Origin of the sequence: Streptomyces indicus, from assembly GCF_900100315.1 — a bacterium.
GTDB classification, from domain to species: Bacteria; Actinomycetota; Actinomycetes; order Streptomycetales; family Streptomycetaceae; genus Streptomyces; species Streptomyces indicus.
In genome coordinates, this window is sequence record NZ_FNFF01000024.1 from 1 (window position 1) to 55946 (window position 55946).

Annotated in this window: 52 protein-coding genes (1 of these 52 running past the window's edge); 22 read left to right on the forward strand and 30 right to left on the reverse strand. The window is 71.2% G+C overall.

Going from position 1 to position 55946, the window contains the following annotated elements:
* Positions 1 to 24 precede the first annotated feature (24 nt).
* From BLT97_RS34070 to BLT97_RS34100, 7 genes are all read right to left on the reverse strand, one after another.
* Positions 25 to 357, reverse strand: a complete 333-nt coding sequence (locus BLT97_RS34070) for a hypothetical protein (protein WP_093612150.1) — start codon at positions 355 to 357, stop codon at positions 25 to 27.
* A 199-nt stretch (positions 358 to 556) separates the two neighbouring features.
* A complete protein-coding gene (locus tag BLT97_RS34075; protein ID WP_245769701.1) occupies positions 557 to 3109 on the reverse strand; it encodes a M14 family zinc carboxypeptidase in 2553 nt (850 codons plus the stop codon).
* A gap of 108 nt (positions 3110 to 3217) precedes the next feature.
* Positions 3218 to 3958 (reverse strand): SDR family NAD(P)-dependent oxidoreductase, encoded by a 741-nt coding sequence (locus tag BLT97_RS34080; RefSeq protein WP_093617346.1) that lies wholly within the window; start codon positions 3956 to 3958, stop codon positions 3218 to 3220.
* Complete coding sequence (locus BLT97_RS34085; RefSeq protein ID WP_143041430.1) at positions 3955 to 4995, reverse strand: enolase C-terminal domain-like protein; 1041 nt, start codon at positions 4993 to 4995, stop codon at positions 3955 to 3957. The genes BLT97_RS34080 and BLT97_RS34085 overlap by 4 nt, the downstream gene beginning before the upstream one ends.
* Positions 4996 to 5094: 99 nt before the next feature.
* Entirely contained in the window at positions 5095 to 6276 is a 1182-nt protein-coding gene (locus BLT97_RS34090; protein WP_093617350.1) for an ROK family transcriptional regulator, read from the reverse strand.
* A gap of 93 nt (positions 6277 to 6369) precedes the next feature.
* The gene (locus BLT97_RS34095) at positions 6370 to 7716 is read right to left on the reverse strand and encodes an MFS transporter (protein ID WP_218137343.1); all 1347 of its coding nucleotides are present in this window, start codon (positions 7714 to 7716) and stop codon (positions 6370 to 6372) included.
* A 6-nt stretch (positions 7717 to 7722) separates the two neighbouring features.
* A complete protein-coding gene (locus tag BLT97_RS34100) occupies positions 7723 to 9276 on the reverse strand; it encodes a right-handed parallel beta-helix repeat-containing protein (protein ID WP_093617352.1) in 1554 nt (517 codons plus the stop codon).
* A 160-nt stretch (positions 9277 to 9436) separates the two neighbouring features.
* Here BLT97_RS34100 and BLT97_RS34105 point away from each other — a divergent pair, with 160 nt between their 5' ends.
* Both BLT97_RS34105 and BLT97_RS34110 read left to right on the forward strand, forming a co-directional pair.
* On the forward strand, positions 9437 to 10267 hold the full coding sequence (locus tag BLT97_RS34105; protein ID WP_093617354.1) for an EI24 domain-containing protein: 831 nt from the start codon (positions 9437 to 9439) through the stop codon (positions 10265 to 10267).
* A gap of 31 nt (positions 10268 to 10298) precedes the next feature.
* Positions 10299 to 10910, forward strand: a complete 612-nt coding sequence (locus BLT97_RS34110) for a LysE family translocator (RefSeq protein WP_093617356.1) — start codon at positions 10299 to 10301, stop codon at positions 10908 to 10910.
* A gap of 6 nt (positions 10911 to 10916) precedes the next feature.
* Here the strand turns inward: BLT97_RS34110 and BLT97_RS34115 are convergent, their stop codons facing one another.
* On the reverse strand, positions 10917 to 11849 hold the full coding sequence (locus tag BLT97_RS34115) for a LysR family transcriptional regulator (RefSeq protein WP_218137344.1): 933 nt from the start codon (positions 11847 to 11849) through the stop codon (positions 10917 to 10919).
* A gap of 99 nt (positions 11850 to 11948) precedes the next feature.
* On the opposite strand from BLT97_RS34115, the gene BLT97_RS34120 reads away from it, so the two are divergent.
* Both BLT97_RS34120 and BLT97_RS34125 read left to right on the forward strand, forming a co-directional pair.
* Entirely contained in the window at positions 11949 to 12779 is an 831-nt protein-coding gene (locus BLT97_RS34120; protein ID WP_093617360.1) for an NAD(P)-dependent oxidoreductase, read from the forward strand.
* A gap of 21 nt (positions 12780 to 12800) precedes the next feature.
* On the forward strand, positions 12801 to 13193 hold the full coding sequence (locus tag BLT97_RS34125; protein ID WP_093617362.1) for a RidA family protein: 393 nt from the start codon (positions 12801 to 12803) through the stop codon (positions 13191 to 13193).
* A 34-nt stretch (positions 13194 to 13227) separates the two neighbouring features.
* On the opposite strand, the gene BLT97_RS34130 is transcribed toward BLT97_RS34125, so the two are convergent.
* Positions 13228 to 13797 carry a TetR/AcrR family transcriptional regulator gene (locus BLT97_RS34130; protein ID WP_093617364.1) on the reverse strand — a complete coding sequence of 190 codons (570 nt, stop codon included), beginning with the start codon at positions 13795 to 13797 and terminating at the stop codon, positions 13228 to 13230.
* Positions 13798 to 13809: 12 nt separating this feature from the next.
* Positions 13810 to 14163 (reverse strand): VOC family protein, encoded by a 354-nt coding sequence (locus BLT97_RS34135; protein WP_093617366.1) that lies wholly within the window; start codon positions 14161 to 14163, stop codon positions 13810 to 13812.
* 85 nt (positions 14164 to 14248) lie between these two features.
* Here BLT97_RS34135 and BLT97_RS34140 point away from each other — a divergent pair, with 85 nt between their 5' ends.
* On the forward strand, positions 14249 to 16732 hold the full coding sequence (locus tag BLT97_RS34140) for a beta-glucosidase H (RefSeq protein WP_093617368.1): 2484 nt from the start codon (positions 14249 to 14251) through the stop codon (positions 16730 to 16732).
* A 70-nt stretch (positions 16733 to 16802) separates the two neighbouring features.
* Here BLT97_RS34140 and BLT97_RS34145 read toward each other — a convergent pair whose 3' ends face one another.
* Positions 16803 to 17720, reverse strand: coding sequence for an SGNH/GDSL hydrolase family protein (locus tag BLT97_RS34145; RefSeq protein WP_176953990.1), 918 nt, complete (start codon positions 17718 to 17720; stop codon positions 16803 to 16805).
* Between the two features lie 320 nt (positions 17721 to 18040).
* Between BLT97_RS34145 and BLT97_RS34150 the strand changes: the two genes are divergently transcribed.
* Positions 18041 to 18535 carry a DUF3145 domain-containing protein gene (locus BLT97_RS34150; RefSeq protein ID WP_093617370.1) on the forward strand — a complete coding sequence of 165 codons (495 nt, stop codon included), beginning with the start codon at positions 18041 to 18043 and terminating at the stop codon, positions 18533 to 18535.
* A 102-nt stretch (positions 18536 to 18637) separates the two neighbouring features.
* On the opposite strand, the gene BLT97_RS34155 is transcribed toward BLT97_RS34150, so the two are convergent.
* The 5 genes from BLT97_RS34155 to BLT97_RS34175 form a co-directional block, all read right to left on the reverse strand.
* Entirely contained in the window at positions 18638 to 19912 is a 1275-nt protein-coding gene (locus tag BLT97_RS34155) for a beta-ketoacyl-[acyl-carrier-protein] synthase family protein (RefSeq protein ID WP_093617372.1), read from the reverse strand.
* Positions 19913 to 20061: 149 nt separating this feature from the next.
* Complete coding sequence (locus BLT97_RS34160; protein ID WP_093617374.1) at positions 20062 to 20310, reverse strand: acyl carrier protein; 249 nt, start codon at positions 20308 to 20310, stop codon at positions 20062 to 20064.
* 67 nt (positions 20311 to 20377) lie between these two features.
* The gene (locus BLT97_RS34165) at positions 20378 to 21379 is read right to left on the reverse strand and encodes a ketoacyl-ACP synthase III (RefSeq protein WP_093617376.1); all 1002 of its coding nucleotides are present in this window, start codon (positions 21377 to 21379) and stop codon (positions 20378 to 20380) included.
* An 18-nt stretch (positions 21380 to 21397) separates the two neighbouring features.
* Complete coding sequence (locus tag BLT97_RS34170) at positions 21398 to 22312, reverse strand: ACP S-malonyltransferase (protein ID WP_093617378.1); 915 nt, start codon at positions 22310 to 22312, stop codon at positions 21398 to 21400.
* A gap of 89 nt (positions 22313 to 22401) precedes the next feature.
* The gene (locus BLT97_RS34175) at positions 22402 to 23631 is read right to left on the reverse strand and encodes a PucR family transcriptional regulator (RefSeq protein ID WP_093617380.1); all 1230 of its coding nucleotides are present in this window, start codon (positions 23629 to 23631) and stop codon (positions 22402 to 22404) included.
* A 128-nt stretch (positions 23632 to 23759) separates the two neighbouring features.
* On the opposite strand from BLT97_RS34175, the gene BLT97_RS34180 reads away from it, so the two are divergent.
* Positions 23760 to 24419 (forward strand): pirin family protein, encoded by a 660-nt coding sequence (locus BLT97_RS34180; protein ID WP_093617382.1) that lies wholly within the window; start codon positions 23760 to 23762, stop codon positions 24417 to 24419.
* Here the strand turns inward: BLT97_RS34180 and BLT97_RS34185 are convergent.
* The 3 genes from BLT97_RS34185 to BLT97_RS34195 form a co-directional block, all read right to left on the reverse strand.
* Positions 24416 to 25018, reverse strand: a complete 603-nt coding sequence (locus tag BLT97_RS34185; RefSeq protein ID WP_093617456.1) for a GNAT family N-acetyltransferase — start codon at positions 25016 to 25018, stop codon at positions 24416 to 24418. The two genes, BLT97_RS34180 and BLT97_RS34185, sit on opposite strands and share 4 nt — an antisense overlap.
* A gap of 66 nt (positions 25019 to 25084) precedes the next feature.
* Positions 25085 to 25909, reverse strand: a complete 825-nt coding sequence (locus BLT97_RS34190; RefSeq protein ID WP_093617384.1) for a serine hydrolase domain-containing protein — start codon at positions 25907 to 25909, stop codon at positions 25085 to 25087.
* Between the two features lie 122 nt (positions 25910 to 26031).
* Positions 26032 to 26502, reverse strand: coding sequence for a GNAT family N-acetyltransferase (locus BLT97_RS34195; protein ID WP_093617386.1), 471 nt, complete (start codon positions 26500 to 26502; stop codon positions 26032 to 26034).
* Positions 26503 to 26588: 86 nt separating this feature from the next.
* Between BLT97_RS34195 and BLT97_RS34200 the strand changes: the two genes are divergently transcribed.
* Together BLT97_RS34200 and BLT97_RS34205 are read left to right on the forward strand one after the other, a co-directional pair.
* Positions 26589 to 27077 (forward strand): MerR family transcriptional regulator, encoded by a 489-nt coding sequence (locus tag BLT97_RS34200; protein WP_093617388.1) that lies wholly within the window; start codon positions 26589 to 26591, stop codon positions 27075 to 27077.
* A 4-nt stretch (positions 27078 to 27081) separates the two neighbouring features.
* Positions 27082 to 28092, forward strand: a complete 1011-nt coding sequence (locus BLT97_RS34205; RefSeq protein ID WP_093617390.1) for an aldo/keto reductase — start codon at positions 27082 to 27084, stop codon at positions 28090 to 28092.
* 111 nt (positions 28093 to 28203) lie between these two features.
* Here BLT97_RS34205 and BLT97_RS34210 read toward each other — a convergent pair whose 3' ends face one another.
* The 7 genes from BLT97_RS34210 to BLT97_RS34240 all read right to left on the reverse strand — a co-directional run bounded on the left by BLT97_RS34210 (position 28204) and on the right by BLT97_RS34240 (position 36683).
* Entirely contained in the window at positions 28204 to 29427 is a 1224-nt protein-coding gene (locus BLT97_RS34210) for an acyltransferase family protein (protein WP_093617392.1), read from the reverse strand.
* 124 nt (positions 29428 to 29551) lie between these two features.
* On the reverse strand, positions 29552 to 30688 hold the full coding sequence (locus BLT97_RS34215; RefSeq protein ID WP_093617394.1) for an alpha/beta hydrolase: 1137 nt from the start codon (positions 30686 to 30688) through the stop codon (positions 29552 to 29554).
* A 314-nt stretch (positions 30689 to 31002) separates the two neighbouring features.
* Positions 31003 to 31680, reverse strand: a complete 678-nt coding sequence (locus BLT97_RS34220) for a response regulator (RefSeq protein ID WP_093617396.1) — start codon at positions 31678 to 31680, stop codon at positions 31003 to 31005.
* Positions 31681 to 31729: 49 nt separating this feature from the next.
* Positions 31730 to 33184: a sensor histidine kinase gene (locus tag BLT97_RS34225; RefSeq protein ID WP_093617398.1), complete on the reverse strand. Its 1455-nt coding sequence runs from the start codon at positions 33182 to 33184 to the stop codon at positions 31730 to 31732.
* Positions 33185 to 33325: 141 nt separating this feature from the next.
* On the reverse strand, positions 33326 to 34192 hold the full coding sequence (locus BLT97_RS34230) for a DUF4429 domain-containing protein (RefSeq protein ID WP_093617400.1): 867 nt from the start codon (positions 34190 to 34192) through the stop codon (positions 33326 to 33328).
* A gap of 226 nt (positions 34193 to 34418) precedes the next feature.
* On the reverse strand, positions 34419 to 35609 hold the full coding sequence (locus BLT97_RS34235) for an alpha/beta hydrolase (RefSeq protein WP_093617402.1): 1191 nt from the start codon (positions 35607 to 35609) through the stop codon (positions 34419 to 34421).
* A gap of 372 nt (positions 35610 to 35981) precedes the next feature.
* A complete protein-coding gene (locus BLT97_RS34240) occupies positions 35982 to 36683 on the reverse strand; it encodes a TetR family transcriptional regulator (protein WP_093617404.1) in 702 nt (233 codons plus the stop codon).
* Positions 36684 to 36798: 115 nt separating this feature from the next.
* On the opposite strand from BLT97_RS34240, the gene BLT97_RS34245 reads away from it, so the two are divergent.
* From BLT97_RS34245 to BLT97_RS34255, 3 genes are all read left to right on the forward strand, one after another.
* Entirely contained in the window at positions 36799 to 38418 is a 1620-nt protein-coding gene (locus tag BLT97_RS34245; protein ID WP_093617406.1) for an MFS transporter, read from the forward strand.
* 183 nt (positions 38419 to 38601) lie between these two features.
* The gene (locus BLT97_RS34250; protein ID WP_093617458.1) at positions 38602 to 39033 is read left to right on the forward strand and encodes a peptidase inhibitor family I36 protein; all 432 of its coding nucleotides are present in this window, start codon (positions 38602 to 38604) and stop codon (positions 39031 to 39033) included.
* Positions 39034 to 39147: 114 nt separating this feature from the next.
* On the forward strand, positions 39148 to 39459 hold the full coding sequence (locus tag BLT97_RS34255; protein ID WP_093617408.1) for a small hydrophobic protein: 312 nt from the start codon (positions 39148 to 39150) through the stop codon (positions 39457 to 39459).
* 9 nt (positions 39460 to 39468) lie between these two features.
* Here BLT97_RS34255 and BLT97_RS34260 read toward each other — a convergent pair whose 3' ends face one another.
* Both BLT97_RS34260 and aceE read right to left on the reverse strand, forming a co-directional pair.
* Positions 39469 to 40278 (reverse strand): potassium channel family protein, encoded by an 810-nt coding sequence (locus BLT97_RS34260; protein ID WP_176953991.1) that lies wholly within the window; start codon positions 40276 to 40278, stop codon positions 39469 to 39471.
* Between the two features lie 77 nt (positions 40279 to 40355).
* Complete coding sequence (gene aceE, locus BLT97_RS34265) at positions 40356 to 43103, reverse strand: pyruvate dehydrogenase (acetyl-transferring), homodimeric type (RefSeq protein WP_093617412.1); 2748 nt, start codon at positions 43101 to 43103, stop codon at positions 40356 to 40358.
* A 624-nt stretch (positions 43104 to 43727) separates the two neighbouring features.
* Here aceE and BLT97_RS34275 point away from each other — a divergent pair.
* The 6 genes from BLT97_RS34275 to BLT97_RS34300 all read left to right on the forward strand — a co-directional run bounded on the left by BLT97_RS34275 (position 43728) and on the right by BLT97_RS34300 (position 48456).
* Positions 43728 to 44156 (forward strand): DUF3052 domain-containing protein, encoded by a 429-nt coding sequence (locus tag BLT97_RS34275; RefSeq protein ID WP_218137345.1) that lies wholly within the window; start codon positions 43728 to 43730, stop codon positions 44154 to 44156.
* Positions 44157 to 44357: 201 nt separating this feature from the next.
* The gene (locus BLT97_RS34280; protein WP_093617418.1) at positions 44358 to 44825 is read left to right on the forward strand and encodes a peroxiredoxin; all 468 of its coding nucleotides are present in this window, start codon (positions 44358 to 44360) and stop codon (positions 44823 to 44825) included.
* A gap of 162 nt (positions 44826 to 44987) precedes the next feature.
* On the forward strand, positions 44988 to 45563 hold the full coding sequence (locus tag BLT97_RS34285; protein ID WP_093617420.1) for a TerD family protein: 576 nt from the start codon (positions 44988 to 44990) through the stop codon (positions 45561 to 45563).
* A gap of 178 nt (positions 45564 to 45741) precedes the next feature.
* Positions 45742 to 46317, forward strand: a complete 576-nt coding sequence (locus BLT97_RS34290; RefSeq protein WP_093617422.1) for a TerD family protein — start codon at positions 45742 to 45744, stop codon at positions 46315 to 46317.
* Positions 46318 to 46387: 70 nt separating this feature from the next.
* Complete coding sequence (locus tag BLT97_RS34295; protein ID WP_093617424.1) at positions 46388 to 47536, forward strand: DUF475 domain-containing protein; 1149 nt, start codon at positions 46388 to 46390, stop codon at positions 47534 to 47536.
* Between the two features lie 176 nt (positions 47537 to 47712).
* Positions 47713 to 48456, forward strand: coding sequence for a TerD family protein (locus tag BLT97_RS34300; RefSeq protein WP_093617426.1), 744 nt, complete (start codon positions 47713 to 47715; stop codon positions 48454 to 48456).
* Between the two features lie 140 nt (positions 48457 to 48596).
* Here BLT97_RS34300 and BLT97_RS34305 read toward each other — a convergent pair whose 3' ends face one another.
* Positions 48597 to 49484: a TerD family protein gene (locus tag BLT97_RS34305; RefSeq protein WP_093617460.1), complete on the reverse strand. Its 888-nt coding sequence runs from the start codon at positions 49482 to 49484 to the stop codon at positions 48597 to 48599.
* A 227-nt stretch (positions 49485 to 49711) separates the two neighbouring features.
* On the opposite strand from BLT97_RS34305, the gene BLT97_RS34310 reads away from it, so the two are divergent.
* The 3 genes from BLT97_RS34310 to BLT97_RS34320 all read left to right on the forward strand — a co-directional run bounded on the left by BLT97_RS34310 (position 49712) and on the right by BLT97_RS34320 (position 54449).
* A complete protein-coding gene (locus BLT97_RS34310; RefSeq protein ID WP_093617428.1) occupies positions 49712 to 50896 on the forward strand; it encodes an HpcH/HpaI aldolase/citrate lyase family protein in 1185 nt (394 codons plus the stop codon).
* A 191-nt stretch (positions 50897 to 51087) separates the two neighbouring features.
* Positions 51088 to 53634, forward strand: coding sequence for a phosphoribosyltransferase (locus BLT97_RS34315; RefSeq protein ID WP_093617462.1), 2547 nt, complete (start codon positions 51088 to 51090; stop codon positions 53632 to 53634).
* Positions 53631 to 54449, forward strand: a complete 819-nt coding sequence (locus BLT97_RS34320; RefSeq protein ID WP_093617430.1) for an HAD family hydrolase — start codon at positions 53631 to 53633, stop codon at positions 54447 to 54449. Before BLT97_RS34315 ends, BLT97_RS34320 begins: the two co-directional genes overlap by 4 nt.
* Here the strand turns inward: BLT97_RS34320 and BLT97_RS34325 are convergent.
* On the reverse strand, positions 54367 to 55044 hold the full coding sequence (locus BLT97_RS34325) for a DedA family protein (RefSeq protein ID WP_093617432.1): 678 nt from the start codon (positions 55042 to 55044) through the stop codon (positions 54367 to 54369). The genes BLT97_RS34320 and BLT97_RS34325 overlap by 83 nt on opposite strands.
* A 133-nt stretch (positions 55045 to 55177) precedes the next feature.
* On the opposite strand from BLT97_RS34325, the gene BLT97_RS34330 reads away from it, so the two are divergent.
* Positions 55178 to 55946 carry the 5' portion of a sensor histidine kinase gene (locus BLT97_RS34330; protein ID WP_093617434.1) on the forward strand. Its footprint extends 371 nt past the window's final position, so the window shows 769 of its 1140 coding nt (coding positions 1-769); its start codon is at positions 55178 to 55180; its stop codon lies beyond the right edge, outside the window.

Below are 55946 nucleotides of genomic sequence, written 5' to 3' on the forward strand. Positions count from 1 at the left end.
CCATAACGGTCAGATCCCCCAGTCTCAGCGTCCGCCGAAGCGGGCGGCGTCGAAGTTCGCGGCGGCCATGTTCTGGCGGGCGTTGTCGGCCGACTCCTGGTCACCGGTGCCGAAGGCCGAGTCCATGCCGGACTGGCCGCCCAGGATCGCCGACAGCGCGCCGTTCAACGCCGCGGTGATTTCGTCCGAGTTGTTCTTGAACGCGTCGAATGCCGCCTTGCCGGAGCCGTTGAACTTGCCCTCCAGCGGCTGCGCCGCAGCGATCAACTGACGGATCAGCGACCCCAGATCGTCACTCGACGTCTGCGACTGCGACCGCAGATTCGACAGCACGGACGCACCCATGTCGAACTTCATCGGGCCTCCCCCGGACGGATGTCCATTGATCGATGTATGCGGAATCCATGCTTATCAACAGCCGTCCGGGGGAGGCAACGCGGGGTGATCGACGATCACGAACCTGTGACACACGAGTCACTGATCCGCGACGTGTCCGATGCGGGCGAATCGTCCCGTCGCCGGGCCCGTCGCCGGGCCCGCTGCCGGGCCCGCGGGCTCAGCCCGCGGCGCCCAGCAGCGCCCGTCCGATCTGCGGATACACCCCCTTCGGGTGGGCGCGGAACAGCGGCTCGGTGCCGAAGAGGTAGACGCGCGCGCCATCCGCCGCGGAGGCGCTCACCACCGAGGCGCGGCCCGCCGCGTCCCCGGGCCCGCCCGTGCCGTCCTCCAGGGCGCGCCAGTGCCCGGAGACCAGCGGGTTGCCCGTGCCGTATGCCTGCTCGACGCGCACCCCGGGGCCCAGGTCGGTGAACCAGACGGGGGAGTAGACGAAGGTGTGCCCGGGTGCCCCGGCCGTCACCGAGCCGCCGCCCGCGTTCGTCACCCGCACCACACCGTTGGCGTCCCCGTTGCCGGCCACCGCCTTCGCCGCGAGGAGATCCGTGGCCGAGGTCAGCGCGGCCCCCGTCTCGCCGAGGCCGACCACGCCGCCGCCGTCCGCGAGGAAGGCGTCGAGCGCCGTGCGTGCCGCGGTGTTCAGGGCGCCGTGGTCCAGGCCGGACGACACCATCAGGACGTCCGTGCCGGACCAGTCGAAGCCCGCGTTCAGGGCCGCGGTCGACACCGGGGTGACCTCGAAGCCCATCTCGCGCAGGGCGAAGAGCTCGCCCGGCGTGACGGCCGCCGCCACCCGCGTGCGCGCGAAGACGCCGGAGCCGCGCTCGCGCGTCGCGGCGAAGGAGACGCCGTACTCATGGGCGAGCGCACGCGCCGCACCCCGCGCCGAACCCGGCACGAGCGCGGACCCGTCCGCCGCCCTGCGGACCTGAATGCCGTCCGCGAGCAGGGAGTTGAGCGCCGCGACCTCCTGCGGGTCGTCCAGGCGCAGCCGCAGATCACCATACGGGGCCACATACGCGGCCGAGGAGGCCGAGCGCACCGGCGTGCGCGGGACGTCCAGGCGGCCGTCGCGCACCACGTCGACCGAGGCGCCCCACAGCCGGCCCAGGCTCCAGCCCGAGATGTCGTACATCACCGAGACCTTGTCGCTGATGTCGCGGCCGTCCGCGAGCAGCACGTTCGCCATGCCGCGCTTGGGCTGCTCCAGGTCGACCAGGTACGAACCGCGCGGGTAGGTCCGGGATCCGATGCGGAAGTCCCGTACCGCGCGCTCCACCCGCACGTCGTTCGCGAGCAGATGGTCCACGAGGCGGGCCGCCGCCGTGGCCGAGCGCTGACCGCGTCCCGCCGCCGGGATCACGTACGCGCGCGGGAAGTCGGTGGTGTAGACGTCCTCGGGGCCGATGCCCGGCACGCCCGGGACGGTCTCCTCCGAGACGGGCACCTGCGCCTCACCCGCGTCGGCGCGGCGGAAGGTCTCGATCTGGTCCGCGACCAGCGAACGGCCGCGCTCCCGCACGAAGTCGAGCGTCGCGTCCATCGCGGCGCCCGCGATGTCCGTGTTGATCGCCGAGCGCCGGCGCAGCTCCTCGACCGGAAGCGTGTCGTATGCCCGGTTGTTGACCTGCATCGGGAACTCGATGGTGTGCGCGGCCGTGGCGCCGTGGAACGGCATGTACTGCGGCGTGAAGATGGGCGGCCAGTCGTCCCAGCCCTCCTCCGAGTCGCGGAAGGGGATCTGCGCGGGCTTCACCCCGTCCTTCGCCTCCGTGTAGCCGAGGCCGTTGACCGCCGCCTCCATGCCGAGGGCGTTGGCGTAGGTGTTCTTGAGGAAGAGGTCGTACTCGTAGTTCTCGCCGTGCGGGGGCGTGGTCGGCTCGATCAGCGTGCCGTTCACATAGCCGTGCAGGTCGATCATCACGGCCGGCTGCTTGTCGATGGCGATCTGGCGCATCGCGCGCGTCTCGGGCTGCGAGGCCGTCACGAAGTCGCGGTTGAGGTCGAAGCCGTTGGAGTTGGCGCGGGTGCCGACGATCCGCCCGTCGGGGTTCGCCGTCACGTTGATGTAGACGCGGGAGCGGTCGAGCAGGTCCTCGGTCTGCGCGTCCTTCGCCGTCGCGAGCCGCTCGATGAGCTTCAGGGCCGCGTCCGTGCCCTCCCACTCGTTGCCGTGGATGTTGTTGTTGATGAAGACCGGCGTCTTGTACTCGGCCTTGATCTCCTTGTCCCGCGCGGCACTTGCGGGCGCGTTCTCGATGCGCTCGCGCATCCGCTCCTGCTCGCGGGCCTCGCGCGCGGACTCCGGCGAGGTCACGGTCACCAGATACAGCTGGTGCCCGCCCGCGCTGCGCCCGGCGATCTCCACGCTCACGCGGTCGCCCAGCTTCTGCAGGGCGTTCAGCTTCGGGGCGATCGCGTGGTACGGCGTCAGGCCCAGCTTGAGGGACTTGTCGGCCGGGTTCTCCGGCATCACGGGCAGCCGGCGCTCGCGCGGATAGCCGCCCGTGTGCGAGAAGTCGGGTCTGAGCCCCTGAAGGGCGCGCTCGGCCGAACTCTCCGGGGACTTCGCGGCCTTGCCGCCCCGCTCCTCCGCCCCGCGCACCGGCGAAGGCTCGGGCCGCGGCTCGGCCTGCGCGCCGGCCGGCACGAGCAGCGTGGTGGTCAGAGCGGCGCCGATGAGCAGGACGGGAACGGGTCTGGATATGCCCACGCGTACCTCCGCGATCCTCATCTTTGACAGGTACGCGGTGTCTACCCTCTCAACTCGCCTGCAACAAGAGGGTCTTGACGTCGGCGGAGGCCGCTTCCGTACGCGCTGTCACGGCCGGCGCGGCACATGCACCTCCGGCAGATACGCCAGCGCCCCACCCTCGACCGGCAGAGCGACCCCGTTGACGTACGAGGACGAGGGGCCCGCCAGGAACGCCACGGCCTCGGCGATCTCCGCCGGCCGGCACAGCCGCCCCAGCGGGTACGCCGCCTCGATGCGCCGGCGTTCGGCGGGGTCGCCCCACCGGTGGGCGTTGCGCTCGACCGCGACGAAGCCCGGTTCGACGACGTTCGTACGGACGCCGAGCGGCCCCCACTCGACAGCCGCGGCGCGGGCCAGAGCGCCGAGCCCCGCCTTGGCGACCGCGTACGGGGCCATCCCCGGCGCCGCGCCGTGCGCGTGCACCGATCCCACGAGGACGATGGACGCGGTCCCTTCGCCTTTGCGTCGCACGAGCTCGGCGGCGGCCTGCCACGCGGAGACCAGGGAGACGTTCAGGACCCGGTGCCACTGCTCGGCCGTGAGATCCGCGAGCGGGGCGCGGGCCTCGCCGAGGAGCGCGTGCACCAGGACGGACGGCGGGCGGGCGCACGCGTCGAAGGCACGGGCGAGCACGGCAGGGTCGGTGGCGTCGCCCACCAGGGCGGTGCAGTCGGGGAGGCGGTCCACGGACCCGTCGAGGTCGAGGGCGACCACGTCGTATCCGTCGGCGGCCAGCCGGGCCGCGCAGGCGCGCCCGACGCCGCCCGCCGCGCCGAGAACGAGGGCCGAGCGGTGCGCGTCGGTCATGCCGTGGTCTCCTCGGGGCGATGGGACAGGTCCGGTACGAGGCCGAGGCCCGGCCCGGGCGGCAGGGTGTACGTCCCCGCGGCGACCGGCTCGTGCGGTGTGACCGTCTCCGCCCGCCACGCGACCTCGCCGAACATGAACTCAAGCGGCGGAGAGGACGGCGCAAGGAGCGCGGAGAGATGGGCGGATGCCGCCGTCGCCACCGGGCCGCTCGGGTTGTGCAGTGAGACCGCGACACCGTGCCGCTCCGCGAGACCGGCGAGGCGCAGCACCTGCTGCGGACCGCCCGCGTGCTTGACGTCCGGCATCAGGACGTCGAGGGCGCCCGAGCGCAGGGCGGGCAGGACCTCGTCCTCGGTGGCCGCGAACTCGCCGCCCGCAAGGGGTACGCCGAGGGCGTCCCGCACCTTCCGCAGCCCTTGCGGATCGTGGAGCTGTGCCGTGTCCTCCAGCCAGCCCGGTCGCAGCTCCGCCAAGGCGTCGGCGTGCACGAGGAGTTCGTCGACGGTCAGGAGGTGATGGGCGTCGAGCAGCAGGCGGCGGTCCTCGCCGATCGCGTCCCGTACGGCGCGGGCGATCCGCAGCCCTTCGGCGATGCGGTCCGGTCCGGTCAGAGCGTCCCAGGGGGCGATCTTCACCGTGCCGAACCCGGCGGCGACGGCGCGGGCGGCCACCGCGGCGGCGGCATCCGGGTTACGGGTGCGGACCGCGCGGTTGATGTTGGCGTACAGCGGAAGGGTCCGCCGGTGGACGGTCCCCGCGGTGCGGTCCGCCAGCCAGTCGGCCAGCGGCCGCCCCGCCGCGCGGGCCGCCGCGTCCGCCGCGGCCGTCGCGAGACCTCCGGCGACGGTGCGGCCGGCGAAGCCGGAGTGGAGCGGTGCGCCCGACGCCAGGATCCGGGCCGCCTCCTCCTCGGGGATGTCCGACAACTCGCCCCACCCAGGGCCTTGTCGGACCAGCAGCCATGTGGTGCGGGCCGTGACCGGGACGGGGTGCAGGGCCGTGCCACGGCCGGAGGCGGGCGGAGCTGCTGTCACGTGCCTCAAGTTCCTTTCGTGTGGCCTCAGTTGGTGGCGGGTGGCGGGTGGCGGCTCACGGGTCGCGGTCGCGTCTCCCGGGGTGCGTGTCGCGCGGCGTCAGCCGAAGGTCTCGTACGTCAACGGATCCGCGTAATACGCCGCGAGCAGCGGAGCCGCCGACGACACCGCCAGCGCGTGCGGACCGAGCGCCGTCGGCTGCACGCACCCCGGATCCCAGGAGCGCCCGATCCGGCGCGCGGCCTCGGCGCGCACCTCGTCCACATACGACAGCACCCCGCCGGACAGCACGACGAGCCCGGGGTCGAACAGGTCGACCAGGTGGGCGACGGCGGCGCCGATGTGCCGGGCCCTCTCGCGCAGCAGACCGTCGGCGGCCGTGCCGGGCGCGGCGAGTCGGGCCACGTCCTCGAGCCCCGCACCCTCCGCGACCAGCTCCGCCGCCACCGCCGCGTCCACCACGGCCCGGTCCGAGGCCACCGCCTGGAGTACACCGCGCCGCCCGCAGGCACAGGCCGGCCCGGACTCACGGATCGGCAGATGGCCGATCGCCCCCGCGGCCGCCCGCGCCCCCGTGAGCACCCGGCGGTCGATCGCGAGGGCCGCGTCGATGACATTGCCGGTGAACAGATGGACCGAGGTCTCGGTGCCGCGCGCCCCGCCGAACCACACTTCGGCGGTGGCGTGCGCGCGGGCACCCGAGTCGACGACGACCGGGAGGCCGGGGCCGAGTGCCTCGCTGAGGAGGGCGTGCAGCGGGACATCCCGCCAGCCGAGCGCTTCGTTGTCGACGACGACTCCGGCGGCAGGATCGACCCAGCCGCCCGTCGCCGCGCCGACTCCGAGCACGGGGACGGGGCCCGCGTCCTTCACGAGCGCGGCCACCAACTCCCGTACACCTGAGATCAGTTCGCAGGCCGCACCGGGTCCGCGTTCCTGCATGCGCACCTCATGCACCTGGCCGCGCAGATCCACCAGGCCCGCCGTCGTCCGCTGCCGACCGAGATGCACCCCGATCGCATACCGGGACCCGGCGACCAGATCCACCGGCACCCGGGGGCGGCCGCCGCCGCCGGTCAGCGCGGGAAGCTCCCGCAGCAGACCGGCGGCGACGAGTGGCGAGACGATCCGGCTGACCGTGCCGGGCGCGAGACCGAGCCGCTCGGCCAGGTCGGCGCGGGGCAGCGGCCCCTCGCCGAGCACGGCCTGAAGTGCGGCGGCGGTGTTGGTGCGGCGCAGCCCCGCGGGCGTGCGCAGCTCCTCGGTCCCGGCTCCGGTCATGGTCCCCCACTCACTTCCGTACTTCTGTGCGCACCTTCTCTGCGCACCTTCTGTACGCGACTTCTTCAAAGACTTCTGCACGCGGCAACGTGCCTACGCCTGCTGCGCGTTGGTCTCCTCCAGCTCCCTGCCGGTCGTGGCCAGGAAGGGAGCCGAGAACACCAGACCCGCGCACACAACGTACGCGCAGGCCGCGATCGCGACTGTCTTGAGGCCGAAGGAGTCGAGCATCGTGGGGATCAGCGCGACGTTGAGCGCCGCCATCAGACGGGCCGCGGACTGGGCGATACCCGAGCCGACCCCGCGCAGCTGCGTCGGGAAGGCCTCCGAGGACCACACCCACGCGAGCACACCCGGACCGAACCAGGTGAGCAGCGAGTACGCCAGCCAGAACGCCAGCAGAGCCGCATCGCTCTCCGGCCCGAGGAAGGCGATGCCCATGCCCGCCACGAACACGCCGAGGCAGGCCGAGATGCCCAGCGTGCGGCGGTTGACCCGGTCGATGACCAGCGCGCCGAGCAGGACACCGGTCAGGCCGATCAGATAGCCGCCTAGCGAGAAGTACAGCGCGTGCTCAACGTCGATCCCGGCGGCGGTCATGACCAGCGGACCCGCGACGGTGGCGACGGCGCCGCCGAACGCGTTGAACGCGAAGAACCCGGCGACCACCGCGAGCCGGCGCCCCGCCCCGTCACGCAGGAGCTCGCGCAGATCCCGCTTCGGCGGCGCGGGCGCGGCCTTCGGCTCCTCGACGCCGAGCAGTTCGAAGACCTGCCGTGCCTCCTCGTGCCGCCCCTGGGCGCGCAGCCAGCGCGGCGACTCCGGCAGGAACTGGCGGGCGATCAGGACGGCGAACGCGGGCACCGCGGCGAAGCCGAACATCCAGCGCCAGGTGTTCTCGCCCGCCACATCGCGCAGCGCGAGCGCGACGAGCACGCTGGTGACGGCACCGAGCAGCCACATCACGTTGGGCAGCGAACCCGCGATCCGGCCGCGCCGCGCCTTCGGGGATATCTCCGCGAGGAACGCGTGCGAGGTCGGGATGTCCATGCCGACCGCGACCCCGATGAGGAAGCGCGCGATCATCAGCTGCCACACCTCGGTGACGAACGCCGCGGCGATCGAGGCGGCCACGAAGAACACCAGGTTGATGACGAAGATGACCTTGCGTCCGAACCGGTCGGACAGATCACCGAAGACGACCAGTCCGACGGCCGCGCCGATGAAGGCGACGGCGGTGAGCCAGCCGACCTCGAAGCTGGACAGGCCGAACGCGGGCTTGAGGAAGATCATGGCCGCGCCCACGACGAGCAGGTCGTACCCGTCGATGAACTCGCCGAAGGCGACGATGCGCGGGGTCCACTTGCGGGTGTATCTCGCCCGCTTCGGGGTCAGGCCCCCGGCGGCTGCCGGGGCTGCGGCGGAGTCGGTGGTGGTCATGGGGCCTCAGAGTCCTTCGTGGAAGCCGATGGACGGCGGGTTGGCGGGAGTCGTGCCGAAGAAGTCACGGCCGCCGTCGCCGGCGACGGCCGCGCCGGCGCCCAGCGCGGGGGAGCCGGTGAGCAGCTTGAAGTCGGCCGGGTCGGACGACGTGGTGGAGGGCGCGGCGAGCAGGGGCGCCGAGGTGAGGGTGTGGGTCGCGGTCGGCGGTACCGCGGCCGCGTGGATCAGGTTGTGGTCGATACGGAACGCCGAGTCGTTCAGCGTCCACGCGGACGAGCCCGAACCCGCCCCGCGGATCAGGTTGTTGGTGAAGGCCACGTCCAGCGCCCCGTCCTTCGTGGCGCTCTCCAGGACGATCTGGTGGCCGGAGTCGGCGGGCAGCTGGATCGTGTTGTTGTGGATCCGTCCGCGGACGAGACCGCCGCTGCACACGTGGAACGTGCGGGCGTGGTCGTTCACGGACAGGTTGTAGCGGATCACGAAGTCCTTGGCGTTGCCCGGCACATCGGCGCCGTACGGGCAGAGCAGGAAGAAGCCGCCGTCGTTGTCGTGGCTGACGTTGTACTGGAACGTCACGTGGTTCGTGGAGTGGTCGACGTCGTAGGCCTGGCCGTCCCTGGTGGTGTTGCCGCCGGACGCCTTGTTGTGCTGGAAGGTGACGTAGTCGCTGTTGGCCGTCCACATTCCGGCGTTGGGCGATCCGGCCCGCTCGTTGAACCCGGCGAGCGTGTTGCGCTGCACCAGCGCGTTGCTGCTGGACTTGACGGCGATCCCGTCGCCGCCGATGTCGGACAGGGTGTTGTCCTCGACGACCGCGCCGGTGTGCGGGTGCCAGGCGGCGGTGCACCAGGAGGACCAGAAGCCCACCAGGTCGGCCCGCCGGCACCAGTTGGACCAGAAGTAGATCCCGGCCCGGTCCACCGAGGCGATGGTGTTGTTCCGGATCCGGATGTCCTTGAACGACGAGGGAGTCGTGCTCCCCAGCGCCTCGACGACGATGCCGCCCGAGGCGCCCCCGTACTTGCCGTTGGAGATCGTCCCGCCGGTCGTCGAGGGCAGCACTCCGCGTACGTCGTGGATGTTCAGGCGCTGCAATACGACCCCGGTCAGGTCCCCGGAGTCCACGGCCTGCGCCCACACCCCGCGCCGGGCGGTCGTGTTGTCGCCGGGCGCGGTCAGTTCGAGGTCCTGCACGGTGACGTACGAGGCGTTCTTGAGCCATACGGCGGCGTAGTTGCCGTTCGCGTCGATACGGGCGGCGGGCCCGGTGCCGTAACTCCCGTACGTGACCGGCGCGGTGGCGGTGCCCGAGTGGCGGGCGTACAGCTGCCCCTTGCAGGTCGTGCCGCGCTTGAAGAGGACCGAGTCGCCGGCGCCCAGGGCCAGGGCGTTGGCGGCGGGCATCGAATTGAGCGGGGCGGACTGGGTGCCGGTGCCGTTCGTCGTGGCCGAACAGTCCACGTAGTAGGTGGTGCTTGCCGCGAAGGCCGGTGCGGCGAGCGCGAGTTGGGCGAAGCCGGCACACAGGCCGAGGGCGAGGGCGAAGGGGCGGAACACGGTCACCTCCTAGTTTTGTGCGGAAAGAAAATAAGTCCGAGAGGTATTCGTCAAGGGTTCGCGCACGCTTCGCCACACACCTGCAATGCGCGCACCACAAAACTGCGGAGCCTTCCGGACGAGTCGGGCGCTGCCGCAGCCGCCCCGTACGCTGGGCCGCATGCGCGATCTCGGAACCGGGTTCGGTTATCTCCTCAAGGGCCAGCGGTGGGTGGCGGGCCACGGCCGCTGGTTCGGCTTCGGGCTGCTGCCCGGCCTGATCACCCTCGTTTTGTACGTGGGTGCGCTGATCGGACTCGCCTACGGGGCCGACGACTTCGTGGCCTGGGCCACCCCGTTCGCCGACGACTGGTCCGAGGCCTGGCTCGCCGTCTTCCGCGGCTTCCTGGTCTTCCTGGTGTTCGCGCTCGGCCTGCTGCTCGCCGTGATCACCTTCACCGCGGTGACCCTGCTGATCGGGCAGCCCTTCTACGAGTCGCTGTCCGAGCAGGTCGACAAGGACAAGTCACCGGACGGCACCGCGCCCGAGTCGGGCCTGCCGCTCCTGCGCGAGCTGTGGATCTCCGCCCGCGACAGCCTCCGTATCGTCGTGCGCGCCGCCGCCTGGGCCGTGCTGCTCTTCGCGCTCGGCTTCATCCCGTTCCTGGGCCAGACCGTCGTCCCCGCGATCGGCTTCGGTGTCACGGGCTTCTTCCTCACGCAGGAGCTGACCTCGGTCGCCCTCCAGCGCCGCCGCGTCGAGGTGCGCGAGCAGCTGGTCATGATGCGCTCCCGGCGGCTGCTGATCTGGGGCTTCGGGGTGCCGCTCGCGGTGTCGTTCCTGATCCCGTTCGTCGCGGTCTTCTTGATGCCGGGAGCGGTGGCGGGGGCGACCCTGATGGTGCGGGACCTGCTCGGCGAGGACGGCGACGAGGGCGAGGACGAGGGCTCCGGGACCGCCGGGGACACCGCCCTCGCGGGCCCCGACGTCCAGCATCCGGGCGCCCGTTGAGCCCCGTGCACCCGAGACCGAGGATCCGTCCATGACAGAACTGATAGCCGTCGCCGTCATCACCGCCCTCGCCGTGATCAGCCCCGGCGCCGACTTCGCCATGGTCGTGCGCAACAGCTATCTCCACGGCCGTACGACCGGACTGTTCAGCGCGGCCGGAGTCGCCGCGGGCGTGCTCGTCCACGTCACGTACACGATGCTGGGCGTCGGCCTGCTCATCGCCTCGTCCACGGCGCTGTTCACGGCGATCAAACTGATCGGCGCCGCCTACCTCGTGTACGTCGGGATCAAGACCTTCCGCGCCAAGCCGGTCGAGCTCGATCTCGAACGGCCCACCGCGCTCTCGCCGTTCGGCGCGCTGCGCTCCGGCTTCCTGACGAACGTGCTCAACCCCAAGACCACCCTGTTCGTGGTCTCGACCTTCACCCAGGTCGTCCAGCCCGGCACCCCGGTGCTCCAGCAGGGCGCGTACGGCCTGTTCATGTCCCTCGCACACCTGGGGTGGTTCGCGGCCGTGGCGCTGTTCTTCTCGCACTCGCGCCTGCGGACGGTGATGCTGCGCGGGCAGCGTGCCCTGAACAAGGCCATCGGTTCGGTCCTCGCGGGCCTGGGCGTCAGCCTCGCGTTCGCGCCCTCGCGCTGACCGGCGCTAAGGCCGGGGGAGGCGGCGCCCGAACCGCGCCCCGGTCTCCCGCAGGAGCCGTATGAACGCCTCCGCGGCCGCCGGCGGGGTGCGTCCGCGCAGGGTCGCCGCGTACACGGCGCGCGGCGGGATGTCCTCCTCGTGCACCGCGAGCAGCCGGATGTCGGGCCGTACACCGTCCGCCGCCAGCGCGGGGATGAGCGCGACGGCGAGCCCGGCGGCCACGTACCCCTGCTTGGCGATCCATTCGGCCGCGACATAGGCCACGCGCGGGCGGAAGTCCTCGCGTACCGCCGGGTGCAGCAGGCTGCGTTCCGTCGCCGTGCTGCCCGACACCCAGGGCTCGTCGGCCAGTTCGGCAAGCCGTACGCGGCGCCGCCGTGCGAGCCGGTGCCCCGCGGGCACGGCCGCGTACATGGCCTCGTCCACCACCTTCTCCAGCGCGTACGCCTCCGGCACCGCGCCGCCCGTCGACGACACCACCGCCAGATCGAGCTCGCCCCGGTCGAGCCGCCCGAGCAGTGCGCCGGTCAGGCCCTCCGCGACGGTCAACTCGACGTCCGGGTGGCGCTCCTGGAACGCGGCGACGGTCCGCGGCACGAGCGCCGCGCCCGCCGTCGGGAACGCCCCGACCCGCAGCCGACCGCCGCTCACCTCCCGCAGCGCCGTCAAGTCCTCCCGTACGCCCTCCAGTTGGGCCAGGACGGCCTCGGCGCGCGGCAGCAGGACGCGTCCGCGCTCCGTCGGGGCCACCCCGCGCGGCAGCCGGTCGAAGAGCGCGCCCTCTCCCAGCGCGGACTCCAGGGCCTGGATCTGGCGCGAGACGGCGGACTGCGTGTAGCCGAGCGTCCGGGCGGCCTCGGTGAACGAGCCGAGCCGCGCCACCGCCAGGAAGACCCGCAGCCAGGCGGTGGAGAGCTCGTGGGCTTCAGTGGACATGGGCACCTCCGGGGCAGGCTGCTGCCATGCGATTCTCGCATGGTCGGCATGCAAGACATTCGCTTGTCGCATCCACCGGCCCGCGCCTAGCGTCGAGGCATGGACCAGCAGGAACACCCCCGCACACCACGGCTCGCCTTCCTCGGACTCGGGCACATGGGCGCCCCCATGGCGGGCCGGCTGCTCGCCGCGGGCCACCCGTTGACCGTCTGGAACCGCACCGCATCCCGCGCCGCACCCCTCGTCGCCCGGGGCGCCCGCCTCGCCGCCTCGCCCGCCGAGGCCGTGCGGGACGCGGACGTGGTCCTCACCATGCTCGCCACCCCCGAGGCGGTACGGGAGATCGCCCGGCAGATCGGGCCCGCACTGCGGCCGGGGGCGCACTGGGTGGAACTGTCCACCGTCGGACCCGAGCTCGTACGGGAGGTGGCGGCCGGGCTGCCGAAGGAGGTCGCCCTGGTCGACGCACCCGTCCTGGGCAGCACCGACAAGGCGCGGGCCGGCACACTCGGACTCCTCGCGGGCGGCGACGCGGATGCGGTGGAGCCCGTGCTGTCCGCGCTCGGCACCGTCACACGCACCGGCCCGTCCGGCACCGGCGCCGCCCTGAAGCTCGTCGTGAACACCGCCGTGCTCGGGGGAGTGGCCCTGGTCGGCGAGGCGATGCGGCTCGCGGACGCCCTCGGCGTCCCCGAGGAGACGGCGAAGGCCGCGCTCGGCCGGAGCGCGCTCGGCGGTGCGGTGCCCCGCGCCTTCGCCGAGGACGTCCACTTCGCGGTCGAACTCGCGGTCAAGGACGCCGGGTTGGCCACCTCGGTCGCGCACCTGCCCGCGCTGGAAGCCGTCCGCGAGCACTTCGCGGCCCACCCCGACCTGGCCCACGAGGACATCGCGGCCGCGGTGACCCGTATCCGTACGGCCGAGAACTGAGAATCCCGAAGGAGCTCCACCATGCAGATCACCCTCGACAACCCGCCCACCGCCCCCGCCCCGCTCAGCCCGTACTACTCGCAGGTCGCCCGGGTCGAACTCCCCGGCGGCGGCGCCCTGTTGCAGCTTTCGGGCCAGGTGGCCGAGGGCCCCGACCTCGCCGCGCAGAGCCGCGGGATCTTCGAGGCGATCGGCGCGATCCTCGAGGCGCACGGCGCGAGCCTCGCGGACGTGATCAACATCCGCACGTATCTGACGGACATCTCCCGTCTCGCCGAGTACGGCGCCGTCCGCCGCGCCTGCTTCCCCGGCACCCCGCCCACGAGCACGACGGTCGAGGTGTCGAAGCTCTTCCTCGACTGGGCGCAGATCGAGGTGGAGGTGGTGGCCGCACTGCCGGCGGGCCGGTCGTAAGAGCCCCCCAAAACAGGCCGGAACCGCCCGGGCCTCACTCCCCGAGCAGCACCAGGAAGTCCTGGAACGCGGCCGCCATGTCCACGCTGTCCGGGTCGAGGAGCCACTGGTACTGCAACCCGTCGAGCACGGCCACGAGCAAGGGCGCGGCGCGCTCGGGCGTGAGCCCCGACGGCAGGCGGTCGCCGAACTCGGCGCGCAGCAGCGCCGCCAGGTCCTCGCGCACGTCCGCGTAGCGCCGGGTGAAGTACGGGGCCGCCGGGTGGTCCTCCGTGACGGCCTCGCCGAGCAGCGCCGAGAAGGTCTGCACGATCCCGCGGCGCATCGCGTTGTACTCGACCAGCGAGGTGAGGAGTTCGAGCCGCCAGTCGCGGCGCGGGATCGCGGCGTCCCACTGGTCGCGGTCCTCCAGGACGGCGACCAGGAGCGCCTCCTTCGTGGGGAAGTGGTGCAGCAGCCCCTGCTGGGTGAGCCCCACGCGCTCGGCGACGGCCGCCAGGGACGCGCCGCGGTAGCCGCGCTCGGCGATCACTTCGAGTGCGGCCCGCACGATCTCCGCGCGCCGCCGGTCACTTCGCGGACGGTGGGTGTTCCCGGCCGCCATCCCCGCCGCCGCTCAGCTCTGCCGCTCGGCCAGGACGCAGAACTCGTTGCCCTCCGGGTCGAGGAGCGTCACCCAGTGCTGCTTCTCCTGGACGCCGGGCGCGCGCCGGGCGCCGAGGGCGAGGAGCCGGGCGACCTCGGCCTCCTGGTCGTCGGGGCGGAAGTCGGGGTGCAACCGGTTCTTCGAGGTCTTGCCCTCGGGGACGGGCACGAACAGCAGACCCGGCATCCGGTCCGGCTCGGGCCGGATCTCGATGATCTCCTCGGTCTCGTCGACCACCACCCAGCCGAGCGCCTCCGCCCACCAGCGCCCGAGCGCGACGGGGTCGGCGGAGTCGACGATGATCTGTTCCCATTCAAGTGCCATGGGCGTGAGCCTAGATCAGCGCGTCCGCCTGCGCGGATAACCGCTGGATAACGAAACCTACCGTCCGCCAGGCAACCCGTGCAGGATGGACCGCAGTCAGGGGTGCGTCTCACGAGGAGGTACGGCAGTGGCTGAGCAGAGGTACACGGACGGCGCCGAGGCGGTCGTGGAGGCCGCGCTCGGCAAGCTCGATCTCGACACGAAGGCCCGCCTGCTCGCCGGCCAGGACATGTGGACCCTGCCCGCGCTCCCCGAGATCGGCCTCGCGTCGCTGGTGCTGTCCGACGGGCCCATCGGTGTGAGGGGCGTGCGCTGGAGCGCCGACGACCCCTCCATAGCCCTGCCGTCCCCGACGGCGCTCGCGGCCGCGTGGGACCCACAACTCGCCTACCGGGCAGGCCAGTTGCTGGCCCAGGAGGCGCGGCGCAAGGGCGTGCACGTGCTGCTCGCGCCGACGGTGAACCTTCAGCGCTCCCCGCGCGGCGGACGGCACTTCGAGGCGTACAGCGAAGACCCGTATCTGACCGGCGAGATCGGCACCGGCTATGTGCGCGGCGTGCAGTCCGGCGGGGTCGGCACCACCGTCAAGCACTTCGTCGCCAACGACGCCGAGACCGACCGCTTCACGGTGGACAACCGGGTCTCCGAACGCGCCCTGCGCGAGCTCTATTTGGCGCCGTTCGAGGCCATCGTGAAGCAGGCCGCACCCTGGGGCATCATGACCGCCTACAACGCGGTCAACGGCATCACCATGACCGAGAACGCCGCCCTCGTGAACGGCATCCTGCGCGAGGAGTGGGGCTTCGACGGGTTCAACATCTCCGACTGGATGGCCGCCCGCGACACCGTGGGCGCGATCCACGGCGGGCTCGACGTCGCGATGCCCGGCCCGATGACGGTGTACGGTCCCGCACTCGCCGAAGCCGTACGCGACGGACGGGTCGAGGAGGCGGCCGTGGACGAGGCGGTGCGCCGGGTCCTGAGGCTGGCCGCCCGCGTCGGCGCGCTCGACGGCGCCGAGCCCGCCGTCACCGAACTGCCCGAGCCGGTCGACGGCGAGGCCTTGGCCCGCGAGATCGCCCACCGCTCCTTCGTGCTCGTGCGCAACGAGCGGGGCATCCTGCCGCTGTCCGGCACCGGCACGGTCGCCCTGATCGGCGCCGCGGCACGCGACGCCCGCGTCCTCGGCGGCGGCTCCGCCACCGTCTTCCCGCGCCGGATCGTCTCCCCGCTCGACGGCCTCACCGCCGCGCTCGGCGAGATGGCGGTCTCGTACGCGCGGGGGGCCGAGCCCAGCGAGGAACTGGGCGTCGCGAGCGCCGGGTTCGCGCTGCGCGCCGTCTGCCGCGACGCCGACGGGCGGGTGCTCGGCGAGGCGCCGCTGGCCGACGGGGCGATCCAGTGGTTCGGCGGCGGCTTCCCCGAGGGCGTCACGTACCAGGAACTCGCCCGCGTGGAGATCACCGGCACCTTCACGCCGCGCGTCGACGGCGCCCACCGCTTCGGCACCCGCGGCCTCGGCGGTCTGAAGCTGACCGTCGGCGGCCGGCAGCTCTTCGACGGCGAGCAGGGGATGACGGTCGACGGCGACCCCTTCGAGGCCTTCCTCGGCGCGCCCACCGAGCGCGGCACCGTGCAGCTGACGGCCGGCGTGCCCGTCGAGGTCTCCCTGGACGTGGTCCCGCCGAAGATCGAGGGCATCCCGATCGAGGTCGTCGCGCTCTGCCTCTCGCACGCCGAACCCCGCCGCGACCCGGACGAGTTGATCGCCGAAGCCGTCCGTGCGGCGGCCGCCGCCGACACCGCCGTGGTGGTCGTCGCCACCACCGACCGCGTCGAGTCCGAGGGCTTCGACCGCAAGGACCTGCGCCTGCCCGGCCGCCAGGACGACCTCGTACGGGCCGTCGCGGCGGCCAACCCGAACACCGTCGTGGTCGTCAACTCCGGTTCCCCGGTGGAGCTCCCGTGGCGCGAGGAGGTCGCCGCCGTGCTGCTGAGCTGGTTCCCGGGCCAGGAGGGCGGCGCCGCACTCGCCGACGTCCTCACCGGAGCCGAGGAGCCCGGCGGCCGCCTGCCCACCACCTGGGGCCCGCTCGCCGACGCCCCCGTCACCGAGGTCACGCCGAACGCGGACGGCCAACTCTCCTACGACGAGGGCGTGTTCATCGGCTACCGCGCCTGGGACAAGGCCGGCGCCACCCCCTCGTACCCCTTCGGACACGGCCTCGGCTACACCGACTGGGCGTACGAGAGCCTCCAGGCCACGCCCGACGAGGCCACCGTCCTCATCCGCAACATCGGTGCGCGCACGGGCCGCGAGACCGTCCAGCTCTACCTCACACCACCCGCGGACGACTCCGTCGCACGCCCGGCCCGCGCCCTCGCCGCCTTCACGAGCGTGACGGCCACCCCGGGGGAGAGCGTCGAGGTGCGGATCCCGCTGCCGCGGCGGGCGTTCGAGACCTGGGACGAGAGTGCGGGCGCGTGGGCGTACCGCAAGGGCGGCTACACGCTGACGGCCGGCCGCTCCCTCACGGACGGCAGGCTGAGCGTGACCTTCGAGGCGTGAGGGGCCTTCGCCCTGAGGGGGCGAGGGGCCCTCGCCGGGGGCCCTTCGCCGTGGGGCCCCTCCCGCTCCCTCACTCGCCGGGCGACTGCTCCGCGGTCACGGCGGTGAACGCCAGCTCGGCGAGCCGCGCCTGCCCGTCACGGCTCGGGTGGAACCAGTCCCACTTGCTGAGCTGCCCCGGCCCGAAGCGGTAGCCGAACACCGACCCGCCGTCGTAGCGGCAGTACTCGTCCTCGGCGCACACGTCCTTCAGGACCTTGTTGTACGCCTCCACCCGCGCGTGCACGTCCCCGCGCCGCTGCACCGCGAGATCGTCGAGCGCGTCGGGATCGGCGAGCATCGACTGGCAGATGCCCAGCTTCCAGATCTGCTTGGCCATCGCATTGCCCTTGCCCTGCGACCACAGCCGGGTCAGATCCGGGATGGACGCCACGTACACCTGCGTCTTGGGCAGCTCGCGGCGCAGCGCGCGCATCCCGTCCTCGAAGTCCGCACGGAAGGAGGCGACGGAGGTCATCGCGGCGGCCGTCCCCCGGCAGGCGTCGTTCGCACCCATCAGGACCGTCACCAACTCGGGTGACTTCTCGGCCGCCTGCTTCATCTGCTCGGGCAGCGCACTCATGCGCGCCCCCGTCCGGGCGAAGTTCCAACTGCGCGTCGCCGCCGCCTCCTTGCCGAGCAGCCGCACCGCGAGGCTGTTCACGGCCGGGTCGGTGCCGGTCGCCCAGGACGACTCCGGGCAGTCCGAGAGGACCTGGCAGGCGTCGAAGCCGCGCGTGATCGAATCGCCCACGGCCGCCACCGACTCCGGGCTCGTGTCCCAGGTGGGAGTGGGCGAGGGCGAGGGCTTGGCGCTTCTGGCGGCCGGGGCGCCCTGCGGCGTCGGGGAGTTGCCCCCGGTGGCGTCGCAGCCGAGCAGCACGGTCGCGAGTACGGCGGCGCTCGCCGCTGCGGCCGCGCCGCGGACACGGAACCCGCTCCGGATCACAGTCGTCCCCTCTCTCGCCCGTCCACCCTCGGGCGCCGTGCACCGGCGCCCTGCCGGGTGAATGCCCGCCGTTTCCAGGACCTGGACCCGACGGTACGTCACACTCGGGCCCGCACCGCACGGTAGTTTTGCTGCAGCCGACCCGGACGCAGGGCGCTCACCCGGTTCCGGTAAATTACATCACGTCAGAAATGTCCCCTTTCGGGGAGTTTCATCAATTCCGTGGATGTCCTGGATTTCCTCGGGAATCTTGGCGAAACTCCCGCCAACTGCCCGGCCAGGTGCGAGGCCGCAACCCTCGCCCCACCCTGGAGGTACCGGTGACGACACGTGGAGTCCTGTACGTGCACTCCGCACCGCGCGCGCTGTGCCCGCATGTCGAGTGGGCGGTCGCGGGGGTGCTGGGCGGCCGAGTGACGCTCGACTGGATCAGGCAGCCCGCGGCCCCCGGGACCTGGCGTGCGGAGTTCTCCTGGCAGGGCGAGGCGGGCACCGCCTCCAAGCTGGCCTCCGCGCTGCGCGGCTGGCAGCAGCTGCGCTTCGAGGTCACGGCCGAGCCGTGCGCCACGGCGGAGGGCGAGCGCTACAGCTCCACGCCCGAGCTGGGCATCTTCCACGCGGTGACCGGCATCCACGGCGACATCCTCATCCCGGAGGACCGCCTGCGCGCGGCCCTCACGCGCTCACGCGGCGGCGAGAGCGACCTGGAGTCCGAACTGGCAAAGCTCCTGGGCAAGCCGTGGGACGACGAGTTGGAGCCCTTCAGATACGCGGGAGAGGGCGCCCCGGTCCGCTGGCTCCACCAAGTGGTCTGAGCTGCGCAGGACCCCGTACATCTGAACCGCGCAGCTGACCCGTACACACGAAGAGGCCCACCCGAACGCATCGGGTGGGCCTCTTCGTACGAAGCAAGCGGATCAGACGGTGCGGAAGGCCAACACCACGTTGTGCCCACCGAACCCGAACGAGTTGTTGATCGCGGCGATCGTGCCCTCGGGCAGCGCCCGCGCCTCACCGCGCACCACATCGGCCCCGTCCGCCGCCACTTCCTCGTCGAGCTCGTCGACATTGATCGTCGGCGGCGCGAGACGGTGGTGCAGGGCGAGCACGGTCGCGACGGTCTCGATGCCGCCCGCGCCACCGAGCAGGTGACCCGTCATCGACTTCGTGCCGGAGATGGCCACATGGTCGAGGTCGGCGCCGAGGACCTTGCGCAGCGCCTTGATCTCGGCGACATCGCCCTGCGGCGTCGAGGTCGCGTGCGCGTTGACGTGCACGAGCTCGGCCGGCTTCAGGTCGGAGGTGTCGAGCAGGTTCTGCACGGCGGCGGCGACACCGCGCCCCGTCGGCTCGGGCTGCGCGATGTGGTGCGAGTCGGCGGACAGACCCTGGCCGATCACCTCGCAGTAGATCTTCGCGCCACGGGCCTTCGCGTGCTCCTCGGACTCGAGGATGACGACACCCGCGCCCTCGCCGAGCACGAAGCCGTCACGGGCCTTGTCGTACGGACGCGAGGCCGCGGTGGGCTCGTCGTTGTTCTTGGACATCGCCATCATGTTGGCGAAGGCGGCGATCGGCAGCGGGTGGATCGCGGCCTCGGTACCGCCGGCGACTACGACGTCGGCGCGGCCGGTGCGGATCATCTCGACGGCGTAGCCGATCGCCTCGGCGCCCGACGCGCAGGCCGAGACCGGGGTGTGCACGCCCGCCTGGGCGCCCACCTCCAGACCGACGTTCGCGGAGGGGCCGTTGGGCATGAGCATGGGGACGGTGTGCGGGGAGACGCGGCGTACGCCCTTCTCCTTGAGCACGTCGTACTGGTCGAGCAGCGTGGTCACACCGCCGATGCCGGACGCGATGACGGCGCCCAGACGCTCGGGGGCGATCTTCGACTCCTCCTCGCCGGCCTTGCCCTCGTAACCGGCGTCCGCCCAGGCCTCCTTGGCCGCGATCAGCGCGAACTGCGCCGAGCGGTCCAGCTTGCGGGCGAGCGGGCGGGGCAGGACCTCGCCCGGGTCGACCGCGGCGGGCGCGGCGATACGGACCGGCAGTTCGGCGAAGCGCTCGCCCTCCAGGGGCTTGACGCCCGAGCGGCCCGCGACGAGACCTTCCCAGGTCGATGCTGCGTCGCCACCCAGCGGTGTGGTTGCGCCGATACCGGTGACGACCACGGTGCGATTGGTCGAGCTCACAGGAATTCTTTCTCCACGTGTAGAGGGTCGTGAATCAACGGCGCCACCGCCGGGAGGCGGCAGTCAGCCGGCCCGGCGGACGGCCCTCGCGGGCTGCCCTGCGGGGCGGCCCTTGCGGGCCGGCCCGGGGCCATGCGACAGGACGGTGATCAGTCCTGGTGCTTCAGGATGTAGTCCGCGGCGTCGCCGACGGTCTTCAGGTTCTTGACGTCGTCGTCCGGGATCTTGACGTCGAAGCGCTCTTCGGCGGCGACGACGACCTCGACCATGGACAGCGAGTCGACGTCCAGGTCGTCGGTGAAGGACTTGTCCAGCTGGACGTCCTCGACCGGGATACCGGCGATCTCGTTCACGATCTCGGCGAGACCGGCGACGATCTCTTCCTGAGTGGCGGCCATGTTGGCGCTCCTTCTTGTGTATCAGTGAGGTGGCAGGGTCCCGTGCGGAATGGTCCGCGCGGGGTGCCTAGGGGAGGGTAACGACGGTGGCTGCGTAGACGAGACCCGCCCCGAAGCCGATGACGAGCGCGGTGTCGCCGCTCTTGGCTTCCCCGGTCGCCAGGAGTCGCTCCATGGCGAGCGGGATCGAGGCGGCCGAGGTGTTGCCGGTGGTCTCGATGTCACGGGCGACCGTGACATGCTCCGGCAGCTTCAAAGTCTTCACCATCGAGTCGATGATCCGCATGTTGGCCTGGTGCGGGATGAAGACATCCAGGTCGTCCGCGCTGATCCCGGCCGCGTCCAGCGCCTGCTGGGCGACCTTCGCCATCTCGAACACAGCCCAGCGGAAGACCGCCTGGCCCTCCTGCGTGATCGCAGGAAACCTCTCGACCTCGCCGTCGCGGTAGTCCGTCCACGGCACGGTCTGCTTGATCGTCTCGGACTTGTCGCCCTCCGAGCCCCACACCGTCGGGCCGATGTCCGGCACGTCCGAGGGGCCGACGACGACCGCGCCCGCGCCGTCGCCGAACAGGAAGGCCGTGGCGCGGTCCTCCAGGTCGGTCAGGTCGCTCAGGCGCTCGACGCCGATGACGAGCACGTACGGCGAACTGCCTTCCACGATCATGCCCTTGGCGAGCGTGAGCGCGTAACCGAAGCCCGCGCAGCCGGCCGAGATGTCGAACGCGGCGGCCTTCTGCGTGCCCAGCTTGTCGGCGATCTCCGTCGCGACGGCCGGGGTCTGCTTGAAGTGCGAGACGGTCGAGACGATGACCGCGCCGATCTTGTCGGCGGTGAGCCCGGCGTCGGCGATCGCCTTGCCGGAGGCCTCGATCGACATGGCGGCGACCGTCTCCTGGTCGCTCGCCCAGTGACGCGTGGCGATGCCGGAGCGCGAGCGGATCCACTCGTCGGAGGAGTCGATCGTCTCGAGGATCACCTCGTTGGGCACGACCCGCGTGGGCCGGTAGCCGCCGACGCCCATGATCTTGGCGTACGGCGCGCCCTTGCTCGGCTTGATCTTCGACATTGCTCTTGAGCTCCTTCGTCAGGCAGCGTGCTCTGCGATGAGCTCGCGAGCAGCGTCGAGGTCGTCGGGGGTCTTCAGGGCGAGCGTCTTGACGCCCGGCAGCGCGCGCTTGGCGATGCCGGTGAGGGTGCCGCCCGGGCACACCTCGATGAGCGCCGTCGCGCCGAGCTCCTGGAAGGTCTCCATGCACAGGTCCCAGCGGACGGGGTTCGCGACCTGGCCGACCAGGCGCGAGATGACCTCGGCGCCCGTGTCGACGGCCTTGCCGTCCTTGTTGGAGACGTACCGTACGGCCGGGTCGGCCGGGGACAGCTCGTCGGCGGCCTTCTGCAGGGTCTCGACCGCGGGCGCCATGTGGTGCGTGTGGAACGCGCCGGCGACCTTCAGCGGGACGACCCGGCGGGTGCCCTCGGGCTTGTCGGCCTCCAGGGCAGCGAGCTGCTCCAGGGTGCCGGCGGCGACGATCTGGCCCGCGCCGTTCACGTTCGCCGGGGTCAGGCCGAGCTTCTCCAGGTGCGGCACGACCACGTCCTGGTCGCCGCCGAGCAGCGCCGCCATGCCGGTCTGCGTGATCGCGGCGGCGTCGGCCATGGCCAGACCCCGCTTGCGGACGAGCCGCAGCGCGGCGGTGTCGTCGAGGACGCCCGCGAACGCGGCGGCGGTGAACTCGCCGACGCTGTGACCGGCGACGGCACCGGGCGTGACCTCGCCGAGCGCGGAAGCGGAAAGCAGTCCGGCCGCGACGAGCAGCGGCTGCGCCACGGCCGTGTCGCGGATCGCGTCCGCGTCGGCCTGCGTGCCGTAGTGGGCGAGGTCGAGACCGATGGCGTCGGACCACGCGGCGAGCTTGTCGGCAGCGCCGGGGAGGTCGAGCCAGGGAGTCAGGAAGCCGGGCGTCTGAGCGCCTTGGCCGGGAGCGACGAGTACGAGCACTCTCACACTCTCTCTTGTGGACGGTGGGCGCCGCCCGTGGGGACAGGGACGAAGAACGGTCAGGGGAATTGTCGACCCCCGACAAAAGTCTAGGACTGCGGATCTCCGTCGGCCAGACGCCCCAGGATGAGGGCGATACGCAGCGTGAACGCGGAGCGCACATCCGAGGGCGACCAGCCGGTGACGTCTGTCACACGTCGGAGCCGGTAGCGGACGGTGTTGGGGTGCACGAAGAGCATCCGGGCCGCGCCTTCGAGGCTGCTCGCCTGTTCCAGATAGACGCTCAAGGTCTCCAGGAGCGCCGAGCCGGCCTCCTCCAGCGGTCTGTAGATCTCCTCCACCAACTGCTCCCGCGCGGCCGGGTCTCCGGCGATGGCGCGCTCCGGAAGGAGATCGTCCGCGAGCGCGGGGCGCGGGGCGTCCTGCCAGGCGGAGCACGCCTTGAGCCCGGCGGCCGCGGCCTGCGCGGACTTCGTGGCGGCGAGCAGGTCGGGGACGACGGGCCCGGCGACCACGGGACCGGCGGCGTACGGGCCGATCAGCGCCTTCGCGACGGCCAGCGGATTGTCGCTGCCGCCTGCGATGACGACCAGGCGGTCGCCGAGCACACCGGTCAGGACCTGGAGCTTCGCGTGCCGTGCGGCGCGGCGGATGGCCTCGACGGTGAGCTCGCTGTCGCCGTCGGGTGCGGTGCCGAGCACGACGCACACGTGCTCGGGGGAGTTCCAGCCGAGCGCGGCGGCCCGGCTGACGGCGCCCTCGTCGGCCTCACCGCTCAGGACGGCGTTCACGACGAGCGATTCGAGGCGTGCGTCCCAGGCGCCCCGCGCCTCCGCGGCCTGCGCGTAGACCTGGGCCGTGGCGAACGCGATCTCCCGCGCGTAGACGAGCAGCGCCTCCCTGAGCACCGACTCGTCGCCCGGCGCCGCGACCTCGTCGATCGCGGACTCCATGACCTCGATCGTGGTCCGCACCATCTCGACGGTCTGACGCAGCGTGATCGCCCGGGTCAGCTCGCGCGGCGCGGTGCCGAAGACGTCGGTGGAGATCGCCTGCGGAGCGTCGGGGTGCCGGAACCACTCGGTGAACGCGGCGATACCGGCCTGCGCGACCAGACCGATCCACGAACGGTTCTCCGGCGGCATCGCCCGGTACCACGGCAGCGTCTCGTCCATGCGCGCGATGGCCTGCGCGGCGAGAGAGCCGGAGGACTTCTCCAGGCGCCTGAGCGTGGCGGAGTGCGGATGGGCCCGGGGCGCTCCGGCGTCGGCCGGGGTCGCTCCGGAGTCGGGGCTCGGGTTCGCTGCGGGTTCGGGCACGGGACAAGACTGCCTTATCGGGGCGGCCCGGCTAAGTGGTGGGTCTTGTCCGGGCCGCTCCGCCGGGTGGTGGGACCCTGACGGACCGGCCACCCGGAGGTGGCGCGGCGGCTACCGTGGGGTGCGTGATGGACGTACGGCGCTCCGGCGATCGGTACCGCGGCGGGGAGCCGGCGAGCGGTATCGAGTCGCTGCACGCGTTCTCCTTCGGGCCGCACTACGACCCGGACAACCTCCGCTTCGGACCGGTCATCGCCTGCAACGAGGAGCATCTCGCGCCCGGCGCCGGCTTCGACGAGCACACCCACAGCCATACGGAGATCGTCACCTGGGTCGTCGAGGGCACGCTGACCCACCGCGACTCGGCCGGCCACGAGACGGTGGTGAACGCCGGTGACCTGCAACGGCTCAGCGCCGGCGGGGGAGTGCGGCACGTCGAGCGCAACGACGGCTCGTCCCGCCTGGTCTTCCTCCAGATGTGGCTGGCGCCCACGGCCGCCGGCGGCGACCCCTCGTACGAGATCGTCCGCGGCATCGCGGACTCGACCCCCTACGCGGTCCCGGCGGCCGGTGGCCTGCTCCATGTGCGCCGCCTGCGCCCCGCCGAGCGCGCCGGGGTGCCCGAGGCGGCGTATGTCTACGTGCATGTCGTACGGGGCGAAGTCCGCCTCGGCGGTACGGAGTTGGCGCCCGGCGACTCGGCACGGATCACCGGCGCGGCCGCCCTGGAGCTGGAGGCGCTGCGCGGCTGGGCCGAGGTGCTGGTGTGGGAGTTCGCGGGAGGCTAGGCCGCCGGGGGCTTGCCGTCCGGCTCGCGCCACATCCGCCACATCGGCGGGCTCGACCGGTAGGTCATCTCCTCGGCCACGGTGAAGCCGTGCCGCTTGTAGAACGTCAGGTTCCGCTCGTTGCTCGACTCCAGATACGCGGGCAGCCCCGCGGCGTCCGCCTGGTCGAGCAGGGCGCCGAGGACCAGGGTGCCGCGTCCGGTGCCGCGCGCGGAGGAGTGCGTCCCGATGAACTCCAGGTAGTAGTGCTCCGGTTCGACGGGGTGCTTGCGCTCCATGGTCTGGAGCATGCCGAGCAGCAGCGGCAGCCGGGTGCGGCCGGTGCGCACCAGCGCCGGGAAGTTCCGCACGATGTCGCCGGTGCCGACCTTCCACTGGCCGGGCGGGCACCACACGGCGGCCACGGTCCGGTCGATGTCGGTCCACAGGCGGCCGCGGTCGGCGTTCATGGCGAGCAGATCGCGGAAGAACCGGCGCAGCTTCGGCACCCGGTCCGCGGGCACGAGCCATTCCCAGATCGGATCGTCCTCGTAGGCGTCGGCGAGCACATCGGCCAGCGCGTGAACATCGGCCCGGGTGGCGCGGACTATGTCAGCCATGGGGTCAACGTAGTCCGCGGTGCGGCCGTCGGCATCCACCCCGAGGGGGAGACGCCGGTACGCCTCTCAGCGTGCTCCGGCCCGCAGCTCGGCCAGCACCGCGTCCGTGAACGGCGGCCACGCCTCCACGGCCCACGGCCCGAACGCCCGGTCGCTCAGGGCGACACACGCGGCCTGCGCGTCCGGGTCGATCCACAGGAAGGTGCCCGACTGGCCGAAGTGCCCGAAGGTCCGCGGCGAGGAGGAACTTCCCGTCCAGTGCGGGGACTTGGAGTCCCGGATCTCGAACCCGAGCCCCCAGTCGTTGGGCTTCTGGTGCCCGTACCCGGGCAGGATGCCGGACAGCCCGGGGTGCACCACGGACATGGCCTCGAGCACGGTCCGCGCGTCGAGCAGCCGCGGCGCCTGCACCTCGGCCGCGAAGCGCAGCAGGTCCTCGACGGTCGACACCCCGTCCTTGGCGGGCGACCCCTCCAGGGAGGTCCCCGTCATGCCCAGCGGTTCGAGCACCGCCTGCCGCAGGTACTCCGCGAACGGGATGTCCGTGGCCTTGGCGATGTGGTCGCCGAGCACCTCGAACCCTGCGTTCGAGTACAGCCGCCGCTCACCGGGCGGCGCCATGACGCGGTGCTCGTCGAAGGCGAGCCCGCTGGTGTGCGCGAGCAGATGCCGCACGGTCGCGCCCTCGGGCCCGGCCGGCTCGTCGAGCTCGACCGCCCCCTCCTCGTACGCGACCAGCGCGGCGTAGGCGGCCAGCGGCTTGGTCACGGAGGCGAGCGGGAAACGCTGCGTCACGGGCCCGCGCGTCCCGGCCACGGTCCCGTCGGCGCGTACGACCCCGGCGGCGGCGCTCGGCACCGGCCAGTTCTCGATGAGGGCAAGGCTCTGCATGCGTACGAGGTTACGGGCTCGGATCCGGGCGCTCGGCCCAGGGTGCGCCCGGCGTACGGTCCCCTGCCCGGCGGACTGTCCCCTGCTCGGCCTTCCGCCCCCTGCCCGGCGTACCGCCCCCGTCAGAGCGACAGCCGCATCGCCGGATCCGGCGTCCGCACGAACCCGAGCGATGCGTAGAGCGGCTCGCCCTCGGCGGATGCCCGCAGATCCACCTTCCGCACCCCGCGTCGCCTGAACCACGCGATCAGCTCCTGCATGCATGCCCGTGAGTAACCTCGGCGCCGCATCTCCGGCTCCGTGGCCACGCTGAACACGTAACCGGCGAGTCCCAGCGGGTTCTCCGCACCGCCGAGCCGGTACTCGACGGTGCCGACCGCGCAGGCGGCGAGCCGTCCCGGTGTGTCGGGCCGCTCCACGACGGCCGCCGCGAGCTGCCCCTCCTCGCCGACGAGTTTCGTACGCAGCATCTTCTCGGCCACCGGCATCCACGCGGTGTCCTCCTGAGCCCCGAGGTACTCGTCCAGCATCAGCTTGCGCAGGCGTACCAGCTCAGGTGCGTCTTCGGGCGTCGCAAGCCGTGCTGTGATCATGCCCGGCAGCGTATCCGCGACCGCAGAGCGAACACTCCCCGATACCGCTTGCCTGGAGTGCACTCCAAGGTCCTAGCGTGGTGGGCATGACGGTGATGGAGAGCAGTCCCGTACACAGCCCCGTACAGCTGGTGGAAACCGAGGCTCCGGCCGACCTGTGCGCCTCCGGGCCGCGACCGCATCCGCGCCCCGACGGGCAGGACCGGTACACGATCAGCGAGGTCGCCGCGTACACCGGGCTCACCGCGCACACCCTGCGCTGGTACGAGCGGATCGGTCTGATGCCGCATGTAGACCGCTCGCACACGGGCCAGCGCCGGTTCACCAACCGGGATCTCGACTGGCTCTCCTTCGTCGGCAAGCTGCGCCTGACCGGCATGCCGGTGGCGGACATGGTCCGCTACGCCGAGCTGGTCAGGGCCGGCGACCACACCTTCGAGGAGCGGCAGGAGCTCCTGGAGTCCACGCGGCGCGACGTGCTCGCGCGGATCGCGGAGCTCCAGGGGACGCTGGCCGTCCTCGACTACAAGATCGAGTTCTACGCGGGCGCCCCCAGCGCGCCGGAGAGGTCCTGACCTGATGACCACCCTCGCGAAGGTACAGCTCGGCACCGACGGCCCCGAAGTCTCCGTCCAGGGACTCGGCTGCATGGGCATGAGCTTCGCCTACGGACCCACGGACGCCGACGAAGCACGCGCCACCCTCGACCGCGCCCTCGAGCTGGGCGTCACCTTCTACGACACCGCCGACATGTACGGGGCGGGGGAGAACGAGAAGTTCCTCGCGCCCTTCGTGCAGAAGCACCGCGACGAGATCGTGCTCGCCACCAAGTTCGGCATCGTCCTCGACCCCGAGGACCCCACCAAGCGCGGCATCCGCAACGACGCGGCGTACATCCGCCAGTGCATCGAGGGCAGCCTCACCCGCCTCGGCGTCGACTCCGTCGACCTCTACTACATGCACCGCCGCGATGTGAACGTGCCGATCGAGGAGACCGTCGGCGTCATGGCCGAACTGGTCGCCGAGGGCAAGGTGAAGCACCTGGGCCTCAGCGAGGTCACCGCCGACGAGCTGCGCGCCGCGCACGCCGTGCACCCGATCGCCGCCGTGCAGTCGGAGTGGTCCCTGTTCAGCCGGGACATCGAGGCGAAGGTGGTCCCCGCGGCCGCCGAGCTCGGCGTGGCCCTCGTCCCGTACTCGCCGCTCGGCCGCGGCTTCCTCACCGGCTCGTTCGCGAACGCCACGAGCGACCTGGGCGCGGACGACTTCCGCCGTACGATGCCCCGCTTCACGGGCGACAACGCCCAGGCGAACGCGGCCCTGCTCGCCCCGGTCCGCGCGGTCGCCGAGTCCCGTGACGCGACGCCCGGGCAGGTCGCCCTGGCGTGGGTGCAGCAGCGGGCGCAGGCGCACGGCCTCGCGGTCGTGCCGATCCCCGGCACCCGCAAGCGCACCCGGATCGAGGAGAACACCGCCGCGACCCAGCTGATCCTCACCGAGGCCGAGCTCGAGCTCCTGGAGCCGATCGCCTCACAGGTCGCGGGCGGGCGCTACGCCGACATGTCCTTCACGTCGGCCGGCCGAGAGTAGCGGTCCGTACGGCGACGCGTGCAGCAGTCCATACGGCGAAGGGGGCGCCCTGCCTGGTCCGGCAGGGCGCCCCCTTCGCTGGTGGTGACCGGGCGGGCCCGGACGGCCCGCTCACGCCAGGCCCAGGGCGAACACCGCGAACCCGGCGGCGAGCAGCCCCGCCGCCACACGCCGTACGCGCGCCGCCTTCGAGCCCACGGCCCACGGCGCCTCGAAGCGCCGCGCCCAGGCGCCGAGCGCCACGAGCAGCCCGGCGAACACCGGCAGCCACGCGATCCGCGCCGCGATCCAGCCGAGCGTCTCCGGCGCGGTGGTCAGGCCGCCGATCGGGCCGATGAACGAACCGACCGTCGCCGCACCGAACATCGCCGTCTGGTGCCAGCACAGGATCGTCATCGCCGACAGGTTGACGATCACGACCGGGGCCCACAGCGCGGGCCGGCGGAGCAGCTTGCCGATCCGGTCGCGCAGCAGGATCGCGGCACCGCTCTGCGCGGCGGCCAGGGCGAGCACCAGCAGGGACGGCGGGTGCGAGTTGGTGCGGGCCTCACCGGGGACGCCGACCATCGACGCCGGGTAGTGGAAGGCGATCAGGAGCAGCGCGAACAGCGCCGTACCGCCCACGAGCAGCAGCCACGCGCCCCGCTTGCCGAGCTTCTTCTCGCCCCAGCTGACGCCCAGTTGGTAGGCGAACATCCAGCCGGGCAGGATGTTCAGGATGCTCAGCCAGGACGGCATCGCGTCGGCGAAGGGGCCGTAGCGCAGGAAGTCCACGACCGCGACCGAGGCGAGCAGCGGGGCCGCGGCCCAGGCGCCGAGGCGCTCGGCGGCCCGCACGCAGAGCGGGGTGAGCGCGGTGATCACCGTGTACACGCCGACGAACCACAGGGGTTGGATGACCAGCGTCGCCCCCGAGTGCAGCGTCGTACCGGGCACGCCGAGCGCGTACAGGACCGGAAGCGCCGCCGCCCACACGGCGGTCACGCCGAGCACGGGACGGCCCAGGCGCGCCACTCGCCCGCGCAACCAGCGGCCGCTGCTCTCGCCGCGCGCCATGGAGCGCCGGTACGAGAGCACCGAGGCGTAACCGCCGACGAGGAAGAAGATCCCGAGCATCTGCAGCACCCAGCTCATGGGCGCGAAGAACTCGAAGGAGGACAGCGGGCTCGCGTTGCGCAGGGCGCCCTCGCCGTCCAGGTGGAAGCCGCCGAGCAGCCAGTGCCCGATCGGCACCGCGAGCAGCGCGAGGGCGCGCAGTCCGTCGATGGCGCGGTCGCGGTGCTCGGGGGTGCGGGCGTCGATGCTCGCGGCGCTCCTGCGCAGCGTGCCGAGCATCCTGGCCGTCCGCTTGCCGGTCCTGGCTGGTCGGGGTGCGAGTGCGGTGCTGGTCATGGCGTGTCCTCAAGTCCTGGAGAAATACGGGGGGTTGGTGCCTTGTGGCAAGGGCCGGTGGGGCAGCTCAGGAGGCGGTCTGCTCGCCCAGGGCGATCCGCGCGAACGCGCGCAGGGAGTCGGAGCCGGGCGCGAAGTAGCCGGTGTGGCCGTGCACGTGGGCGGTCGGTACGGCGCGGGCGCCGAAGCCCGGGTCGGCCGGGTCGGTGCCGTGGCCGAGCCCGAGGAGCTCGACGTTCGGCACGTCGTCGATCCAGTCGTCCGCGGCCTTGGCCGCCCAGACCCGCGCCGTGGTGTGCAGGTCCGCGGCGTCGTCCACGCGCATGCCGGGCGAGCCGGCCACGACGAGTCCGGCGGCGGGCATCTCGGGCGCTGCCGCGCCGCACACCACCGAGCCGTAGCTGTGGCAGAAGACGGTGGGCTCGGGCGCGCCCGCGGCGGTGAGGCCCTGGACGAAGCGGGCCAGGCGCGGCGCGCCCGCCTCGGCGAGCCGCCCGGTGGCGGCGTCGGGGCCGATGCCGACCGGGGTGGTGTACCCGGCCCAGGCGATCACCGCGCCGCGCTGCCCGGTGGCCGCGTACAGGGAACGGGCCATGCCGGTCGGCGTGCCGTACTCATCCTTCGTACGGTCGAAGCTGCCCAGGTCGATGTCGGAGCCGGGGACGATCACCGAGACGTGGGAGGCGTGCTCCAACTCGCCGTAGACCTCGGCGACTTGACCGCGTCCGCGCGGGTCGAAGACGAGAATCTGCCGGCCGTGTGCGAGCAGCTCGCCGTACCGTCCGGCGCGCTCGCGGGCCGCCTCGCGGTCGCGGCCGGGCAGCGCCGTGTCCGCCGCGCGCGCCAGCTGTACGGCCCGCTCCTCCTGCAGGGCGCGGGCGTTGGCCTCGTACCGCAGGGAGACGGGGGCGCCGTCGAGATTGCCCAGGACCAGCGGATGCCGGTCGAGCAGCTCCTGCTGCTTCTCCTCGCTCAACGTGGCGAAGAACGCGGCCACTTCGGCGGGCTTGGCCGTGGCCGGGTCGGGCAGCTGCTGTCCGAGCGCGCGGTCGGCGCGCCACGAGCTGACGCCCGGGACGGGGCCGGTGACCGCGGTCTGCTGGTTGCCCGCGGCCCAGCCGGCGGATCCGGCGATGACCGTGGCGCTGAGCGCGGCCGCAACAAGAGTCCTCTTACCGCGTGCCTTCCACGCCTGAAGCCGCATGACCGGTCTTCCCTTCGCATCCGTCCGTCGTCTCGCTGACGGAGGGAAGGTAGGAAGACGGTGGGTAACGAGTCGTCACACCGCGGAGCCAACCCACGAGTGATACCTCGGTACTAGGGGTGCTAGTGGCCGCTCCGCTGCCGCCGCTGCGGGCAGTCGTGCCGCAGGGCGATGGGGGTCCCCCCTGCTCGAACGAAGTTGAGAGCTTGGGGGAGGGTGGGCGCAGCGGCACCCCGCCGGGCGGCACTTCGAACGACCGCACCACCCACGGGCCTGAACCCGAGCCGGAGAGCCGGGCGACAGCGCGCCCCGGGCTACTGGTCACCGGGCACGACCACGCCCGCCTCATACGCAAAGATCACCAACTGCGCCCGATCCCGCAGATCCAACTTCGACAACACCCGCCCGATATGCGTCTTCACCGTCTGCTCGGCAAGCACCAGATGTGCCGCGATCTCCTGATTGGACAGCCCGCGCGCGATCAGCTCAAGGACCTCGGCCTCCCGCGGCGTGAGCCCGTTCAGCTTGAGCGCGGGATCGCGCCGCTGCGCCGGCCGCTGCTTCGCGAAGTCCGCGATCAGCCGCCGCGTGACCGAGGGCGCGAGCAGCGCCTCCCCGGCCGCCACGATCCGTACCGCCGCGATGAGGTCCGCGGGCGGCGCGTCCTTGAGCAGGAAGCCCGAGGCCCCGGCCCGCAGCGCCTCGTACACGTAGTCGTCCACGTCGAAGGTGGTCAGCATCAGGACCTTGGGCCGGTGGGTGACACCCGGCGGCGGATCGAGCAGCTGACGGGCGGCTTCGAGCCCGTCCATCTCCGGCATCCGCACATCCATCAGGACGACGTCGGGGTGCGTGGAACGGCCCAGCTCCACGCCCTGCCTGCCGTCCTCGGCCTGCCCCACCACATCGATGTCGCTCTGCGCCGCGAGCAGCGCGGCGAACCCCGCGCGCACCATGGCCTGATCGTCGACGATGAGCACGCGGATGGTCACGCTCTGCCTTCCCAGGACACCGGACACTCGACGGAGGAGCGTCGTCTTCTCAGCTCAGGGGGATGCGGGCCGCCACGCGGAACCCGCCGTCCCCATGAGGGCCCGCGTCCAGCGAGCCACCGGTCAACCGTACGCGTTCACGCATCCCCACCAGGCCATGTCCCGTGCCCGACGTCTCCAGGACGGAAGGCGGCTTGCGGGCGGGCCCGTTGGTGACGCCCACGCGCAGCTCGTCCTGCGTCACGGCCACGTCGATCCGCGCGGTCGCGCCGGGCGCGTGCCGGATGACGTTCGACAGGGCCTCCTGCACGATCCGGTACGCGGAGAGGTCCACCGCCTGCGGAAGGTCCCCGACCAGGGCCGCCAACTCCTCCTCGCCGAGCGGCAGTTCGACCTCCACACCGGCCCGCCGGGTCGCCTCGGCCAGCTGGCCGAGCCGGGCGAGCCCGGGCTGCGGGGTGCGCTCGGCCTGCGCCTCCTCGTTGCGCAGCACCTTCAGGAGCCGGCGCATCTCGGTGAGCGACTCGCGCGCGGCGGCCGCGATCTCGCCGAACTCGTTCTCCACCTCGGGGGACAGCCCGGCGAGCCGGTACTTCGCGGTGTCCGCCTGCACCGTGATCACCGACATGTGGTGGGCCACGACGTCGTGCAACTCGCGGGCGATGCGGGCCCGTTCCTCCAGCAGGGTGCGCTTGGCGCGCTCCGCCTCGCTGATCGTCTCCTGCTCGGCCAGTCTCGCCTGCGCCTCGCCGCGCAGCCGCAAGGTGTACGTGACCACGAGCGCGAACCCGGCGAGGACCAGCATCAGGACCCAGGAGCCGTCGCTGTAGCTCTGCGACAGCTGCTCGAAGAACACCCCGGCGGCCGCCGTGACCAGGAAGACCGCGATCAGGGTGCGGCGGCTCTCGCGCAGCCCGAGCAGCACCATCAGGAGCACGTATCCGACGATGACCATCGGCGTCCACGGCCAGCTGCGCCCGTCCACGTGCTTGCCCGCGTACAGCGCGAGCGCGCCGACCACGTCCGCGGGGAAGATCACCCACCACGCGTGCAGTGGGCGGGTCAGGGCCAGCAGCAGCGGCAGGGTCTGGGCCACGGCCAGACCGCCCGCGAGGCCGCCGCTCATCCCGTAGTCCTGGACGAGCACGGTGACAGTGGTCGGCAGCAGCGAAGCCACGAAGACGAGCACCACGGCATACGGAGCGGCCCGCACCCAGCGCTTCTCCGCCTGCGCGAGGGGCGGGCGTCCGGCGGCGGCCGGGGTGGTCAGCGCGATGCCGAACTCCCGCAGGCCGTCCCGTACGGCATCCCAGCGCAGGCCGGAGGATCCTTCGCCGCCGGGCGAGGAGGCGGCGGGGGAGGGCGTGCCGGTGGAGGCCTTGGAGTCCTCCTCGCGCTGCCCGCGCCGACGGCGCAGGTTGGGCCGCCACCGGAGCACCCGGCGCCCGGGCTTCTCGGAGGTCTCGTCGTGCTCGCCGGTCGCGGGCTCCTGTGCGTCATTCATGGCGTGATCAGCGTAGGCAGCGAACCCCCGCGCACGCGTCATACCGCGGAGCCGGACCCGGGCTCATACCCCGGTATGAGTCACCCGCCGCACCCGCCCCGCGACACTCAAAGCTCCGCGAGCAGCTCCGCCCCGCAACACTCACAGCTCCGCGAGCAGCTCCGCCTTCTTCGCGGAGAACTCCTCGTCCGTCAGAAGCCCCGCACCGTGCAGCTCCCCGAGGTGGCGGATCCTTTCCGCAATGTCCGCGGGATCGCGCCGTCCGGCCGGCCGCGCGGCCTCGACCGGCACCGGGCCGCGCGTGCGCGCGGCCCCGAGCACCGCCGCCGCGAAGGGCAGCGACTCGTGCACCGGCCCGTACCCGAGCCCGAACACGACTGCGGCCGGATCCTGGTCGGCCTGCGAGGGCTGCACCACACTGCCGGGCCGCCGGATCAGCCGCAGATAACCGTCGAAGATCTCCGGCGAGCGCCACTCGACCCCGCTGAGATCGGCCACGGAGAAGGTCTGGTCGCCCGCCTTCCACTTGGCCGACGATGCCCCGGTCCAGAACCATCGGAAGCTCACCGACTTCCCGTCGAACGAGGCCTTGCCGTCGTACGCCTTGAACTGCAGCGGACCCTCGGGCGCCGGCACGAGGAAGCGGTCGGCGGGAGAGGTGTCGGCGGGCAGCAGCGCGCGCAGTTCGTCGCGGTAGTACTCGGCGAGCGTCTCGCGCTCGGCGGGCAGCACCAGGCGGTACGGGTCGCAGCCGTCCTTGAGCTGTCCTGCCGCGGCCTCCATCAGCGGGTCGGCGCCGGCTCTGGGCACGGCGTGCAGCACCACCGTGCCCCGCTTCCCGGGAGCCAAGGTCACATCCGCAAGGGCCTCGTGCGGAATGCGCCGTTCACCGAGCGCCTGGAACAGCTTCGGTGTCCTGATCCCCCGTTCGAAGCGGATGAGCACGGAGTCCGAGTCGAACTCCCAGGCGGCATGAAATCCGGCCAGTACGTCACCCATGCGGCTCATCGTATGCGGCATGCGTCTGTACGTCCCCCCTCGATACGTTCCGGCCTCGTCCCGTCCCTGCGGACTTCTACGCGCGTCGGCCAGGCCGGTGACCGCAGCCCTTCTTCCCACGGCGGGCCGTACGGAAGCCTCCCGCCGCGGAACGGAGGTCTCCGCCCGCAGAACGGCGGCCTCCGCCCTCAGGACGGAAGCGCCCGACCGCCCAGCGGAAGAGTCCGCCTCGCCGTCACACCTGAGTGCGACAGCCGTCCCCGCCGTCGGCGCAGCTGACCTCGTCGAAACGGCCGACCCCGATCCGCGCGAAATTGCGCAGGCTCTCCGTACCCGGCTCGAAGTACCCGGTGTGCCCCACCGAGTCCGCCGACGACAGCACCCGCGCCCCGAACCCGTCCGACACCGGGTCCACGCCGAGGCCGAAACTGCCCACTTCGAGATGCGGCACGTCCGCGATCCAGTCGTCGGCGTCGCGCATCGCCCACACCCGCGCGCCCGTGCCGAGGTCCGCGGCGGTCTCGGCGCGCATCCCCGGACTGCCCGCGACCGCGATGTCCCGTACACGGGGCGGCAGTTCGTGCGCGGCCAGACCGCACACGACCGAGCCGTAGCTGTGGCAGTACAGGGCGGTGGGCGCCTTGCCGGGCAGCGCGCGGACCAGCGAGGTGAGGCGCTTCGCCCCCTGCTCGGCGCTGCGTACGGTGAAGGCGTCCATGCCCACGCCGGCGGGCGCCGTGTAGTCCGCCCAGGCGATCACGGCGGTACGGGTGTCGCGGCTCTCGGCGCGCTGGGTGCGGTAGAGCGCGCGGGACATGCCCGAGGTCGCCGAGTAGCGGCCCCAGGTTTTCTGGAACGTGAGCACATCCGTGTCGACCCCGGGCACGACGATCGAGATCCGCTCGGCCTTCTCGAGGTTCCCGAGCACCTCGGCGACCCGGCCGCGGCCGGAGGGGTCGAAGGCGAGGATGTGTCTGCGCGGCTTCAGGAAGGATTCGAAGCGGTGCATACGCCGCCCCGCCTCGCGTCTTCCCGACTCCGACAGGCGGACGTCGCCCATACGCTCCCGCTCGACCTCGACGGCTCTGCGCAGGGAGTGGCGGTTCGCCTCGTAACGCAGTTGCACCGGCGCGCCGTTGAGGTTGCCCACGACCAGCGAGTAGCGCTGGGCGAGCCGGTCCTGCTGTGCGGCGCCGAGTGTGGCGAAGAAGCGTGCGATCCGCTGGGCCGGGGCATCGGGGTCGGGCAGGTCCCGGCCGTCCACGGTGCCGCGGTTCCACGCGGCGAGCGCGGCTTCGAGCGGGGTCGACCCACCCTTGCTGCGGACGGCGGTCCAGCCGGTCGCGGTCAGCATGACGAAGACGACGGCGATGGCCAGGAGGGCGCGCCAGACATTGAGCGAGGGCGAGGAGTCGAAGGAAGTCACGATTCGGCCACCCTAGGAGACCCGGACCTCCCGCCGCATGGACCGTGGCACGGATCACGGTGCATATGGGGCGATCAGGTCAACTCGGGCACTCTGCGGGGTGAGTGATCACAGGGTGTAAGCGGAGATTCCGCTTTCACCCCCGGGTTCGGTCGCCCGCCGGCCCGCCCGGCACGGCCTCCGAGCTGCACGTGAGGCCTCAACTGGCGTACGCGTACACCTTCTTGAACGGAATCCGTGCGATACGGAGAGTGAGCGCCCCTCAACGCATCGCACCGGTGCGGGATATGGGGCGGAATCCCGTACGGGAGGTGGCTCGGAACCCGGTACGGGAGGCGGGTCGGAATCCCGTACGGGAAGTGGGACCCGAACTCAGTCGCCCGCGCCCCGGCCGGGCCTCCGCCAGTCCCCGGCCAGGGACGGTTCGAGGCGGTCGAGCAGCGAAGCCGTCAGGCGCCGCATCGACTCCACGCTGATCTCCTCGCCGGCGCCCCAGCGCCGCCCCGCCAGCTGCATGACCCCGCTGAAGGCGGCCACGGCCACCCGGGGGCGCGGATCCTCGTCGGGGTCGAGCCCCTCGCGCGCGGCGACGAGCCGCACGATCTCCTCCTCGGTCTCGACCGTGCGCCGCATCTGGACCGCGAGCAGCGCGGGGGTCGACTCGATCATGCGGAAGCACCGCATGTACATCTCGACCGGTACGAGCTCCTCGATGGACTCGCCGATCGAGTCCCAGGCGTCGAGGACGGAACGGCGCAGCGCCTCGAACGGGGGCTCGTGCGCGGGCCGCGCCCGCAGCGACTCCACGAAGCGGGACTCGACCATCTCCTGGACGGCGAAGACCACTTGTTCCTTGCCGGCGAAGTAGCGGAAGAAGGTGCGCTGGGAGACGTCGACCGCGGCGACGATCTCGTCCACGGTCGTGCGCTCGTACCCCTGGGTCGTGAAGAGCTCGAGCGCGGCGCGCACCAGCGCGTCCCGGGTGCGCTGCTTCTTGCGCTCGCGCAGCCCCGGTGCGGAGGCCGGCGGGCGGGGTGCCGCCGGGCCGGTCGCGGTCGGCTGGGGTGCCGTCACTCCATGGCCCTCTTTCTTCGTCTATGTCCGGCTCACCTTACCTGTGAGCAACGTGACAGTTACCGACTCATGACTGACGTTGTCAACTGTCAGCGACTGTCACTAGCCTTTTCCCATGACTAGTCAGACCACCGTCGAGAAGGCGGGCCACGCCGCCGAACCACCGGCCGCCACGTCCGATCCGACACCGGCCAAGGGGCTGCGCGGCCACCCCTGGCTGACCCTGTTCGCCGTGGCCATCGGCGTGATGATGGTCGCCCTGGACGGCACGATCGTCGCGATCGCCAACCCGGTGATCAAGTCCGATCTGGGTGCCACATGGCAGCAGATCCAGTGGATCACCAACGGCTACTTCCTGGCCCTCGCCGTCACCCTGATCACCGCGGGCAAGCTCGGTGACCGCTTCGGCCACCGGCAGACCTTCCTCATCGGCGTCGTCGGCTTCGCCGCCGCCTCCGGTGCCATCGGCTTCTCCGACAGCGTCGCCTTCGTCGTCGCCTTCCGTGTCCTTCAGGGCCTGTTCGGCGCGCTGCTCATGCCCGCCGCGCTCGGCCTCCTGCGCGCCACCTTCCCGGCCGAGAAGCTCAACATGGCCATCGGCATCTGGGGCATGGTCATCGGTGCCTCCACCGCGGGCGGCCCGATCCTGGGCGGTGTGCTCGTCGAGCACGTCAGCTGGCAGTCGGTCTTCTTCATCAACGTGCCGGTCGGCATCATCGCCGTTGTCCTCGGCATCCTGATCCTCAAGGACCACCGGGCCGAGAACGCGCCGCGCTCGTTCGACCTGCTCGGTATCGCGCTGCTCTCCGTCGCGATGTTCGCCCTGGTGTGGGCCGTCATCAAGGCGCCCGAGTGGGGCTGGGGCTCGACCACCACGTGGGCCTGGATCGGCGGCTCCGTCGTGGCGTTCGCGCTCTTCGCCTTCTGGCAGACGAGGGTCAAGGAGCCGCTCGTCCCGCTGAAGCTGTTCCGTTCGCTGCCGCTGTCCGCCGGTGTGGTCCTGATGGTCCTGATGGCCATCGCCTTCATGGGCGGCCTGTTCTTCGTCACCTTCTACCTGCAGAACGTGCACGGCATGAGCCCGGTGGACAGCGGTCTGCACCTGCTGCCGCTCACCGGCATGATGATCGTCGGTTCGCCGCTGGCGGGCGTCATGATCACCAAGGCGGGGCCGCGGATCCCGCTGGCCGGCGGTATGGCGGTGACCGCGCTCGCCATGTACGGCATGTCCACGCTGGAGACCGGCACCTCCAGCCTCACCATGTCGATCTGGTTCGCACTGCTCGGTCTCGGCCTCGCACCGGTCATGGTCGGCGCCACCGAGGTCATCGTGGGCAACGCCCCGATGGAGCTCTCCGGCGTCGCGGGCGGATTGCAGCAGGCCGCGATGCAGATCGGCGGCGCCCTCGGGACCGCCGTGCTCGGCGCGATCATGGCCTCGAAGGTCGACAACAGCCTCGCCGGCAACTGGGCGGACGCGGGTCTCCCGCCGATCCCCGAGGCGCAGATGGACCAGGCCGCCGAGGCCGTGCAGTCGGGTGCGGCCCCCGTGCCGCCGAACACCCCGCCGGAGATCGCCGCGAAGATCACCGACGTCGCGCACGACACCTTCATGTCCGGCATGGAGCTCGCCAGCCTCACGGCCGCGGGCGTGGCCGTCGTCGCGATCTTCGTCGCCCTGCTGACCAAGAAGGGCGACAACGCGGAGGCGGGCGCGGGAGTCGGTCACATCTGACCCCTCTCCTTCCTGCTCCGAAGTCCCCGTCGGGTCTGCCCGGCGGGGACTTTCCGTTCCCGTGTCCCTGCTCGGCCGGGATTTCCCCTATCAGGGTGACGCTCGCTCCAGGTCCTTCCCGCGCCCTTCCGGCGCAGGTCACAGTGGCGCCAAGTGATCGACACGACACGGGGGTTCAGCGCCATGCGTACGAAGCAGACACAGCTCAGGGCGACCATCACCGCGGCGGCTCTGGGCATCGCCGCACTCGCCGCGGCCACCGCGCCCTCAGCTGCCGCACTCGCACCCGCCGGTGCCGCGCCGCATGCCGGTGCCGCGCCACCGGGCCGGGCGGGCTGCGGCCCGGGGGAGCTGTGCCTGTGGACGGAGCCGGACTACGGCGGCACCCGTACCACCTACGAACTGACCGGTCTGACGACCGAGAGCTGCACGGCGCTGCCGGAGGGGAGCAGCGCCCAGGCCCTCGCCAACCGCACCGCCAGACCGGTCACCACCTACCAGTCCGCGGAGTGCGAGGAGACCGGCGACTTCGAGACGTATCCGGGGCGCGGGGGAGGCACCTGGGCGCCCGAGTCGCCGTACCAGGTGCGGGCGTTCAAGATCTGGGAGAGCTGACCCCGCCCGGGCGTGGAAAGTGGACCGCCTCTCAACTCCCACCCGCACCCGACGAGTTGAAGCCCTGAATCCGGGCACTCGGGAGACAGCCCGAGTACAGGGACTCAGGGAGTGATGATGGCGGGCTTCGGACACAGCAGCACGCGCAGGCGCCCCCGCACACGTGGCCGCACATGGTCACGGTCCGGGCCGGATCGCGCGACGCTGGGCATCATCGGAGTGATCTGTGCGATCGCCGGCTTCTTCGTGCTCCACATCATCCTCGGACCGGTCGCGATCGTCTGCGGATGGCTGGCCATGGGCCGGCGCTGGAACGGAGGACACAGCATCCCGGCCCTGGTCGCCGTGGTGCTCGGCACGATCGACACGATCCTCGCCCTGATGTGGATCGCGGGCGCGGCAGGCCCCGGCAACGGGATGTTCTAGCCGGGAGAGTCACGCGCCCGATGCGGGACCGGAGGGCGCCGGCAGTGCGGCCGACGTGGCAGCGGAAGGGGCGTCGGCCGCCGCCGGCGCCTCCTTCGTGCCCGAGAGGCGGGCCACCTGCGCACGCAAGGACCGCACTTCCTCGGTGAGTTCGAGGATCGCGGCGGTCTGGCGGCGCTCCTCGGCATCGTCCTGCTCGAACTGGGAGATGAACCAGGCGGCGATGTTCGCGGTGACGACACCGAGCAGCGCGATGCCGGAGAGCATCAGGCCGATCGCGAGAGCCCGGCCGGCGCCGGTCGTCGGCGCCATGTCGCCGTAGCCCACGGTCGTCATCGTGGTGAAGGCCCACCAGACGGCATCGCCCAGCGTCCTGATGGTCGCGCCTTCCTCATCCCGCTCGACCTCGAGCACGGCCAGCGAACCGAAGACCAGCAGTCCCAGGCAGGACCCGGCCACATAGGTGGTGAGCCGCACCTGCGTGGCCATCCGCGCCCGCTGCCCGGCGAGCAGCAGCATCGACACCAGCTTGAGCAGCCGCAGCGGCTGGAGCAGCGGAAGCACCACGGCGAGCAGCGCCAGCGGGTGCTCGCGGACGAAGCGCTTGCGGTCCGTCGCGATGACGAGCCGGACCACGTAGTCCAGGGCGAACGCGCCCCACACGGTCCAGTTCACGACGTGGCAGGCCGCCTTGACGGCGTCGGAGGGGTGCGGGACGACGATCGGCACCGCGTAGGCGATCGCAAAGAGCACGGCCAGCAACAGGAGGGGGCCCTGCGTGCGGCGCTCCCACCGTGCGAGCCGGGACGGTTCGGTCATGGGGAGCATCGTAAGGAACACGGAAGGGCGGCGAGCCCCACGGGGCCCGCCGCCCTTCCCACAGCCTGAGGCGACGCCTACGCGTCCCCGCCCTCCGGCCCCGGATCCGCCGCCGACACATCGAGCAGCTGGTACCGGTCGATCGCCTGCTTCAGGACCGAGCGGTCGATCTTGCCGTCCTTGGCGAGTTCGGTGAGCACACCCAGGACCACCGACTGCGCGTCGATGTGGAAGAAGCGGCGGGCCGCGCCACGGGTGTCGGCGAAGCCGAAGCCGTCCGCACCGAGCGAGGAGTAGCGACCGGGCACCCAGCGCGCGATCTGGTCGGGAACCGACCGCATCCAGTCGGAGACGGCCACGAACGGACCCTCGGCACCGGAGAGCTTCTGCGTCACATACGGAACGCGCTGCTCCTCCTCCGGGTGCAGCAGATTGTGCTCCTCGACGTCCACGGCCTCGCGCCGCAGCTCGTTCCAGGACGTCGCGGACCAGACGTCGGCCTTGACGTTCCACTCCGAGGCGAGGATCTGCTGGGCCTCGACCGCCCACGGCACGGCCACACCGGACGCGAGGATCTGCGCCGGGATCGTGCCGCTCTCGCCGCGCTTGAAGAGGTGGATGCCCTTGAGGATGCCCTCGACGTCCACGTTCTCCGGCTCGGCCGGGTGCTGGATCGGCTCGTTGTAGACGGTGAGGTAGTAGAAGACGTCCTCGCCGGGCTTGCCGTCCGCCGTCTCGCCGTACATCCGGCGCAGACCGTCCTTGACGATGTGCGCGATCTCGAAGGCATACGCCGGGTCGTAGGCGACACACGCCGGGTTCGTCGAGGCGAGCAGCTGCGAGTGGCCGTCCGCGTGCTGCAGACCCTCACCGGTCAGAGTCGTACGTCCGGCGGTCGCACCGAGCACGAAACCGCGCGACAGCTGGTCGGCCATCTGCCAGAACTGGTCGCCGGTGCGCTGGAAACCGAACATCGAGTAGAAGACGTACACCGGGATCAGCGGCTCGCCATGCGTCGCGTACGCCGAACCCGCGGCGATCAGCGAGGCGGTGCAGCCGGCCTCGGTGATGCCGTCGTGCAGCATCTGACCGGTCGGCGACTCCTTGTACGCGAGCAGCAGCTGGCGGTCCACCGACTCGTACTGCTGGCCCAGCGGGTTGTAGATCTTGGCGCTCGGGAAGAAGGCGTCCATGCCGAACGTGCGGTACTCGTCCGGCGCGATCGGCACGAACCGCTTGCCGATCTCCTTGTCCCGCATCAGGTCCTTGAGGATGCGGACGAAAGCCATGGTCGTGGCGATCGACTGCTGACCCGAGCCCTTCTTGGCCGTCGCGTACGCCTTGTCGTCCGGCAGCTGAAGCGGCTTGGCGCGCACCACACGGGTCGGCACGTAACCGGCCAGACCCTTGCGCCGGTCGTGCATGTACTGGATCTCTTCGGAGTCGCGCCCCGGGTGGTAGTACGGCGGGGCGCCGCCCTCGAGGTCCTTGTCCGCGATCGGGATGTGCAGCCGGTCGCGGAAGTGCTTGAGGTCGTCGACCGTCAGCTTCTTCATCTGGTGGGTCGCGTTGCGGCCCTCGAAGTTCGGGCCGAGCGTCCAGCCCTTGACCGTCTGCGCCAGGATCACGGTGGGCTGGCCCTTGTGCTCCAGGGCCGCCTTGTACGCCGCGTAGACCTTCTTGTGGTCGTGGCCGCCGCGGCCCAGGTGCATCAGCTGCTGATCGCTCAGGTTCTCGACCATCGCGCGCAGGCGGTGGTCGTCACCGAAGAAGTGCTCGCGGATGTACGCGCCGTCCTCGGTCGCGTACGTCTGGAACTGTCCGTCGGGCGTGGTGTTCATCTTGTTGACGAGCACACCGTCGCGGTCCTGGGCCAGCAGCGGGTCCCAGCTGCGGTCCCAGATCAGCTTGATGACGTTCCAGCCGGCGCCGCGGAACTGCGACTCCAGCTCCTGGATGATCTTGCCGTTGCCGCGCACCGGGCCGTCGAGGCGCTGAAGGTTGCAGTTGACGACGAAGGTCAGGTTGTCCAGGCCCTCACGGGCGGCGAGCGAGAGCTGGCCGAGCGACTCGGGCTCGTCCATCTCGCCGTCGCCGAGGTAGGCCCACACGTGCGACTTGGAGGTGTCGGCGATGCCGCGGTGCTCCATGTAGCGGTTCATCCGGGCCTGGTAGATCGCGCCGAGCGGGCCGAGGCCCATCGACACGGTCGGGAACTCCCAGAAGTCCGGCATCAGCCGCGGGTGCGGGTACGAGGAAAGCCCGTACGGGGCCTTCGACTTCTCCTGCCGGAACGCGTCGAGCTGCTGCTCGGAGAGGCGGTCCAGGAGGTACGCGCGGGCGTAGACACCCGGCGAGGCGTGGCCCTGGAAGAAGATCTGGTCGCCGCCGTCGCCCTCGTCCTTGCCGCGGAAGAAGTGGTTGAAGCCCACGTCGTAGAGCGAGGCCGAGGAGGCGAAGGTCGCGATGTGACCGCCGACGCCGATGCCGGGGCGCTGCGCACGGGAGACCATGACCGCCGCGTTCCACCGCGTGGCGTTGAGGATCTTGCGCTCGATCTCCTCGTTGCCCGGGAAGAACGGCTCGTCCTTGGTCGCGATGGTGTTCACGTAGTCCGTGCTGCGCATCTCGGGCACGGCCACGCGCTTCTCACGGGCGCGCTCGATCAGCCGGAGCATCAGGTAGCGGGCCCGCTCACGGCCGCGCTCGTCGACCGCCGCATCCAGCGAGTCGAGCCACTCCTGAGTCTCTTCGGGATCGAAGTCCGGGACCTGGCTGGGCAGGCCGCCAATGATGATCGGGTTGCGATCGGATCCGGAAGCCACGCTGTTCCTTCGCTGTCGGTGTGCCGACCGGGCACGGACTCGTGTCCCGGTCTGGCACTGTCTGCACGGTCCGCACGGGGTTCGTCGCGCCGTTGTCCATCGTGTACCCCGGTGCTGCGTACGTCATCTGTACCGACTGGTAACCGAGGTCCGGACGGCGCCCTGTGCGCGGGTTGGCCCAAATCGCAACGATACGCCCAGTTAAGGACCGTGACCCCCAGGGACGTTGGGCCCGCGGCACCAGGCGAAGGTCCCGAACAGCCGCGCCGCCGCCCCGGGTGGGCTGCGGCGCCGGCCCGCCGGGCCCGCGGCGTCGGCCCGACTGAACAGACCCCGGCCTCCGGCTGTATTTTTCGGGTACGTGCTTCATGCGGGCCGGGTGCCCACGCTCCCGCCCCAGGTGCCGCAGGCGCCCGCAAATCTGACGTATCGCTGTGGGATGAATCACCGATCGCGGAGAATTCGGGCATTGGGTTGCGGTGACACGGTCGGGATCGTCACCGTTTCGGCGGTCTCGACGGCCGGGTACTTGCGCGATCCGCCCCGCCCGTGTGGACTACGGCCAACGCTTCGCGCACGCGCGAAGCGCAAACGACATCGAGAAACATGATCAGGAGGCAATCCGTGAGCGCGACCGCGGACCACGCGGAGTCGAACCTGGCCGTCAGGCTGGGTTTCCAGCCCGAGCAGGTGGTCCAGGAGATCGGCTACGACGACGACGTCGACCAGGAGCTCCGCGAGGCCATCGAGAAGACCATCGGCAGCGAGCTCGTCGACGAGGACTACGACGATGTGGCCGATGCCGTGGTGCTCTGGTTCCGTGAGGACGACGGGGACCTGACCGATGCGCTGGTGGATGCCATCGCGTACATGGAGGAAGGCGGCTCCATCCTCCTGCTGACGCCGAAGACCGGTCGCGACGGGTACGTCGAGCCGAGCGAGATCGGCGAAGCCTCCACCACCGCCGGCCTGTCCGCGGCGAAGAGCGTCAGCGCCGGCAAGGACTGGACCGCCAGCCGGCTGAGCACCCCGAAGGCCGCCAAGAAGCGCTGACCACGGGAAACGCCGTATACGCCGAGCAGACCCCCGCCGATGTGCCGGCGGGGGTTTTGCGTGCCCGGGCGCGGGATTCGCGTAGGCGTGAGCGGGATTCGCGTGGGCATGAGCGGCGGTTGTCGGTGGCGCCGCATAGGGTGGGATTCACCCGATCAGGCCCCTGACGCTCACGGATGCTCCGGAAGGGACGGCTCACGCATGACCCCCGCCGCAATCGCAGTCGGCACGAAGGCTCCGGACTTCGCCCTGAAGACCCAGCACGGCGAGACGGTCCGCCTGTCGGACCTGCGCGGCGAGAAGAACGTGGTGCTTGTCTTCTACCCGTACGCCTTCACCGGCGTCTGCACCGGAGAGCTGGCCGCGCTGCGCGACGAGCTGCCCGCGTTCGTCAACGACGATGTGCAGCTGCTCGCCGTCTCCTGCGACGCCCCCTTCAGCCAGCGGGTCTTCGCCGAGCAGGAGGGGTTCGAGTTCCCCCTGCTCTCCGACTTCTGGCCGCACGGCGAGGCGGCGCGGGCCTACGGAGTGTTCGACGAGGAGAAGGGCTGCGCGGTGCGCGGGACCTTCATCCTCGACAAGGAGGGCGTCGTGCGCTGGAGCGTGGTCAATGCGCTGCCGGACGCCCGTGACCTGAACGAGTACAGGGCCGCGCTCGCGCGGCTCTGAGACCCCCTGAATTTCCCGGGACTTCCCGGTGAACAGCCGATCCGTGATGATCCTTGCGGCGAAGAGCCTTTTTGCCACGGGAACCCGTCACTAGGATCCAGTCGTTGATCCGATGCCAATGCACCACGGGGGCGCTGCCCCTGGAAACTATTTGGAGGACTCGTGGGAGTCAGCCTCAGCAAGGGCGGCAACGTCTCGCTGACCAAGGAGGCCCCCGGCCTGACCGCGATCACGGTCGGCCTGGGCTGGGACATCCGTACCACCACCGGTACGGACTTCGACCTGGACGCCAGCGCCATCCTGACCGGGGAGGACGGCAAGGTCACCAGCGACGCGAACTTCGTCTTCTTCAACAACCTCAAGAGCCCCGACGGCTCCGTCGAGCACACCGGTGACAACCTCACGGGTGAGGGCGAGGGCGACGACGAGCAGATCAAGGTGAACCTGGCGGCCGTGCCGGCCGAGATCACCAAGATCGTCTTCCCGGTTTCGATCTACGACGCCGAGAACCGCCAGCAGTCCTTCGGCCAGGTGCGCAACGCGTTCATCCGCGTCGTCAACCAGGCCGGCGGCCAGGAGATCGCGCGTTACGACCTCTCCGAGGACGCGTCCACCGAGACCGCCATGGTCTTCGGCGAGCTCTACCGGCACGGTGCCGAGTGGAAGTTCCGCGCCATCGGCCAGGGTTACGCCTCGGGTCTGCGCGGCATCGCGCAGGACTTCGGCGTGAACGTCTGACGTTCGACCCGGTTCCTTTCGGCGTACGCCGTGTGCGTACGCCCGGTGCGCGCCATCGCGCACCACCCGCCGCACGTCCCGCAGGGGGCGTGCGGCCTCGTCCGGCGCCGCACGAGCAGTGCGGCGCCGGACGTCCTTGACCAGCAGCATCGCACCACCAACCGGGGAGGACACGATCATGGGCGTCACGCTCGCCAAGGGAGGCAATGTCTCCCTCTCCAAGGCCGCACCCAACCTCACGCAGGTGATGGTCGGGCTGGGCTGGGATGCGCGCTCCACCACCGGAGCGCCCTTCGACCTCGACGCCAGCGCCCTGATGTGCAGCGGAGGGCGGGTGCTCGGGGACGAGTGGTTCATCTTCTACAACCAGCTGAAGAGCCCCGACGGCTCGGTCGAGCACACCGGTGACAACCTCACGGGTGAGGGCGACGGCGACGACGAGTCGCTGCTGATCGACCTCTCCAAGGTCCCGGCCAATGTCGAGAAGATCGTCTTCCCGGTCTCCATCCACGACGCCGACAACCGCGGCCAGACGTTCGGCCAGGTCAGCAACGCGTTCATCCGCGTCGTCAACCAGGCCGACGGCCAGGAGCTCGCGCGCTACGACCTCTCCGAGGACGCCTCCACCGAGACCGCGATGATCTTCGGCGAGGTGTACCGGTACGGCGGCGAGTGGAAGTTCCGTGCCGTAGGCCAGGGGTACGCGTCCGGGCTCCGCGGTATCGCTCTAGACTTCGGGGTCAATGTTTCGTAAAGCCGCGCGCGGCTCGGGGGAGACCCGTACTCGGCGCGGGGGAGACCCGTACACAACGATTGGGTAGCCAGTGGTCCTGAAAACCTTCGGGTGGTCCTTCGCCGTCACGGCGGTGGGCCTCGCATTTGCCGCGTGGCAGTGGGGGTGGGAGGCGTTCGGCCTCGTCCTGATCCTGTCGATCCTGGAGATCTCGCTCTCCTTCGACAACGCGGTGGTCAACGCCGGAATCCTGAAGAAGATGAATGCCTTCTGGCAGAAGATCTTCCTCACCATCGGCATCCTCATCGCCGTCTTCGGTATGCGGCTGGTCTTCCCCGTCGTCATCGTCGCGATCAGTGCGAAGGTCGGACCGATCGAGGCCGTGCAGCTGGCCCTCGACGAGCCGGACCGCTACGAGGCGCTGGTGACCGACGCCCACCCGGCGATCGCGGCCTTCGGTGGCATGTTCCTGCTCATGATCTTCCTCGACTTCATCTTCGAGGAGCGTGAGCACAAGTGGCTGTCCTGGCTCGAGCGTCCGCTCGCCAAGCTCGGCAAGGTCGACATGCTGTCGGTCTGCATCGCGCTGATCGCCCTGCTCGGCGCCACGATGGCCTTCGCCACCCACGCGCACACCAGCAGTGGCTACGCGGACAAGTCCGCCACGGTGCTCCTGGCCGGTGTCGCCGGTCTGATCACGTACCTCGTCGTCGGCGGTCTGTCGAGCTACTTCGAGGACAAGCTCGAAGAGGAAGAGGAGCGCGAGCACGAGGAGGAGGAGAAGGCCAAGGCGGAGGGCAAGCAGGTCTCCGCGGTCGGTCTCGCGGGCAAGGCGGCGTTCTTCCTCTTCCTGTACCTCGAGGTCCTCGACGCCTCGTTCTCCTTCGACGGTGTCATCGGCGCCTTCGCCATCACGAACCACATCTTCTGGATGGCGCTCGGCCTCGGCATCGGCGCGATGTACGTCCGTTCGCTCACGGTCTACCTGGTCCGCCAGGGCACCCTGGACGACTACGTGTACCTGGAGCACGGCGCGCACTACGCGATCGGCGCGCTCGCCGTCATCCTCCTCGTCACCATCGAGCACGAGATCAGCGAGATCATCACCGGTCTTCTCGGTGTGTTCCTGATCGCGGCCTCGTTCTGGTCCTCGGTCGTGCGCAACCGCCGGCTCGAGGCGGCCGAAGGGGGAAAAGGGAAGGCCTCGGATGAGAAGTCCGAAGTCTCCTCCGGGGTCTGATTCCGGTCCTTCCGATCCTGATTCCGGTCCGGATTCCAGGGTGTGACCATCCTGGGGACCAGGGAACGCTCTGAAGCGGGGCGGCCACGAGGTGCTGAACCTCGGGCCGCCCCGCTGCCGTTCACAGCGGTACGGAGCGTGCGTACCGGATGGTTCGAAGGGGAAATGGGGGCGGGATGTCCTTCTGGGACGGTCTGCGGCGAGGGCGTGCCGGGCAGTTCGAATCGGGGAGCGCCGCGACCAACGCGATCGAACTCACCAAACGGCACCCCGTGGTCTCCCTCAACAAGCAGGGGGCGGCCACCGGCAATCTGCGCATCAACCTGTCATGGCGGATGCGTACGTCTGACATCGAGGGGCGCTCCAAGCAGAGCGGTCTGCTGCGGCACCCCTTCCGCATGTTCAAGCCCGATGTGGTGCAGGCCCACACGCAGGGCGTGGTCAACGTCGACCTGGACATAGGGTGCCTGTACGAGCTGACCGACGGCGCCAAGGGTGTGGTGCAGCCCCTCGGCAGCTTCTTCGGCAACCTCAACGCACCGCCGTACGTGAAGCTCAGCGGAGACGACCGCTTCGGCGCCCCCTCGGGCGAGACGATCTACGTCAACCTGGACCACCGCGAGTCCATCAAGCGCCTGCTGGTCTTCGTGTACATCTACGACCAGACACCGGCCTTCGACCGCACCCACGCCAAGGTCACGCTCTACCCGAGCAATGGACCGCGGATCGAGATCGAACTCGACGAGCGCGCCCCGCAGGCCCGCTCCTGTGCGGTGGTCTCCCTGGAGAACGTGAAGGGCGAGCTGGTGGTGCGCCGCGAGGTCAAGTTCGTCTACGGCTTCCAGGCGGAGCTGGACCGCCTGTACGGGTGGGGTCTGCAGTGGGGGCGGGGCTACAAGTCGAAGGTGGGGGAGCGCTGAGGGCGGTCGGGTCCGGTCCGGTTGCCCGCGGGTCCGTGGCTTGGCGGGGCGGAAGCCTGCGGCTGGCCTCGGTTCGGCTCGCCTTGGCGCGGCGTGGTTCTGCGCAGCCCGGCTCGGCGCGGTTCGGCCGGTGGCTGGGGTCAGCGGCCGATGAACTGCGGGCCCTGTGGCGGCAGCTTGAAGTTCGGGTCCGGTGCGGGCGCGGGCTGGACGGGCTGCGCGACGGGCGCCGGCTGGGGGTAGCCGTACGCGGGCTGCGGCGAGGCCGGCTGCGGGTAGCCGTAGGCGGGCTGCGTGGCGGGCGTCGGCGTCGGCGGCGCCGTGGGCGGCTGGTGCGGATAGCCGTACGCCGGCTGGGGCTGGGGCTGGGCGGCCGCGGGCTGCGGGTCCGGTGCGGGAGCCGGGACCACGGGCTGGGCGGGCACCGGTGCCGGGGCAGTGGGCGCGGCGGGGGCCGTGGGCGCGGTGGCCTCCGCCTTGTTGTCGGACTCGTCCACCGAGATACCGAAGTCGGTCGCGAGCCCCACGAGACCGTTGAGATACCCCTCGCCGACCGCACGGAACTTCCACCCCTGCTTGCGCCGGTATAGCTCGCCGCAGATCAGCGCCGTCTCCTCGCCGGTCTCCGGCTTCACGTCGAAGACGGCATAGGGCTCGTCGCCCTCGCGGGCCACGTCGTACAGCGAAATACGCAGCGCCCGTACGTGCTCGAACGGCACATCCTCGGCCGAGGCGACGATGAGGATCTTGGACACGGCCTCGTCGAGACCGGCCAGATCCGCCTGGATCGTGTCCGTGAGACCCTCGGCGAGCCGCTTCTTGCCGAGCCGCCAGACCTTGCCGGAGGGGTGGCGGGGCTGGTTGAAGAAGACGAAGTCCTCGTCCGAGCGCACCCGCCCGTCCGCGCCGAGCAGCAGCGCAGAGGCGTCGACGTCGGGCACATCGGAGCTCGGGGCCCAGCGCAGCACGGCGCGTACCGCCGTCGCCTGCAGCGCGACGTTCGACCCCTTGAGCATCGTGTGCGTCATGACGGCCATCCTGCCTGTTGCGTCCGTGCCGGGACAACGCGGGGGCCTGCGCATGCATAACTCGGCCCGCGCGGGCCACACGATGCTGGCGGAATCCGACACGTGCAAGAGTGTCGGTCATGGCCGGGTTACCTGAATTTCATGCGTGAGGGGAACTGCCGACACACGCCCTTACGTACTATTACCGGCCACATCAGCGGTCGCCTTGTCGTTCACGGGGGAGTCTCATGCGTCATTTCGGGCATATAGCGCCTGAGATCCGGAAGAAGTTGTTCCACCAGGAGCCCGGTGAGTTCACCGCCGACTCTCCCGCCGTCCTGCTCTCGGCAGCCCTGGGCGCGACCCTGTACAGCCCCGCCACCCGCCCCCGCCTCGCCCAGGACATCCTCAAGCAGGCCGGCCGCGGAGTGGTCTCGATGGTGCTCTGCCTCGAGGACTCCATCGACGACGCCGAGGTCGAGGGAGCCGAGGCCAACCTCGTCACCCAGTTCGCGGCCCTCGCCGAGGCGCACGCAGGCCCGGACCGGCCGCCCGCCGGCCTCCCCCTTCTCTTCATACGGGTGCGCAGGCCAGCACAGATCACGGACCTCGTACGCCGACTCGGACCCTCGGTCTCCCTGCTGTCCGGATTCGTCCTCCCGAAGTTCACCGAGGAGCGCGGAGTCCCGTTCCTCGAGGCGCTGACCGCGGCCGAACTGACCAGCGGACGGCGGCTGTTCGCGATGCCGGTCCTCGAGTCTCCCGAACTGCTGCACCTGGAGTCCCGCGCCGACACCCTGGCCGGTATCTCCCGCACCGTCGAGAAGTACCGCGACCGCGTCCTCGCCCTGCGCCTCGGCGTCACCGACTTCTGCTCCGCGTACGGCCTGCGCCGGCCACCGGACATGACCGCGTACGACGTGCACATCGTCGCCTCCGTCATCGCCGACGTGGTCAACATGCTCGGCCGGGCCGACGGCACCGGCTTCACCGTGACCGGGCCGGTCTGGGAGTACTTCCGGCACCAGGAGCGGATGTTCAAGCCGCAGCTGCGCGCGAGTCCGTTCCTCGGGCGGGCCGAGGAACTGCGCACCGCGCTCATCGAGCACGACATGGACGGCCTGCTCCGCGAGATCGCGCTCGACCGCGCCAACGGCCTGCTCGGCAAGACCTGTATCCACCCCTCCCATGTGCTGCCGGTGCATGCGATGTCGGTCGTCAGCCATGAGGAGTTCAGCGACGCACAGGACATCCTGCGGCCCGAACGGGACGGCGGAGGTGTGCTGCGCTCCTCGTACACGAACAAGATGAACGAGGTGAAGCCGCACCGCGCCTGGGCCGTACGCACCCTGCTGCGCGCCCAGGTCTTCGGCGTCGCCCACGGCGACGTCGGCTTCGTGGAACTCCTCGCCGCCGGCCTCCCGGCCTCCTGACCATGACGAACCTGAACGACGCGGATGCGAACGACGCAGGCGTGGACGACAGAGCCGTGATCGGCGCTGACATGGACGGCAGGGCTGTGGACGGCAGGGCTTTGGATGGCGGAGCCGTGAACGACAGAACCGTGAACGGCGCAGGCATGGACGGCAGAGCTGTGGACGACAGCGCTGTGAACGGCGCAGACATGATCGACGTAGTCGGCGCCATCGACGTAAGGAAGACAGAGAACGTGGTGTGGTCGGGTACCTGGGTCGCGGAACGGCTCGGCGTCGAGCTGGTCGGCGATACGCAACTCAACGACATGCTGGGGCTGGCCCTGCGCCGCAACCCCAAGCGTGCCCATCTGCTGGTCTCCCAGGTGCTCGGCAAGCACGTCCCGCAGAGCCCGCGGGTGGTGTGGCGTGCCGGGCATGAACTCGGCCTGCGGGTGAGGGAGTTGCTCGGTGACCGGGATGCCGCCCGCGCGGTGGTCCTCGGCTACGCGGAGACCGCGACCGGGCTCGGCCACTCGGTGGCGGACGGTCTGGCCCTCGCCCCGTATCTGCACTCGACCCGCCGCCCCGTCGCCGGCGTCGCCACAGCGGGTGGCTTCGAGGAGTCCCACTCGCATGCGACCTCCCACCTGCTGCTGCCCGAGGACCCGCACCTGCTCGCCGGCGACGGGCCGCTGGTGCTCGTCGACGACGAGTTCTCCACCGGCAACACCGTCCTCAACACGATCCGCGCACTGCACGAGCGCTACCCGCGGGAGCGGTACGTGATCGTCGCGCTCGTCGACATGCGCTCGGCCGAGGACCGCGGGCGGCTCGATGAGTTCGCCCAGGAGATCGGCGCCCGCGTCGACCTGGTCGCCACGGCCTCGGGCACCGTCCGGCTCCCGGACGGCGTGCTGGCCAAGGGGCAGGCGCTGGTGGCCGAGCATGAGCAGGGCGAGGCGGAACCGGCGCAGGGTGGCGCCGGTGCCGTCGTCGTACCCCGGCAGGCTCGGCGGGGCACCGTCCGCCGCGTGGAGCTGGGCTGGCCGGCAGGCGTCCCCGACGGCGGCCGGCACGGCTTCGGCCCCGAGCACCGGACCGCGCTCGATGCCGCGCTTCCCGCGATGGCCGGACGGATCGCCGGGGAACTCCGCGACGCCCGGCGCGTACTCGTCCTCGGGTTCGAGGAGCTGATGTACGCCCCGCTCGCCCTCGGCGTGGCCCTGGAGGAGCAGAGCGACGCCGAGGTCCGCTTCTCCACCACCACGCGCTCGCCCGTCCTCGCGGTGGACGACCCCGGCTACGCGATACGCACCCGGCTGACCTTCCCCGCCCACGACGCCCCCGCCGACGGACCGGGCCCGCGCTTCGCCTACAACGTCGCGGGCGGCGGCTTCGACACCATCGTCGCCGTGGTCGACTCCGTCGCGGACACCCCCGAACTGCACGCCCCTGACGGCCTGTTGGCCCAGCTCGCCCAGCACTCCGGCCAGGTGCTGCTCGCCGTCGTCCCCTCCTACGTACCCGCCGCCGCTCGCACCGCGGCCCCCACCAGCACCCCCGAGGACCACTTGATGCTGCCCGAGCCCCTGCGCGGCCCCGCCTTCTCCTCCTACGCCCCGGACGAGGTGGGCTGGCTGCTCCAGGACCTCTCGGACGTGGAACTGGAGGCACCGACGGAGGAGCGCGAGGAGGCCATCCAGAGCGGCGGCGCCCACTACGCGGAGTCGCTGCCCGTGGAGTACCAGCCCAGCGAGCAGTACCAGGAGCTGTTCAAAGCGGCCCTCGACACCTCGGCGGCCCGGATCGCCCGCGCGGTGGGCGTCGTCACCGAGACCGTGCTCGCCGAGCACGCGGCACGGACCGCGGGCCGGGACGCCCGCCCGGTCCTGGTGTCGCTGGCCCGCGCCGGCACCCCCGTCGGCGTGTTGATGCGCCGCTGGGCCCAGCACCGGCACGGCCTCGAACTGCCGCACTACGCGGTGTCGATCGTGCGCGGCCGCGGCATCGACGCCAACGCCCTGCGCTGGCTCGCAGCCCACCACGACCCCGCCGACGTGGTGTTCGTCGACGGCTGGACCGGCAAGGGTGCGATCACCCGCGAACTCGCCCAGGCCATCGAGGAGTTCGAAGCGAAGGGTGGGGCCACGGGCTTCTCGCCCGAGATCGCCGTGCTCGCCGACCCCGGCTCCTGCGTCCGCACGTACGGCACGCGTGAGGACTTTCTCATCCCGTCCGCCTGCCTCAACTCCACGGTGTCCGGCCTGATATCGCGCACCGTGCTCCGCTCCGACCTCGTCGGTCCGGACGATTTCCACGGCGCGAAGTTCTACCGCGAACTGGCCGACGCGGATGTCTCCGGCCTGTTCCTCGACACGGTGGCCGCGCGCTTCGACGCGGTGACGGACGCCGTCGACCTCCAAGTCAAGGAGCTGCTGTCGGCGGACCGCGCGCCCACCTGGGAGGGCTGGGCCGCGGTGGAGCGGATCAGTGAGGAATACGGCATCCATGATGTGAACCTCGTCAAGCCGGGGGTCGGGGAGACGACCCGTGTCCTGTTGCGTCGTGTTCCGTGGAAGGTGCTCGCCCAGCGCGGTGCCGGCGCCGACCTCGACCACGTGCGCCTGCTCGCCGAGCAGCGCGGTGTGCCGGTCGAAGAGGTGGACGACCTGCCGTACACCTGCGTCGGCCTGATCCACCCCCGCTTCACCCGCGGCGCGACCGGTGCCGACGGCAAGGCGGTGGCGTCGCAGTGAGCGCACCGACTCTCGTGGCGAGCGATCTCGACCGCACGCTGATCTACTCCGCTCCCGCGCTCCAGCTCTCCATGCCGGACGCGCAGGCGCCACGCCTCCTCTGCGTCGAGGTCTACCAGGGCAAACCGCTGTCCTACGTGACCGAGACCGCCGCTGACCTTCTCGTCGAACTCGGCCGCAGCACCGTCTTCGTGCCCACCACCACACGCACCCGCGAGCAGTACGGGCGCATCCATCTCCCGGGCCCCGCCCCGCAGTTCGCGATCTGCGCCAACGGCGGCCACCTCCTGGTCGACGGCGTCTCCGACCCCGACTGGCAGCGCCAGGTCGCCGCGCGTCTGGCCGACGAGTGCGCCTCCCTCGCCGAGGTACGCGCCCACCTCGTGCGTACCGCCGACGAAGCCTGGCTCCTGAAGGAGAGGGTGGCCGAGGACCTCTTCGCCTACCTCGTGGTCGAGCGGGCCCTGCTGCCCGACGGCTGGGTCAAGGAGCTCGCCGAGTGGGCCGAGGGCCGCGGCTGGACCGTGTCCCTTCAGGGCCGCAAGATCTATGCCGTCCCGAAGCCGCTGACCAAGAGCGCCGCCATGCGCGAGGTCGCCCGCCGCACCGGGGCCGGCCTCACGCTCGCGGCCGGGGACTCGCTGCTCGACGCGGATCTGCTCCTCGCCGCTGACCGTTCCTGGCGCCCCGGCCACGGAGAGCTGGCCGACTCGGGCTGGCAGGCGCCGCAGCTCACCGTCCTTGACGAGCGGGGAGTCGCTGCGGGCGAGGAGATTCCGCGCCGGTTCCTCGCCGCCGCCCGCGACCGGGCCTGAAGATCCGTATGGCCACGAAGAGCAGGACGGCGAGCACGGCGGCGATCAGCACCGCCTTGGAGTACATGGACACGTAACCCGTCACGTCCTCCCAGTTCTCTCCCAGGAGATAGCCGGAGAGGACGAAGACGGTGTTCCAGATCGCGCTGCCCAGCGTGGTCAGGCCGAGGAAGACAGACAGGCGCATGCGCTCGATGCCGGCGGGAACGGAGATCAGGCTGCGGAAGATCGGCACCATGCGGCCGAAGAAGATCGCCTTGGTTCCGTGCCGCTGGAACCAGGCCTCCGTCTTTTCTATGTCCGACACCTTCACGAACGGCAGCTTCGTGGCGATCGCCACGGTGCGGTCGCGCCCGAGCACCGCGCCCACGCCGTACAGGGCGAGCGCCCCCACGACGGAGCCGATCGTCGTCCACACCAGGGCGGCGATCAGGTTCATGTCGCCCGTGCTCGACGCGAAGCCCGCGAGCGGCAGGATCACCTCGCTGGGCAGCGGCGGAAACAGATTCTCGAGCGCGATGGCGAGCCCGGCGCCCGGCGCGCCCATGGCGTCCATGAGCGTGTTGATCCACTGAGTTGCGCTGTCTTCGATCATGCGTCCACGGTAGAAATCGGCGGCTGAAGCCACACTGAAGCCGGCCGCAAGGAATTCCTGCGGTGCACCGCAGGAAGGAATTGTGGTTTTCCGCAGTGTGCTCGTCCCGAGGCCGCCTCTAGCCTGATCGATCATGAAATCTGTGGCACGCCGCGGGCTCCGGCTCGCAACTGGACTCGCGCTCGGCGCCTGCTCGGCCGTCGCCGAGCTGCTCTTCGTGCTGCTCTCAGGCCTGTCCTTGCTTCTCGTGCAGGCGTGGCCGCGCGCGCGGCGCGAGGTCCTGAGGCCCGTGCACGGGATCGCGCGCAGCCTGGTCGAGTGGGAGCGGCGTCGCCTCGCGTTCTATCTGCACGCCGAGTCCTCGTCCTCTTATACATCCGAGCGCGCTCTGCGGTACCTGGCATCCCGCTGGCCCCTCGGGCTGGTCGGCGTCATCTGCTTCTTCTGCGTGCTCGTCGGCGCGGCCTACGGAGCTCTCCTGTTCATCGGCTGGTTCGTGTGGGACGTGAACAGCCGGTCCACCGTGCTGGTCAGCGGATTCGGCGGCCTGTTCCTGCTGTTCCTGTCGTGGCAGGGGATGCTGGCCGTCGCTCAGACCGAGCGGAGGCTGGCACGCCACTTTCTGGGGCCGAGCGAGCAGGAGGAGCTGCAGCGCCGTATCGAGCAGCTCGCCGTGAGCCGCGCCGGCGTGGTCGAGGCCGTCCATGACGAGCGGCGACGCATCGAGCGGGATCTGCACGACGGAGTGCAGCAGCGGCTGGTCGCGCTCGGCATGCTGCTCGGCCGGGCGGTGCGCGGCCAGGATCCGCAGCGCAGGGACGAGCTGCTGCGCCAGGCGCACGAGGCAAGCCGTCTCGCCCTGGACGACCTGCGGGAAGTCGCCTGGCGGGTGTATCCGATAG

What these genes read in the sequence shown, in the direction of transcription:
- BLT97_RS34070 (WP_093612150.1), bottom strand. Translation starts at nt 357, where the DNA reads ATGAAGTTCGACATGGGTGCGTCCGTGCTGTCGAATCTGCGGTCGCAG.
- BLT97_RS34080 (WP_093617346.1), bottom strand. Translation starts at nt 3,958, where the DNA reads ATGACCGACGCGCACCGCTCGGCCCTCGTTCTCGGCGCGGCGGGCGGC.
- BLT97_RS34090 (WP_093617350.1), bottom strand. Translation starts at nt 6,276, where the DNA reads ATGACCGGAGCCGGGACCGAGGAGCTGCGCACGCCCGCGGGGCTGCGC.
- BLT97_RS34095 (WP_218137343.1), bottom strand. Translation starts at nt 7,716, where the DNA reads ATGACCACCACCGACTCCGCCGCAGCCCCGGCAGCCGCCGGGGGCCTG.
- BLT97_RS34105 (WP_093617354.1), top strand. Translation starts at nt 9,437, where the DNA reads ATGCGCGATCTCGGAACCGGGTTCGGTTATCTCCTCAAGGGCCAGCGG.
- BLT97_RS34110 (WP_093617356.1), top strand. Translation starts at nt 10,299, where the DNA reads ATGACAGAACTGATAGCCGTCGCCGTCATCACCGCCCTCGCCGTGATC.
- BLT97_RS34115 (WP_218137344.1), bottom strand. Translation starts at nt 11,849, where the DNA reads ATGTCCACTGAAGCCCACGAGCTCTCCACCGCCTGGCTGCGGGTCTTC.
- BLT97_RS34120 (WP_093617360.1), top strand. Translation starts at nt 11,949, where the DNA reads ATGGACCAGCAGGAACACCCCCGCACACCACGGCTCGCCTTCCTCGGA.
- BLT97_RS34125 (WP_093617362.1), top strand. Translation starts at nt 12,801, where the DNA reads ATGCAGATCACCCTCGACAACCCGCCCACCGCCCCCGCCCCGCTCAGC.
- BLT97_RS34130 (WP_093617364.1), bottom strand. Translation starts at nt 13,797, where the DNA reads ATGGCGGCCGGGAACACCCACCGTCCGCGAAGTGACCGGCGGCGCGCG.
- BLT97_RS34135 (WP_093617366.1), bottom strand. Translation starts at nt 14,163, where the DNA reads ATGGCACTTGAATGGGAACAGATCATCGTCGACTCCGCCGACCCCGTC.
- BLT97_RS34140 (WP_093617368.1), top strand. Translation starts at nt 14,249, where the DNA reads ATGGACCGCAGTCAGGGGTGCGTCTCACGAGGAGGTACGGCAGTGGCT.
- BLT97_RS34160 (WP_093617374.1), bottom strand. Translation starts at nt 20,310, where the DNA reads ATGGCCGCCACTCAGGAAGAGATCGTCGCCGGTCTCGCCGAGATCGTG.
- BLT97_RS34165 (WP_093617376.1), bottom strand. Translation starts at nt 21,379, where the DNA reads ATGTCGAAGATCAAGCCGAGCAAGGGCGCGCCGTACGCCAAGATCATG.
- BLT97_RS34180 (WP_093617382.1), top strand. Translation starts at nt 23,760, where the DNA reads ATGGACGTACGGCGCTCCGGCGATCGGTACCGCGGCGGGGAGCCGGCG.
- BLT97_RS34185 (WP_093617456.1), bottom strand. Translation starts at nt 25,018, where the DNA reads ATGGCTGACATAGTCCGCGCCACCCGGGCCGATGTTCACGCGCTGGCC.
- BLT97_RS34190 (WP_093617384.1), bottom strand. Translation starts at nt 25,909, where the DNA reads ATGCAGAGCCTTGCCCTCATCGAGAACTGGCCGGTGCCGAGCGCCGCC.
- BLT97_RS34195 (WP_093617386.1), bottom strand. Translation starts at nt 26,502, where the DNA reads ATGATCACAGCACGGCTTGCGACGCCCGAAGACGCACCTGAGCTGGTA.
- BLT97_RS34200 (WP_093617388.1), top strand. Translation starts at nt 26,589, where the DNA reads ATGACGGTGATGGAGAGCAGTCCCGTACACAGCCCCGTACAGCTGGTG.
- BLT97_RS34205 (WP_093617390.1), top strand. Translation starts at nt 27,082, where the DNA reads ATGACCACCCTCGCGAAGGTACAGCTCGGCACCGACGGCCCCGAAGTC.
- BLT97_RS34210 (WP_093617392.1), bottom strand. Translation starts at nt 29,427, where the DNA reads ATGCTCGGCACGCTGCGCAGGAGCGCCGCGAGCATCGACGCCCGCACC.
- BLT97_RS34215 (WP_093617394.1), bottom strand. Translation starts at nt 30,688, where the DNA reads ATGCGGCTTCAGGCGTGGAAGGCACGCGGTAAGAGGACTCTTGTTGCG.
- BLT97_RS34225 (WP_093617398.1), bottom strand. Translation starts at nt 33,184, where the DNA reads ATGAATGACGCACAGGAGCCCGCGACCGGCGAGCACGACGAGACCTCC.
- BLT97_RS34230 (WP_093617400.1), bottom strand. Translation starts at nt 34,192, where the DNA reads ATGAGCCGCATGGGTGACGTACTGGCCGGATTTCATGCCGCCTGGGAG.
- BLT97_RS34245 (WP_093617406.1), top strand. Translation starts at nt 36,799, where the DNA reads ATGACTAGTCAGACCACCGTCGAGAAGGCGGGCCACGCCGCCGAACCA.
- BLT97_RS34250 (WP_093617458.1), top strand. Translation starts at nt 38,602, where the DNA reads ATGCGTACGAAGCAGACACAGCTCAGGGCGACCATCACCGCGGCGGCT.
- BLT97_RS34255 (WP_093617408.1), top strand. Translation starts at nt 39,148, where the DNA reads ATGATGGCGGGCTTCGGACACAGCAGCACGCGCAGGCGCCCCCGCACA.
- BLT97_RS34260 (WP_176953991.1), bottom strand. Translation starts at nt 40,278, where the DNA reads ATGACCGAACCGTCCCGGCTCGCACGGTGGGAGCGCCGCACGCAGGGC.
- BLT97_RS34280 (WP_093617418.1), top strand. Translation starts at nt 44,358, where the DNA reads ATGACCCCCGCCGCAATCGCAGTCGGCACGAAGGCTCCGGACTTCGCC.
- BLT97_RS34290 (WP_093617422.1), top strand. Translation starts at nt 45,742, where the DNA reads ATGGGCGTCACGCTCGCCAAGGGAGGCAATGTCTCCCTCTCCAAGGCC.
- BLT97_RS34300 (WP_093617426.1), top strand. Translation starts at nt 47,713, where the DNA reads ATGTCCTTCTGGGACGGTCTGCGGCGAGGGCGTGCCGGGCAGTTCGAA.
- BLT97_RS34305 (WP_093617460.1), bottom strand. Translation starts at nt 49,484, where the DNA reads ATGACGCACACGATGCTCAAGGGGTCGAACGTCGCGCTGCAGGCGACG.
- BLT97_RS34310 (WP_093617428.1), top strand. Translation starts at nt 49,712, where the DNA reads ATGCGTCATTTCGGGCATATAGCGCCTGAGATCCGGAAGAAGTTGTTC.
- BLT97_RS34315 (WP_093617462.1), top strand. Translation starts at nt 51,088, where the DNA reads ATGATCGACGTAGTCGGCGCCATCGACGTAAGGAAGACAGAGAACGTG.
- BLT97_RS34325 (WP_093617432.1), bottom strand. Translation starts at nt 55,044, where the DNA reads ATGATCGAAGACAGCGCAACTCAGTGGATCAACACGCTCATGGACGCC.